At 66.3% G+C, this 57,671-nt stretch carries 49 protein-coding genes (2 of these 49 running past the window's edge); 16 read left to right on the forward strand and 33 right to left on the reverse strand.

Annotation, left to right across the window (positions count from 1 at the left end):
* The 4 genes from QHC78_RS00580 to QHC78_RS00595 all read right to left on the reverse strand — a co-directional run.
* Positions 1-448 carry the start of an RsmB/NOP family class I SAM-dependent RNA methyltransferase gene (locus QHC78_RS00580; RefSeq protein WP_319741925.1) on the reverse strand. 1,058 nt of this gene lie to the left of the window's left edge, so only the first 448 of its 1,506 coding nucleotides appear in the window; the start codon lies at positions 446-448; its stop codon lies off the left edge, out of view.
* The gene (gene purN / locus QHC78_RS00585; protein WP_319741926.1) at positions 445-1,107 is read right to left on the reverse strand and encodes a phosphoribosylglycinamide formyltransferase; all 663 of its coding nucleotides are present in this window, start codon (positions 1,105-1,107) and stop codon (positions 445-447) included. The genes QHC78_RS00580 and purN overlap by 4 nt, the downstream gene beginning before the upstream one ends.
* 154 nt (positions 1,108-1,261) lie before the next feature.
* Complete coding sequence (locus tag QHC78_RS00590) at positions 1,262-3,544, reverse strand: molybdopterin cofactor-binding domain-containing protein (RefSeq protein ID WP_319741927.1); 2,283 nt, start codon at positions 3,542-3,544, stop codon at positions 1,262-1,264.
* Positions 3,541-4,038, reverse strand: coding sequence for a (2Fe-2S)-binding protein (locus tag QHC78_RS00595; protein WP_319741928.1), 498 nt, complete (start codon positions 4,036-4,038; stop codon positions 3,541-3,543). Before QHC78_RS00595 ends, QHC78_RS00590 begins: the two co-directional genes overlap by 4 nt.
* Before the next feature lie 279 nt (positions 4,039-4,317).
* Between QHC78_RS00595 and QHC78_RS00600 the strand changes: the two genes are divergently transcribed.
* The 7 genes from QHC78_RS00600 (at position 4,318) to QHC78_RS00630 (ending at position 12,191) form a co-directional block, all read left to right on the forward strand.
* A complete protein-coding gene (locus tag QHC78_RS00600) occupies positions 4,318-5,304 on the forward strand; it encodes a bifunctional riboflavin kinase/FAD synthetase (RefSeq protein ID WP_319741929.1) in 987 nt (328 codons plus the stop codon).
* Between the two features lie 244 nt (positions 5,305-5,548).
* Positions 5,549-8,365, forward strand: coding sequence for an isoleucine--tRNA ligase (gene ileS, locus QHC78_RS00605; protein WP_319741930.1), 2,817 nt, complete (start codon positions 5,549-5,551; stop codon positions 8,363-8,365).
* Positions 8,365-8,850: a signal peptidase II gene (gene lspA, locus QHC78_RS00610; protein ID WP_319741931.1), complete on the forward strand. Its 486-nt coding sequence runs from the start codon at positions 8,365-8,367 to the stop codon at positions 8,848-8,850. Before ileS ends, lspA begins: the two co-directional genes overlap by 1 nt.
* Before the next feature lie 328 nt (positions 8,851-9,178).
* Positions 9,179-10,426: a bifunctional phosphopantothenoylcysteine decarboxylase/phosphopantothenate--cysteine ligase CoaBC gene (coaBC, locus tag QHC78_RS00615; protein ID WP_319741932.1), complete on the forward strand. Its 1,248-nt coding sequence runs from the start codon at positions 9,179-9,181 to the stop codon at positions 10,424-10,426.
* A 19-nt stretch (positions 10,427-10,445) separates the two neighbouring features.
* Complete coding sequence (locus QHC78_RS00620; RefSeq protein ID WP_319741934.1) at positions 10,446-11,018, forward strand: phage holin family protein; 573 nt, start codon at positions 10,446-10,448, stop codon at positions 11,016-11,018.
* The gene (dut, locus tag QHC78_RS00625; protein ID WP_319741935.1) at positions 11,015-11,464 is read left to right on the forward strand and encodes a dUTP diphosphatase; all 450 of its coding nucleotides are present in this window, start codon (positions 11,015-11,017) and stop codon (positions 11,462-11,464) included. Before QHC78_RS00620 ends, dut begins: the two co-directional genes overlap by 4 nt.
* A gap of 10 nt (positions 11,465-11,474) precedes the next feature.
* Positions 11,475-12,191 (forward strand): GntR family transcriptional regulator, encoded by a 717-nt coding sequence (locus QHC78_RS00630; RefSeq protein ID WP_319741936.1) that lies wholly within the window; start codon positions 11,475-11,477, stop codon positions 12,189-12,191.
* 17 nt (positions 12,192-12,208) lie between these two features.
* On the opposite strand, the gene QHC78_RS00635 is transcribed toward QHC78_RS00630, so the two are convergent.
* The 6 genes from QHC78_RS00635 to QHC78_RS00660 all read right to left on the reverse strand — a co-directional run bounded on the left by QHC78_RS00635 (position 12,209) and on the right by QHC78_RS00660 (position 18,116).
* Positions 12,209-12,952 (reverse strand): SDR family NAD(P)-dependent oxidoreductase, encoded by a 744-nt coding sequence (locus tag QHC78_RS00635; protein WP_319741937.1) that lies wholly within the window; start codon positions 12,950-12,952, stop codon positions 12,209-12,211.
* Between the two features lie 3 nt (positions 12,953-12,955).
* Positions 12,956-13,930 carry a Bug family tripartite tricarboxylate transporter substrate binding protein gene (locus tag QHC78_RS00640; protein ID WP_319741938.1) on the reverse strand — a complete coding sequence of 325 codons (975 nt, stop codon included), beginning with the start codon at positions 13,928-13,930 and terminating at the stop codon, positions 12,956-12,958.
* Positions 13,931-13,993: 63 nt separating this feature from the next.
* Positions 13,994-15,415, reverse strand: a complete 1,422-nt coding sequence (locus tag QHC78_RS00645; RefSeq protein WP_319741939.1) for an MmgE/PrpD family protein — start codon at positions 15,413-15,415, stop codon at positions 13,994-13,996.
* A 25-nt stretch (positions 15,416-15,440) separates the two neighbouring features.
* Positions 15,441-16,280 carry a fumarylacetoacetate hydrolase family protein gene (locus tag QHC78_RS00650; protein WP_319741940.1) on the reverse strand — a complete coding sequence of 280 codons (840 nt, stop codon included), beginning with the start codon at positions 16,278-16,280 and terminating at the stop codon, positions 15,441-15,443.
* Positions 16,281-16,292: 12 nt separating this feature from the next.
* Entirely contained in the window at positions 16,293-16,775 is a 483-nt protein-coding gene (locus QHC78_RS00655; RefSeq protein WP_319741942.1) for an aromatic-ring-hydroxylating dioxygenase subunit beta, read from the reverse strand.
* A gap of 33 nt (positions 16,776-16,808) precedes the next feature.
* On the reverse strand, positions 16,809-18,116 hold the full coding sequence (locus QHC78_RS00660) for an aromatic ring-hydroxylating oxygenase subunit alpha (protein ID WP_319741943.1): 1,308 nt from the start codon (positions 18,114-18,116) through the stop codon (positions 16,809-16,811).
* A 209-nt stretch (positions 18,117-18,325) separates the two neighbouring features.
* On the opposite strand from QHC78_RS00660, the gene QHC78_RS00665 reads away from it, so the two are divergent.
* Entirely contained in the window at positions 18,326-19,114 is a 789-nt protein-coding gene (locus tag QHC78_RS00665; protein WP_319741944.1) for an HpcH/HpaI aldolase family protein, read from the forward strand.
* Positions 19,115-19,147: 33 nt separating this feature from the next.
* On the opposite strand, the gene QHC78_RS00670 is transcribed toward QHC78_RS00665, so the two are convergent.
* From QHC78_RS00670 to clpS, 13 genes are all read right to left on the reverse strand, one after another.
* Positions 19,148-20,422: a PrpF domain-containing protein gene (locus QHC78_RS00670; RefSeq protein ID WP_319741945.1), complete on the reverse strand. Its 1,275-nt coding sequence runs from the start codon at positions 20,420-20,422 to the stop codon at positions 19,148-19,150.
* 66 nt (positions 20,423-20,488) lie between these two features.
* Positions 20,489-21,712, reverse strand: coding sequence for a TolC family protein (locus QHC78_RS00675; protein WP_319741946.1), 1,224 nt, complete (start codon positions 21,710-21,712; stop codon positions 20,489-20,491).
* A complete protein-coding gene (locus QHC78_RS00680; RefSeq protein ID WP_319741947.1) occupies positions 21,705-24,824 on the reverse strand; it encodes an efflux RND transporter permease subunit in 3,120 nt (1,039 codons plus the stop codon). The genes QHC78_RS00675 and QHC78_RS00680 overlap by 8 nt, the downstream gene beginning before the upstream one ends.
* 10 nt (positions 24,825-24,834) lie before the next feature.
* Positions 24,835-25,872 carry an efflux RND transporter periplasmic adaptor subunit gene (locus tag QHC78_RS00685; protein WP_319741948.1) on the reverse strand — a complete coding sequence of 346 codons (1,038 nt, stop codon included), beginning with the start codon at positions 25,870-25,872 and terminating at the stop codon, positions 24,835-24,837.
* A gap of 149 nt (positions 25,873-26,021) precedes the next feature.
* Entirely contained in the window at positions 26,022-27,446 is a 1,425-nt protein-coding gene (locus tag QHC78_RS00690) for a sensor histidine kinase (protein ID WP_319741949.1), read from the reverse strand.
* The gene (locus tag QHC78_RS00695) at positions 27,443-28,126 is read right to left on the reverse strand and encodes a response regulator transcription factor (protein WP_319741950.1); all 684 of its coding nucleotides are present in this window, start codon (positions 28,124-28,126) and stop codon (positions 27,443-27,445) included. Before QHC78_RS00695 ends, QHC78_RS00690 begins: the two co-directional genes overlap by 4 nt.
* Positions 28,127-28,207: 81 nt before the next feature.
* Entirely contained in the window at positions 28,208-28,978 is a 771-nt protein-coding gene (gene ehuA, locus QHC78_RS00700) for an ectoine/hydroxyectoine ABC transporter ATP-binding protein EhuA (RefSeq protein ID WP_319741951.1), read from the reverse strand.
* The gene (ehuD, locus tag QHC78_RS00705) at positions 28,975-29,637 is read right to left on the reverse strand and encodes an ectoine/hydroxyectoine ABC transporter permease subunit EhuD (protein WP_319742716.1); all 663 of its coding nucleotides are present in this window, start codon (positions 29,635-29,637) and stop codon (positions 28,975-28,977) included. The genes ehuA and ehuD overlap by 4 nt, the downstream gene beginning before the upstream one ends.
* On the reverse strand, positions 29,637-30,290 hold the full coding sequence (ehuC, locus tag QHC78_RS00710; RefSeq protein ID WP_319741952.1) for an ectoine/hydroxyectoine ABC transporter permease subunit EhuC: 654 nt from the start codon (positions 30,288-30,290) through the stop codon (positions 29,637-29,639). Before ehuC ends, ehuD begins: the two co-directional genes overlap by 1 nt.
* Complete coding sequence (gene ehuB, locus QHC78_RS00715; protein ID WP_319741953.1) at positions 30,287-31,192, reverse strand: ectoine/hydroxyectoine ABC transporter substrate-binding protein EhuB; 906 nt, start codon at positions 31,190-31,192, stop codon at positions 30,287-30,289. The genes ehuC and ehuB overlap by 4 nt, the downstream gene beginning before the upstream one ends.
* 160 nt (positions 31,193-31,352) lie before the next feature.
* On the reverse strand, positions 31,353-32,930 hold the full coding sequence (locus tag QHC78_RS00720) for a DEAD/DEAH box helicase (protein ID WP_319741954.1): 1,578 nt from the start codon (positions 32,928-32,930) through the stop codon (positions 31,353-31,355).
* A 485-nt stretch (positions 32,931-33,415) separates the two neighbouring features.
* On the reverse strand, positions 33,416-35,707 hold the full coding sequence (clpA, locus tag QHC78_RS00725) for an ATP-dependent Clp protease ATP-binding subunit ClpA (protein ID WP_319741955.1): 2,292 nt from the start codon (positions 35,705-35,707) through the stop codon (positions 33,416-33,418).
* Positions 35,704-36,024, reverse strand: coding sequence for an ATP-dependent Clp protease adapter ClpS (gene clpS, locus QHC78_RS00730; RefSeq protein ID WP_319741956.1), 321 nt, complete (start codon positions 36,022-36,024; stop codon positions 35,704-35,706). Before clpS ends, clpA begins: the two co-directional genes overlap by 4 nt.
* Positions 36,025-36,264: 240 nt before the next feature.
* On the opposite strand from clpS, the gene QHC78_RS00735 reads away from it, so the two are divergent.
* The 4 genes from QHC78_RS00735 (at position 36,265) to QHC78_RS00750 (ending at position 38,725) form a co-directional block, all read left to right on the forward strand.
* A complete protein-coding gene (locus QHC78_RS00735) occupies positions 36,265-36,498 on the forward strand; it encodes a cold-shock protein (protein WP_319741957.1) in 234 nt (77 codons plus the stop codon).
* 143 nt (positions 36,499-36,641) lie between these two features.
* The gene (locus QHC78_RS00740) at positions 36,642-37,103 is read left to right on the forward strand and encodes a DUF192 domain-containing protein (RefSeq protein ID WP_319741958.1); all 462 of its coding nucleotides are present in this window, start codon (positions 36,642-36,644) and stop codon (positions 37,101-37,103) included.
* 118 nt (positions 37,104-37,221) lie between these two features.
* The gene (locus QHC78_RS00745; RefSeq protein ID WP_319742717.1) at positions 37,222-38,085 is read left to right on the forward strand and encodes an intradiol ring-cleavage dioxygenase; all 864 of its coding nucleotides are present in this window, start codon (positions 37,222-37,224) and stop codon (positions 38,083-38,085) included.
* A gap of 43 nt (positions 38,086-38,128) precedes the next feature.
* Positions 38,129-38,725 (forward strand): nuclear transport factor 2 family protein, encoded by a 597-nt coding sequence (locus QHC78_RS00750; protein WP_319741959.1) that lies wholly within the window; start codon positions 38,129-38,131, stop codon positions 38,723-38,725.
* Between the two features lie 33 nt (positions 38,726-38,758).
* Here the strand turns inward: QHC78_RS00750 and QHC78_RS00755 are convergent, their stop codons facing one another.
* Entirely contained in the window at positions 38,759-39,346 is a 588-nt protein-coding gene (locus tag QHC78_RS00755) for a malonic semialdehyde reductase (RefSeq protein WP_319741960.1), read from the reverse strand.
* 199 nt (positions 39,347-39,545) lie between these two features.
* Between QHC78_RS00755 and QHC78_RS00760 the strand changes: the two genes are divergently transcribed.
* Positions 39,546-39,977, forward strand: coding sequence for a CopD family protein (locus QHC78_RS00760; RefSeq protein WP_319741961.1), 432 nt, complete (start codon positions 39,546-39,548; stop codon positions 39,975-39,977).
* 9 nt (positions 39,978-39,986) lie between these two features.
* Here the strand turns inward: QHC78_RS00760 and QHC78_RS00765 are convergent, their stop codons facing one another.
* Positions 39,987-40,472 carry a DUF2231 domain-containing protein gene (locus QHC78_RS00765; RefSeq protein WP_319741962.1) on the reverse strand — a complete coding sequence of 162 codons (486 nt, stop codon included), beginning with the start codon at positions 40,470-40,472 and terminating at the stop codon, positions 39,987-39,989.
* Here QHC78_RS00765 and coxB point away from each other — a divergent pair.
* The 3 genes from coxB to QHC78_RS00780 are packed head-to-tail and all read left to right on the forward strand — an operon-like array spanning position 40,471 to position 44,369.
* The gene (gene coxB / locus QHC78_RS00770; protein ID WP_319741963.1) at positions 40,471-41,211 is read left to right on the forward strand and encodes a cytochrome c oxidase subunit II; all 741 of its coding nucleotides are present in this window, start codon (positions 40,471-40,473) and stop codon (positions 41,209-41,211) included. The two genes, QHC78_RS00765 and coxB, sit on opposite strands and share 2 nt — an antisense overlap.
* The gene (gene ctaD, locus QHC78_RS00775) at positions 41,208-43,748 is read left to right on the forward strand and encodes a cytochrome c oxidase subunit I (protein WP_319741964.1); all 2,541 of its coding nucleotides are present in this window, start codon (positions 41,208-41,210) and stop codon (positions 43,746-43,748) included. Before coxB ends, ctaD begins: the two co-directional genes overlap by 4 nt.
* Positions 43,749-43,766: 18 nt before the next feature.
* Positions 43,767-44,369: a DUF4893 domain-containing protein gene (locus tag QHC78_RS00780; RefSeq protein ID WP_319741965.1), complete on the forward strand. Its 603-nt coding sequence runs from the start codon at positions 43,767-43,769 to the stop codon at positions 44,367-44,369.
* Positions 44,370-44,392: 23 nt separating this feature from the next.
* On the opposite strand, the gene pcaF is transcribed toward QHC78_RS00780, so the two are convergent.
* From pcaF to QHC78_RS00820, 8 genes are all read right to left on the reverse strand, one after another.
* Positions 44,393-45,598, reverse strand: a complete 1,206-nt coding sequence (gene pcaF, locus QHC78_RS00785; RefSeq protein WP_319741966.1) for a 3-oxoadipyl-CoA thiolase — start codon at positions 45,596-45,598, stop codon at positions 44,393-44,395.
* 28 nt (positions 45,599-45,626) lie between these two features.
* Positions 45,627-46,706 (reverse strand): maleylacetate reductase, encoded by a 1,080-nt coding sequence (locus tag QHC78_RS00790; protein ID WP_319741967.1) that lies wholly within the window; start codon positions 46,704-46,706, stop codon positions 45,627-45,629.
* Positions 46,707-46,710: 4 nt separating this feature from the next.
* The gene (locus tag QHC78_RS00795; RefSeq protein ID WP_319741968.1) at positions 46,711-47,349 is read right to left on the reverse strand and encodes a 3-oxoacid CoA-transferase subunit B; all 639 of its coding nucleotides are present in this window, start codon (positions 47,347-47,349) and stop codon (positions 46,711-46,713) included.
* Positions 47,350-47,359: 10 nt separating this feature from the next.
* Positions 47,360-48,061 carry a 3-oxoacid CoA-transferase subunit A gene (locus tag QHC78_RS00800; protein ID WP_319741969.1) on the reverse strand — a complete coding sequence of 234 codons (702 nt, stop codon included), beginning with the start codon at positions 48,059-48,061 and terminating at the stop codon, positions 47,360-47,362.
* 176 nt (positions 48,062-48,237) lie between these two features.
* Positions 48,238-50,589 carry a penicillin-binding protein 1C gene (pbpC, locus tag QHC78_RS00805; protein ID WP_319741970.1) on the reverse strand — a complete coding sequence of 784 codons (2,352 nt, stop codon included), beginning with the start codon at positions 50,587-50,589 and terminating at the stop codon, positions 48,238-48,240.
* Positions 50,590-50,647: 58 nt separating this feature from the next.
* The gene (locus tag QHC78_RS00810) at positions 50,648-55,777 is read right to left on the reverse strand and encodes an alpha-2-macroglobulin family protein (protein WP_319741971.1); all 5,130 of its coding nucleotides are present in this window, start codon (positions 55,775-55,777) and stop codon (positions 50,648-50,650) included.
* Between the two features lie 91 nt (positions 55,778-55,868).
* On the reverse strand, positions 55,869-57,257 hold the full coding sequence (locus QHC78_RS00815) for a chloride channel protein (RefSeq protein WP_319741972.1): 1,389 nt from the start codon (positions 57,255-57,257) through the stop codon (positions 55,869-55,871).
* A 116-nt stretch (positions 57,258-57,373) separates the two neighbouring features.
* A protein-coding gene (locus QHC78_RS00820) for a superoxide dismutase (RefSeq protein WP_319741973.1) crosses the window boundary here: on the reverse strand, positions 57,374-57,671 show its 3' portion. The gene runs 278 nt beyond the window's last position; the window shows 298 of its 576 coding nt (coding positions 279-576); its start codon lies beyond the right edge, outside the window; its stop codon occupies positions 57,374-57,376.

Consider the following 57,671-nt stretch of genomic DNA (forward strand, 5'->3'; position numbering starts at 1 on the left):
GCACGCTGAGACGGATCTCGCGCGGCAGCGAACCGGGAGCGATGGCCGACACCCGCCGGAGCCAATCGGCTTCGTCGGCCTCCAATGCCGGCAACACGGCGGCCTCGCCCTGCGTAGCGGCCAAGCCGAGAATGGCCAGACGGCGGGTAGCGGCGCCCCGCCCGCCCTCGGCGACGTGCCTGTACCGACGCAAATGGCGCAGTACATCGTAGACCGCCTCGGCCACCGCTGCGCGATCGCGCCCGCCGAGTTTGGGATGACTCTTGAACCAGCGCGACAAGACCTGATCGGCCGGCCCTGACCATTGCAGGATATCGCCCAGCGCCGCGCGCACCTGCTCGATGCGTCCGACGGCGGGATGGGCCGGGGGGCGAGCCGGGCCGCCGGGACGACGGCCAGCCGCCTGGCCGGGACGCGATGGCGCGGGACCGGAGCGTCGGAACGTCATGCCTGGACTCCTTGGGGACATGTAACGGGCATCGCCGCTCCAGCCAGCCCGAAGACCCGCTCAGCGACGCCGCTGACCATCACCCGGCCGCGCTCCAGGCTCACCCTGCCCTGGGCCAGCCACGCGGCGACGGCCGGATAGACCACATGTTCGATAGCCAGCACGCGTTCGGCCAGGCTGTCTTCGGTATCGCCGTCCCGCACGGGCACGGCGCCCTGCGCGATGACGGGTCCGTGATCCAGCACCGGCGTGACGAAATGAACGGTGCAGCCATGAACCTGCACGCCGGCGTCGAGCGCCTGCCTATGCGTGCGAAGGCCCGGAAACAGCGGCAGCAGCGACGGATGGATGTTCACCAGCCTTCCCATGTAGCGCCGCACGAAATCGTCGGTAAGAATGCGCATGAAACCCGCCAGCAGCACGTAGTCGGGCGAGAATGCGTCGATCTCGCTCGCCAGCGCGGCATCGAATGCGGTACGGTCGGCGTAGTCCCGATGGGACACCACCCGTGTCGGGATGCCCTGGGCGGCGGCCCATTCCAGCCCGGAAGCCTGTTCGCGATTGGCGATCACTGCCACCACTTCCGCCGGCCAGCCCTGGTCGCGGCATGCCTGCGCAATGGATTGCATGTTGCTGCCGCGGCCGGAAATCAGGATCACGAACCGGCACCGGCGGGCCGAAGAAAAAGGAGATGCTTGCACCGGCGGATTGTATCACCGGGCCGGGCGCAGGCCGCCCAGGCCGTACCGCCGGAGCTTGACGTCCGTACGGCCTGCCGCGTCCCGCGGCAGGCCGCTCTTTCCTGGAGCCGGCTCAGGCCTTCAGGACCTCCTTGACCCGCTCGGCCGTCATGGGATAGCGCCGCAGCCGGCGCCCGGTGGCGTTCGCAAAGGCGTTCGCGACCGCTGCCGGGATGGCCACGTGAGTCGGCTCCCCGGCACCGCCGGCCGGCTTGTCGGGCCGGTTGACGAGCACCACGTCTATCTTCTGCGGCGCATCCTTGATGTCCAGGATCGGGTAGGTCGCCCAATCGACGCTGGTCACGCCGTTCTTGTCGAACTGGACTTCTTCGAACAGGACCCGGCTGATACCCATCACCACGCTGCCCTCGATCACGTTGTGCAGCGTCTTCGGATTGATGACGAGGCCGCAGTCGTGGGCGACGGTGACGTGCTTGACCCAGATGCGCCCGGACTGCGGATCGACCTCGACGTCGGCGATGACCGCGACGTGGCTGTCATAGCCGGAATAGAGGCTGATCCCCCGCCCTGCCAGCTTGCCGTCCTGGCGCGAGGGCTGGGGCGCCTGCCCCGGCGTCCAGCCCGCCTGCTTGGCGGCCGCCTTCAGCACATCGATTTCGCGCGGGTCCTCGAGATGGGCCAGGCGGAATTGCAGCGGGTCCTGGCCGGCCGCGAGCGCCAGCTCGTCGATGAAGGACTCGTTGGCGAAGCGCGTCTGCAGTTCCTGCGGCGCACGCATATGCGCGCTGCGCAGCGGCGATGCCTTTTCGATGAAGGGGGCGATCGTTTCCCAATAGGCGACGGTATTGGGGAACCGATAGGACTCGTCGGGCGTGTCGAAATTATGGGCGTCCCACTTCTTGTGCCCCAGCTGCATGCCTACCAGCGTCTGCTCGGGCGTATCGGGCAGGAACTTGACGTCCCACCCCGAGAATCCCTTGGCGCGGAAGAAGTACGCCGACACTTTGTTGTCCGCATCGAGCCCTGCCTTGAGCGTGAGCACCGAGGCAGGAGCCTTGGGATCCCAGGCGATGCCTTCGTCGCGCATCCATTGCACTCGCACCGGCTTGCCTATCTCTTTCGAGATCACCGCGGCTTCGAAGGCCGCTTCGTCGGCGTCGCTGCGTCCGTAGGAACCGGCACCGTGGCGCCAGATGACCCGTACCTTGTCGGCGGGGTAACCGAGCAACAGCGCGATACCGTCGCGCACGAAGTGCGGCTTCTGGCTGTCGACATAGATGACCGCCGAGTCCTCGCGCACGTCGGCCACGCCTATCGACGGCGCCATCCGTGCGTGCGACTGGAAGGGCGTCTCGTATTCGGCCTCGACCACGCGTGCCGAGGCGGCCAGCGCGGCCAGCGTGGGTTTCGGGTCGTAGGCCTTCTTGCCGCGGGTGGCGTTGCCGCCGTTGGACGCGACGGCGGGCGCCTGCCGGATATGGGCGTGGAGCCCATCGTTGCCGGTGAGGGCCTGGGGCGGGGTCGACCATTCGACCTTGAGCGCCTGCGCGGCCTTGATCGCGTGCCATTCCTGCGGAGCCACGACGGCAAGGAAGTCCTTCTTCCATACGACGCGGGCACCGGGGATGGACTTGATGGAGCTTTCGTCGACGCGGACCGGTACCGCACCCGCCACGGCGGGCCGCACCGTGCGTGCATGCACCATGCCGGGCAGCCTGACGTTGGTCAGGTAGCCCGAGGTATCGACGATCTTCCCGTGCATGTCCTTGCGGGCGACGGGCTGGCCGACCACGCGATAGCCGGCGACCGGTTTAGGCGCCTCGCTGCCCTTGACCCGCATGCCGTTGCCCTGCTGCTTGTTCCACTCGAGCTTGCCGGGCACGTTCTTGTCGAAGATGTGCTCGATGCGGATGCCTTGCGACGGGTTGTTCGCGACCATCACGATCCCGTCGTGGAACAGCACGTCGGCAGGGGCAACGCCCAGGCGTCGGGCGCCTTCGGCGATCAGCGCGCCGCGGGCCTCGGCGGCGGCGTTGCGCAGCGCCTGCGCGCCCCAGCGAATACTGGACGACGCGCTGGCGCCGCCCTGGTTGGGCGTGAGCAGCGTGTCGCCCATCACGACCTGGACGCGCTCGGCCGGCAGGTTGAGTTCTTCGGCGACGATCTGGGCGATGGCGGTGTCGAGCCCCAGCCCGACGTCCATCTTGCCGAAGAAGGCCAGCACCTGGCCGTCGGGTTGGATCTGGAGCCAGGTCGAAAGCGCCTCGGGCGGGGGGCTGGCATATGCGGCGGAGCTGTCGGCGGCCTGTGCAAGACCGGCGATGCCGCCCGTGCCGGTCGCCGCCGCGACCGAGCCCGAGACCTTGAGGAATTCGCGGCGTGTGAGGGCGGTCATGCTGCGTCTCCCGTCCCGGCCGCAGCAGCGGCGGCCATGGCTTCGGCGGCCCGGCGGCCGGCACGCAGGAAAGCCATGTGCGTGCCGCAGCGGCACTTCAGGCCCGACAAGGCTTCGCGCAGTTCTTCCTCGCTCATCTTCGGATTCTTCTCGAGCGCGGCCGCCATGGTCATGATCCACGCATTGGCGCAGTAGCCGCACTGTGCTGCCTCCTCATCGATGAAGGCCTGCTGGACGGGATGAAGCCTGCCCTCGGCACCGAGACCGTCGAGCGTGATGGTCTTGCCGCCTTGCAGCGCCGAGGCAGGATACACACAGGAGCGGATCGCTTCGCCGTTGTGGATCACCGTACAGCTGCCGCACTGGGCCAGGCCGCAACCGAACTTGGGTCCGTTCAGCCCCAGATCGTTGCGCAGCACATAAAGCGCCGGCGTATCGGGATCGGCCTGCACCGTTCGCGGCTTGCCGTTGACGTTGAGTCGGTACGTGGACAATGTTGTCTCCTCAGATGAGAAATTCGCGAAGCAGGTCGATGCCGGTCTGGCCGAGGCGGGAGAGCCCGTCGAGGTGCGCCTCGACGAGCTACGGGTCCAGCCGCAACCATAGACGTCGGGCCTGGCGAAAGTCAATTGCTGCAAGCCGCGCGGCCTGGGCGTTTCCGACACAAGCATAGCCAGGCGTGAACGCCTTCGGGTCCCGTAGGCCTATAATCTGGACTGGCACGCGCCCCTGGCGACGCGTGCCGTTCTTCGTTGCATCAGGTTTACCCCGGCTTGAATACGTCCCCCTCCTCCGCTTCGCCGTCCGCCCCGCGCATCTTCCGCGGCCTGCCGCCGCCCGAGCTGCGCCGCCCGTGCGCCCTGGCGATCGGCAACTTCGACGGCGTCCACCGGGGCCACCAGGCCATCCTCGCCCGGGTACGGCAAGTGGCCGAGGAACGCGGCCTGGTGCCGACGGTCATGACCTTCGAACCCCATCCGCGCGAATTCTTCGCCGAACTGCACAAGCGCCCCGAGCTGGCACCCACCCGCATCGCCGGGCTGCGCGACCAGCTCTGCGCCCTCGCCCGCTGCGGAATGCAGCACGTGGTAGTGGAACGTTTCAACGAGCGCATGGCGGCGATGCCGGCCCAGGAGTTCATCGACCGCCTGCTGCTGGAAGGCCTGCAGGTACGCTGGCTGCTGGTCGGCGACGACTTCCGCTTCGGCGCCCACCGCACCGGCGACATCGCCCTGTTGCGCGTCAACGCCGCGCGCCACGGCTTCGACGTCGAATCCATGGGATCGGTCACCCACCAGGGCCAGCGCATTTCGAGTTCTGCCATCCGCACCGCCCTCGCGGTCGGCGACCTGGACCGCGCCGCCGAACTCCTGGGCCATCCCTATAGCGTCAGCGGGCATGTCATCCATGGCCAGAAACTGGGCCGCACCCTGGGATTCCCCACGCTGAACCTGCGCGTGTCGCGCCGCTGCCCAGCCCTGTCGGGCATCTTCGTCGTGCAGGTGCACGGCCTGGCGGCAAGACCGCTGCCCGCGGTCGCCAGCTTGGGCGTGCGCCCCACCGTGGACGACAGCGGCCGCGTGCTGCTGGAAGTCCACGTCTTCGATTTCAGCGGCGAGGCTTACGGTAAACTGGTACAGGTGGAGTTCCTGAAAAAACTGCGCGACGAAGAAAAATTCGTCGATCTGCCGACCCTAAAGGCGGCGATCGAGGACGACGCGCGCCAGGCACGCAATTATTTTTGCCCCCCTACGCGCTGACGCGCGCCCCCCCCAGGGGGCGGCGCTGGCGGGCCGGCAAAGCCGGATCCGCGGCGCCCCGGGTCTAGTACCTTTGCCTTGGATGGATGCGCCGGTGCTACCGCTGGCAGGCAGCGACAGCATGGGCGCATCCATCCAAGAAAACGGCACGGGATTCGGGATGCGGCGGATCCGGCTTTGCCGGCCCGCCCGCATCGCCCCCTGGGGCGCGCGCGTCAGCGCGTAGGAGGGGCTCTGATCAAACATGGACTACAAGAAAACTCTGAATCTTCCCGATACCGCGTTCCCCATGCGCGGCGATCTCGCCAAACGCGAGCCCGGCTGGGTGGCGGCCTGGGAAGAGAAACGCGTCTACCAGGCCATACGCGCGGCCAGCGCCGGCCGCCCGCGCTTCGTACTGCATGACGGCCCCCCCTACGCCAACGGCGACATCCACCTGGGACACGCCGTCAACAAGATCCTCAAGGACATCATCGTCAAAAGCCGCACCCTGGCGGGCTTCGACGCGCCCTACGTACCGGGCTGGGACTGCCACGGCATGCCCATCGAGATCCAGATCGAAAAGAAGTACGGCAAAGGGCTGCCGGTGGGCGAGGTGCAGGCCAAGGCGCGTGCCTACGCTACCGAGCAGATTGCCCGGCAGAAGAAGGACTTCAAGCGGCTGGGCGTGCTGGGCGATTGGGACAACCCGTACCTGACCATGAATCCGCGCAACGAGGCCGACGAGCTGCGTGCGCTGGGCACCATACTCGAGAAAGGCTTCGTCTTTCGCGGTCTGAAGCCGGTCAACTGGTGTTTCGATTGCGGCTCGGCGCTGGCCGAGGCCGAGGTCGAATACGCCGATCGGACCGATCCTGCCATCGACGTGGCGTTTCCCTTTGCCGACCGTGCCGCGCTGGCCAAGGCCTTTGGCCTGCCCTCGATCGACGAGGAAGGCGCCATCGTGATCTGGACCACCACGCCATGGACCATTCCGTCCAACCAGGCGTTGAACGTCCATCCCGAGATCGACTATGCCTTGGTGCGCGTGAATACCCCGCAAACCTGGGGCACGCTGCTGATCGTCGCGCGCGAGCGGGTCGAAACCTGCCTGCAGAACTGGGACCTCGAAGGCGAGATCGTCGCGACCTGCAAGGGGCAGGCGCTGGACCACGTCAGCTTCCGCCACCCGCTGGCCCGCAAGGATGCCGGCTACGACCGGCTCTCCCCGGTCTACCTGGGCGACTATGTGACGCTGGACACCGGCACCGGCATCGTGCACTCGGCACCGGCCTACGGCGTGGAAGACTTCATCTCCTGCAAGAGCAACGGCATGCCGGACGGCGACATCATCAGCCCGGTCATGGGCGATGGCCGCTATGCCTCCACACTGCCACTGTTCGGCGGACTCTCGATCTGGGATGCCAACCCCAAGATCGTCGCCGCGCTGGAAGAGGCCGGCACGCTGCTCAAGGTCGAAAAGCTCCGCCACAGCTACATGCATTGCTGGCGCCACAAGACACCGATCATCTACCGCGCCACCAGCCAATGGTTCGCGGGCATGGACGTCCCGCCCACCGAAGGCAACGGCACGCTGCGCGAACGCGCGCTGGCCGGGATCGAGGCGACCCGCTTCTATCCGTCATGGGGCAAGGCGCGGCTGCAGGCCATGATCGCCAACCGGCCGGACTGGACGCTGTCGCGCCAGCGGCAATGGGGCGTCCCGATGGCCTTCTTCGTGCACAAGGAAACCGGCGAGCTGCATCCCCGCACGCCCGAGCTCATCGAACAGGTGGCGCAGCGCATCGAACGGGACGGCATCGAGGCCTGGCAGTCCCTCGACCCGCGCGAGCTGCTCGGCGACGAGGCCGATCTGTACGAGAAAAACCGCGACACGCTCGACGTCTGGTTCGATTCCGGCACCACGCACCAGACCGTCTTGCGCGGTTCGCATGCCGCCGAGGCAGCATGGCCTGCCGATCTTTACCTGGAAGGCTCAGACCAGCACCGCGGCTGGTTCCATTCCTCGCTGCTGACCAGCTGCATGCTCAACGGCACGCCGCCGTACAAGGCCCTGCTCACGCACGGTTTCACGGTCGATGGCGAAGGCCGCAAGATGAGCAAGTCGCTGGGCAACACGCTGGCCCCGCAGAAAATTTCCGACACGCTGGGCGCCGAGATCCTGCGCCTGTGGATCGCCAGTACCGACTACTCCGGCGAACTGTCCATCTCGGACGAGATCCTCAAGCGCGTCGTGGAATCGTACCGGCGCATCCGCAACACCCTGCGCTTCCTGCTCGCCAACCTGAGCGACTTCGACTTCGCCAAGCAGGCGGTGGATCCGGCAGACATGTTCGAGATCGACCGCTACGCGCTGGTCATGGCCCAACGCCTGCAGGACGAGATCACGGCGCTCTACGACCGCTATGAATTCCATCCCGCCACGGCGCGGCTGCAGACGTTCTGCTCCGAGGACCTGGGCGCCTTCTACCTCGACATCCTGAAGGACCGCCTCTACACCACGGCGCCGCAGAGCGTGGCTCGCCGATCGGCGCAGACCGCACTCTGGCACGTTACCCAGGCGCTGCTCAAGCTGATGGCGCCCATCTTGTCATTCACCGCGGAAGAGGCATGGGCGCTGGTCAACAAGGATGCGCTGACCATCTTCACCGAAACCTTCCACGCGCTGCCGGCGCAAGCCGGCGCCGAGGCCCTGCACGCCAAGTGGAACCGTATCCGTGAACTCCGCGGCGAAGTCACCAAGAAACTGGAAGAAGTCCGTGCAGCCGGGGGCATCGGCTCGTCGCTGCAGGCCGAAGTGGACATCCATGCACCGTCCGCCGACTATGAAGTCCTCGCCAGCCTGGGCGAGGACCTGCGCTTCGTGCTGATCGTCTCGCGGGCCGGCGTGCTCCGGACCGATGGCGAACTGCGTATCGAGGTCGCGCCTTCCGGCCATCGCAAATGCGAGCGCTGCTGGCACTGGCGCGAGGACGTCGGCACCGATCCCGAGCAGCCCGAGATCTGCGGCCGCTGCGTCGCCAATCTCGAGGGCGCGGGCGAACCACGCGAGTTCGCCTAATGGGCGCGTCCGCCGTGCGCCCCCGGCTTGCCGGGTGGCTGGTGATTGCCGGATTGATCATCGTCGCCGACCAGATCACCAAGATCATGGTCGACCGGTTGTTCGCCTATGGCGAACGGCTGCCGCTCCTTCCGGTGCTCGACCTCACGCTGCTGTATAACCGCGGCGCGGCCTTCAGCTTCCTGGCCGGCGCCGCCGGCTGGCAGCGCTGGTTCTTCACCGTACTGGCGCTTGCCGTCTCGGGCTTTATCGTCTGGATGCTGGCGCGCCACGGAGACCGGCGGCTGTTCTCGTGGTCCCTGACGCTTATCCTGGGCGGCGCGCTGGGCAACGTCATCGACCGATTCCTCCACGGCCACGTCATCGACTTCGTGCTCCTGCACTACGGCGGCTGGTTCTTCCCCGCCTTCAACCTGGCCGACTCCGCGATCACGATCGGCGCCGTCCTTCTGATCCTCGACGAGATCAAAAGGAAGGGGAATTAACCCCCTACGCGCTTACGCGCGTAGGCATGGCCCACCCCCCGGCGGCCTTCGGCCGCTCCCCCCAAAGGGGGCGGCACTGGCGGACCGGCAAAGCCGGACCCGCTGTGCCCTGGATCTAGTGACATTTTCTTGGATTGCCACACCCGAGCTGCCGGTGGCAGCCAGCGACAGCAACGGCGCTCCAACCCGAGAAACCCTCACTCGACCCAGGATGCGGGTGGATCCGGCTCCGCCGGTCCACCCGCATCGTCCCCTGAGGGGCACCCGTCAGCGCGTAGGGGGGGGCCTATATATAATTGTGGAATCCCAACCCGCCTCCCCTGCCCCCATGTCCGAACTCGCCAACAAGCGCCTCGTCGTCGGTATGACGGGCGGCATTGCGTGCTACAAGATCGGCGAACTGGTGCGGCGCCTCATCGAACAGGGCACGACGGTGGATGTCGTCATGACCGAGGCGGCGACGCGTTTCATTACGCCGGTCACGATGCAGGCGCTGTCGGGCCGCCCTGTCTACGTGGACCAGTGGGATGCGCGCATGCCCAACAACATGGCGCACATCAATCTGACGCGCGGGGCGGACGCCGTACTGGTTGCCCCGGCCAGCACCGACTTCCTGGCCAAGCTGGCGCACGGCATGGCGGACGATCTGCTCACGACCTTGTGCGTGGCCCGTGCCTGCCCCTTGCTGGTGGTCCCTGCGATGAACCGCGAAATGTGGGCCAACCCGGCCACCCAGCGCAATGCCGCGCAGTTGCGGGCCGATGGCATCACGCTGCTCGGTCCTGCCGAGGGCGACCAGGCTTGCGGCGAAGTCGGATCGGGCCGCATGCTCGAACCGCACGAGATCCTCGAAGAACTGGTCGCCCACTTCCAGCCCAAGCTGCTGGCCGGCAAGCGGGTGCTCGTCACGGCGGGCCCCACTTCCGAACCCATCGACCCCGTTCGCGTGCTGACCAATGTGTCCTCGGGCAAGATGGGCTATGCCATCGCACGGGCCGCACGCGAAGCCGGGGCGGATGTCACGCTGGTTTCCGGGCCGACCGCGCTGGCCACGCCGCGGGGGGTACGGCGCATAGATGTCACGACCGCGCGCGACATGCTCGAAGCGGTGACGTCCAACGTATCGGCTGCCGAGGTCTTCATCGCCGTCGCCGCGGTGGCCGACTGGCGCGTCAAGGAGGCCAGCGCCCGCAAGCTCAAGAAAACCGAAGACGGACCTCCGCAGCTGGAATTCGTGCAGAATCCCGACATCCTGGCCACCGTGGCCGGCTTGCCGCAGCCGCCGTACTGCGTGGGCTTTGCTGCTGAAACGGAGGACCTGGGCCGCCATGCTGCCGAGAAGCGCGCACGCAAGCGCATTCCGCTGTTGGTAGGCAATCTGGCGCAAGAGGCGCTTGGCCACGACGATACGACGCTGGTGCTGTACGACGATGCCGGCGAACATCCACTTGCACGGCAGCCCAAGCTCGCCGCCGCGCGCCAATTGATAGCCGAGATCAGCCGTCGGGTCCTGGGCAGCGGCCCGGCCGGCGCTCAAGGAACATCGGCGCCGGCCGGCAGCCATGCCGGATCGTAGTATCTATCGGGAGAACCTGATGCCTTTCGATGCGGAACCGCCCGGGGGCGACTACGCCGCCTACATCGACAGACTAGTCAATCGCGGCACCGGCACGCCGGGGGCGCAGGGACTGCTCAAGACGGGCACCGGCGGATTCCGGCCGGCGCTCAGGCTCCCGGGCCGCCAGAACGACACCCGCAGTCCCGGCCAGCAATATACGGCCGGCACCGGCATCCCGTCGGCTCCGCAGGCACCGCCTGCGCCGTCGGCCAACATGCCGGCCGGGATCAGCGAACCGGCCTCGCAAGCCACGCTGGCGGCCCAAGGCAGCCGGGCCGTAGGCGGCACCGTCCAGATTCTGCTGGGCGTACTGTTCGGCGTATTGACCGTCGGCAGCATCGTCGCCGCCTTCCTCGACGAGGACCCGCTCGAGCCGTTCAACATATTCCGCACCGTCGCCTTGTTCATCCTCGCACGCGTCCTGATCCTGCGTGGCCGCCGTGCGCTGCAAGGCGCCCAAGCCATGCCCGGCGTATCATTGCCGCCCTTCGTTCCCCCGTCGCGCCCATCCGGGCGCGACAGCCGCCCATCCTCCCATCGCAGCCCATGAAATCCGTAGATCTGAAAATCCTCGATGCGCGCATGCGCGACTACCTGCCCGCCTATGCCACGCCGGGATCGGCTGGATTGGACCTGCGCGCCTGCCTGGACGAGCCGCTCACGCTGGCCCCGGGCCAGACTGCGCTGGTGCCCACCGGCCTGGCCGTTCACATCGGCGACCCAGGTTATGCCGCGATGATCCTCCCGCGTTCGGGCCTGGGCCATAAGCATGGCGTCGTGCTCGGCAACCTGGTGGGCCTGATCGACTCCGATTACCAAGGTCAATTGATGGTGTCGACGTGGAACCGCGGCCAAGCTCCCTTCGTGCTGCAGCCCATGGATCGCCTCGCGCAGATGGTGATCGTGCCTGTGGCGCAGGTAAGCTTCAACCTGGTCGAGGAATTCGAAGAATCCAATCGTGGCGCGGGTGGGTTCGGCAGTACCGGCAAGCACTAGGGTCGCGCCCATGACGAAGATCGGCCGCGCAAGGCCCGAGGCGGATCTGGAAGCCGTCCGTATCTACGACGCGCTGCGCCGGCGTATTTTCCAGGGCCATATCCGGCCCGGCGACGAACTGAACCAGGTCCATATTTCGCAAGAATACGGAGTCAGCCGGACCCCGGTGCGCGAAGCGCTACGCATGCTGCAGGCCGATGGCCTGGCAGAAGCCCGCTTCAAGTACCGGATGACGGTCACCCAGGTCACGGCTGCCGAAGTCGACCAGATCTACGGACTGTGGATTGCCAGCCAGGCCGTCGCGACACAGATCGCGCTGAGCAGGATCACGCCGGCCGATCTGGCGGCGTGCCGCAAGGTCCTGGAGAAAATGTCGCGGCTCAACGGCGAGCTCTCTACCCAGTGGCGGTCGCTGCACCTGGAATTCCACTACATTCTCAATCGTCCCGCCGGCGAGGTCTTCTGCGAGAAAATGGAGGAGTATTGGCACCGCACCGAACGGGCACGCTTTTCCCTCGAGCAGACATCGCCGTCCCTGTTCGGCGATGACCGCGGCGACCACAGCGGCCTGCTCCACGCCTACGAAACACAGAACATGAAAGAGGCGCAGCGCATCAATACGCTCCAATTGGTGCGATCGGCCACCGCGTCCATCAGCATCATCGATCCCGGCTACACGCCGGTATGCATCCAGAACGCGCTGGAGGCGCTGCGCATACGCCTGTGAGCGGCGCGCGCAGCGCATCAGTCCATGAAGCGCCCGCCCGACATGTTCAGCGTCTCGCCGGTGATATAGCCGGACTGGCGCGATGCGAGAAACAGGGCGGCAGCGGCTGCCTCCTGCGATCGCCCCACCCGGCCGACCGGAATGCCCTTGACGACCTGGGCCAGCTCTTCGCCGGTCTTGTGGACCTGCACGTCGAACAACGCGGTGGCAATGACGTTGACGGTCACGCCCGAGGGCGCCAGTTCGGCAGCCAGCGACCGGGAGAACGCGATGAGCCCGCCCTTGGCCGCGGCATAGGGGCTCACTCCGGGATGCGCCCCGGTCTTTCCCGACATCGAGCAAAAGGACAGGAGCCTGCCGAACTTGCGTGCCGCCATGCGGCTGGCCGCCTCGCGCAGCACGAGGACGGGCAATAGGAGTTCATCGCGGATGACCCGGCCATAGGTGGTCGGATCCAGATCCAGCGCCTTGCCGACGGACACCGGCGGAGAAACGTAGACCGCGACGTCCAGCGGGCCGCCCGCCGCCTCGCAGCGGTCCAGGAAGGCTGCTATCGCGGCGGGGTCGTCCGCTGCATGCGCGGGGAGCTGCGCGCCCGCGGTGCCGGCACCGCCGCCGTCCGACAAGGAGGCGACATGGACGCGGGCACCGTTCGCCTCGAAGCCTTCGACGACGGCAGGGCCGACGCCCCCCTCGGCGCCGAGGACGAGTACCGACAACCCGGCCACGTCGGCCACCGCGGGAAACTGCTGCATCTGCATGGCTTACTCCTGCATCTTGATGTTGTACTTGGCGATCACGTCGCCGTAGCTGCGGAACTCGCGATCGACCACTGCCCGCATCTCCGCCGGCGTAGAGGGACGCACCGTCAGTCCGAACTTGTCGAGCTGCGTGCGCACATACTCCTGCTCCACGCTCGCGCGAATGTCGCGGTAGAGCTTCTCGGCGATAGGAGCCGGCACGCCCGCCGGCAACATGAAGCCGTACCATGCCTCGGTCGAAAAACCGGGCACACCCTGCTCCGCAAAGGACGGAATGTCCGGTGCATGGGAGTTGCGCTGCGGCGCCGCTACGCCCAGCGCCTTCAACTGCCCCGAAGCAAGATAAGGCTGGACCGTATGGGTCGCCACGAAAAACGCATCGACCTGTCCGCCGATCAAATCCGTGACGGCCGGCGCGGTGCCTTTATAGGGAACGTGCAAAAACTCGGTTCCCGTCATCTGCTGCATCTGCGCCAGGAAGATATGCGAGGGCGAACCCATGCCGGCGCTGGCGAATGCCAGTTGCCCGCGATGGCTGCGGGCGTAGTCGAGAAACTCCGTCAGGGTATTGAAGCGCGACTTGGCCGACACGACCAGCGTCATGTCGCCATAGCCTGCGATCATTAGCGGCTGCAGGTCGCGCATCGGGACGAAGGCGTCCGACTTCATCAAATGGGCCGTCACAGAAATATTGGTCGCCATGACGCCGACGGTATAGCCGTCGGCTGGAGACTGCGCGACCGCCTGCGCACCGACGTGCCCGGAAGCCCCCAGCCGGTTTTCCACTACGACCGGCACTTTCCAGTTCTTGGACAATTCCTCGGCCACGAGGCGGGCCAGCCTGTCCGGCCCCGTTCCCTGCGTGAACGGAACAACGAATCTCACCGCCTTGGTGGGATACTCCATCGCCGCGCTGGTCCCGACCGCAGCCAGGCAGGACAGCAGGACGACGAACTTCAAGAAGCTACGGACTAACATGGAACGGCCCTCCGAAGAGACAAGTTGCACGGCGCAAGACACAGCCGATAGGGATGAAAGACTTCAGCGCGGCATCGCGGCGTCCACTACCTCGCGCATATCGGCACACGCATCGAGCTGCGTGATCGCCGCGATCAGGGAGCCCGCATCGACGGCGGGGCAAGCGGCGAGGTTCTCCCGGAACTTCTCCACCAGCGTGTCGAACGGCATGTCGGCGCCGGCAGAGCCCGGCGCCGCCGACCGGCCGCCGCCGTGCTGCCGTCCGTCGTCGTCCTCCACCATGACCTCCGCAAGCAGGTTCGAGGGCGAGGATTGCCCCGCCGCGACGATCTCTATCCTGCCTTGCAGCAGTCGGCGTACGTCCGGATGTTCCCGCATAGGCGCCTCGAAACTGCGAGGGTCGATCACGCCGCCCGCCAGCGCGGCCGCAACGATATAGGCAAGCGAATGGTCGGCGGCCTCGCGCGTCCGGGGTTCGAACGGATCGCTGCGAATGGCGTGCAGGTGCTGATAGACGCCGGGGTCGGCGTGCACGACGACCTTGGCCACGGATACCAGCTGCTTGCCGGCCGCAAGCAGCGCTTCCCGGGCCCGCAACGCCGACAGGATCGCGCTCTGTCCGCGCGAGCCGACCGGCCAGCGCTTGAAACTCCCGCGCGCGATGCCGGAGAACCGGGAAATCCCGGCCAGGCATTGCAGCGCGCCCTCGGCTTCCTCGCCGGTCACCCCCAACTTGCCGAGGAATCCATCCTTGCCTTCGAACGGACGGACGACGCCTTCGACACCGCAGCTCGCCAGATAGCAGGCGTAGACCGATTGGCGGACACCATCCCCGCCGTTGAATCGCTTCCACATGGTCAACTCGCCATGCGCATCCGGTTCCGAGGACTCGACCTCGTTCGACGGATAGTGCGAGTTCACGGTGATCGAAAAGGCGTGCCGGAACTCCGTATGGCCGAGACCTAGCAAGGTCCCCACGGCCGCCGTCGCCCCGAGCGAGGTAATGACCGGATAATCCCACCCCGCCCGCTCCGGATCGAGGAACTCGCTCAACGCCACGATCAACTCATAACCTATGCATAAGGCCCGGACTACGTCGCGGCCCGGGGCGCCCACGGATTCCGCCACGGCCACCACGCCGGTCAGGATGTCGCTCGGGTGCGCCCCGCCCTTGCTGCCGAAGTAGAAATCGTTGAAGTCGTAGGCTCGCAGCGGAACGCCATTGAGCAGCGCCGCATGCTCCGCGCTGACCCGCTCTCCGGTGCCCCATAGCCGCGCGCCGTGCTCAACGGGGAAGCGGGCGGCGAACGCCCTCGCGCGCAAGCAGGCGCGATGATCCAATGCGCCCAACACGACGCCGAACGAATCGAGGACGATTTTCCTGGCGGCATCCCGGCACGGGGCGTCGATCTCGAACGATGCGGCGCCCACACTGAACGTGGCCAGGCGATCGAGAAAGACGTCATTAGGCAAGGCGGCGTTCATGCGGTCTCCTTTAGGCCAAGCGCGCTCACGCAGTGATGGTGTATTTCTGGGAACCCAGACCGGTAATACCCAGCTCCAGCACTTCGCCTCCCTCCAGATAACGCGGCGGCCGCATACCCAGACCTACGCCGGCCGGCGTACCGGTGGTGATCAGGTCGCCGGGCAACAGCGTCATGAACTGGCTGACGTAGCTGACGATGTGCCGGCAGTCGAAGATCATCCTGCCGGTATTGCTGTCCTGCACGCGCTGCCCATCCACGGCCAGCCAGATGTCGAGCGCCTGGACGTTTTCGACTTCATCGGCAGTGACCAGATAAGGCCCCACGGGGCAGAAGCGATCGAAGTTCTTGCCCTTGTCCCATTGGCCGCCGCGTTCCAGCTGGAACGCCCGGTCGGACAAGTCGTTGACGACCACGTAGCCGAATACATGGTCCAGCGCCCGTTCCTGCGGGACGCTCCGGCACTCGGCGCCGATCACGATGCCCAGCTCCACTTCCCAATCCATCTTCTCGGCATTGCGCGGCTTGGGCACGTCGTCATAGGGGCCGGAAAGGGTAGAAGGCGCCTTCATGAAAATGACCGGTTCCTGCGGTACCGGCTGCCCGGCCTCGACGGCATGATCGGTGTAGTTCAGCCCGATGGCGACGATCTTGCCTGGCCTGGCCAACGGCGCACCCAGTCTATGCATGCCCTCGACTCGAGGCAGTAGTTCCACGTCGATGGCGGCAAGACTGGATCCCAGTCCACGCCCCAGGGCCTGAGGGTCGATGTCGATCAGCAGGCCGGACAGATCCCGTATCCGCTCTTGCGCATCCAGGACGCCCGGCCGTTCGTGGCCTTCGGGGCCATATCGCACTATTTTCATTCCTGCCCCTCGTCAATAAATGAATGCCAGATTGCGTTGCCACCCTGCCCTGTCCAGCATCAGGATGCGCTTCTCCCTTATCCTGAAACCTTGGCTGGACATGGGAAGGATGTACTCGACCCGGGCCACGATAGGACGCACCTCGCCCAACCCCACCTGGAACCAGTCGCCCGCGCGCATCTCGTAGATCATCTGGCTGGTCGACACATGCCAGGCACCTTCGCGCTCTTCGCCCACCACATTCGAGATGAAGTGCAGCGTCCGCGAAGGCGGCTGCTGCGCGGGAAACCAGTGGTGCACGAGATGATGGACACGCTCTTCCCGCGCCATCTTGTTGTCGCAAACGATCGCGGCCTGCCGTCCAGGACGGTCTTCCTCGGTCAGCGGGACGACATACATGCCGTCGTCTTCGAACAGGTCCAGCCAGGCTTCGTACTGCCGGTCATCGAGCAGCTTGGCCTCCCGGAAAATGAATTGGGAAATGTCTTGCAGCATTGGGCTTTCCATTCTCGGTTCGTCCATGGCAAATCAGGCGCCGTGCGCGGCCGGCTTCATCAGGCGCCGCCACTCGCGCCACAAGGCCCGCTGCGGCGCTTCGCTGGAAGGCAGGCCGCGATAGTCTCCGTCTTCGGTTATCTCGTCGGTGTCCATGCCGCGGTCGAACACCAGCCACTGGACGCGATCGGCACGCAGTCCCTGGGTGACGCGGGCAAAAATCTCCACGTCGTCGGTCATGCCGAATCCCGAGGGACCGTAGAAGCGCTCCTGGCTGCGCAGCATGCCGGCGTTGAAGACATCGGGCGCACCTTCGAGCTCGTACGGATAGATGAGGACTTCGGTTTCGTGCGCCGAGATGGGCCGCCACACCCGTATCTGCTGGTGGATCATTCCCATGCTGGGGAATACCGTGGAGGTCGCCTTCGAGGTGATGCGCTCGAAACCTTCTTCGCCGTGCTTGTCGAGCAGGCCTCGATAGAACCCTCCGAACTCGCCCTCGAGAAAATAGGATGGGTCCGCGGGGGGAACCTGAGCGAAGCCGTGGCCGTACCGGCACGACCAGGTCGATCCCCGGAAGCGCTGTTCGCGCATCTCGCGCGTGCTGCGTCCCTTGTGAACGCCGAAGTCTCCGGTGCTGTCCCCGTACTTGGCCTGCAGTTTCACGAATCCGCCATGCGTATGCATGAAGTGATACGCATCGACGATGTTTTCGGTTTGCAGCTTCCAGTTTCCCGGATAGCGGCACACATAAGGCTTGGAAGCGATGACGATACGTCCATGCGGCGAGAGGTCGAGCTTTGCGTCGATGATCGCCTTCATCGCCCCCAGGTAGGTTTCCAACGGCACGATATCGGGATCCATGGAGACGAAGACGAGGCCGCGATAGGACGCCAGGCGAGGCACTGGCACCAGGCCCTCCGGTTCCTCGAAATTCGGCCCATAGCCCCCGGGGTCGTTGCGCTCGGAAACCAGTCGGGTTTTCCCGGACAGATCGAAGATCCAGCCATGATAGGGACAGCGCAGCTCTTGCACGCTGCCCTCGGCCTCGCGCAGCAGCGCCGCGCCGCGATGCACGCAACGATTGAAAAAGGCCTGCAACTGCCCTTGCTTGTCACGGATGAGGATGACGGGCTGCCGGCCGACTTGCGCGGTCTTGAAACTTCCGGCCGACGGCAACTCCGTCTCGTGCCCGACGTAGATCCAGGTGCGCTCGAAGATGCGGCGCATTTCCAGGTCGAAGACCTCCTCATCGGTATACGCCTCCGTCCTGACCAAGAATTGATGTCCCGGTTTCTCGCGGACGTAGTCATCAGGATCGATATCGAATGCTCTTCCCATGCCTGCCTCAGTAGACGCCGCTTGCGCGCTGTTCAAAGTACGCGGGCAAACCCTCCCCCTGCCAGGCCGCCAGGCCAGCACATGCAAAAAGGCCGAGGAGATTCTGTCGCTCGCCCGAAAAAGTGGATACACTTTTAGTCTGTTGTTAGCAGAATCATTTGTCAACCACTTTTGTCATCGCGACGCGATGGCCTTGTACGGAGGCGAGCATGTCCCGAGTCTTGCGCGAAGCCCTGGCGGCAAAGAAGACGGTCTTCGGAGGATGGTGCGCGCTGCCCTGCGCATTCGGCGCCGAGCTGATGGCCGATGCCGGCCTGGACTATGTCTGCGTGGATCAGCAGCATGGGCTGATCGACTACGCTCACGCAGTGCCGATGTTCACGGCAATCGAGCGTGCGGGCGCGATACCGGTGACGCGCGTGCCGGCCGCCGCGGACTGGATGATCGCCAAGGCGCTGGATGCGGGTGCCCAGGCCGTCATCGTGCCGATGTGTGAAACGGCCGAGCAGGCTGCCGCGGTGGTGTCGGCGTGCCGCTACCCGCCCGAGGGCACCCGGTCCTACGGCCCCATCCGTGCCGCGCTGGTAAGAAAGGCGCGCGACACCGCCGTGCTCGGCGGCGAGCCCATGTGCTTGGTCATGATCGAAAGCCGCAAGGGCTTGGAGAATCTCGATGCCATCGTTGCCACACCCGGCCTCGACGGTATTTACATCGGGCCGGCCGATCTGGCGCTGGGGCTGGGACTGGAGCCCGACCTGGACAAACCCGAAAAGGAACACGCGGATGCCATCGTGGCTATCCTCCGGGCCTGCCAGCGCCAGGGGCTGGTGGCCGGCATCCAATGCTCGGGCGGGGCATCGGGCCGCAAATACGCGGGAATGGGGTTCGGGTTCATCACTATCGCGAAGGACAGCGCCCTGCTGCAGGCCGGCACCAAGCAGGAACTCGCCCGCGCCGTCGGCGAGACCGCCAACCCGGCCGCTGCCGGGTACACCTGAAACGGTAGAACCGGCGGTACCGGGCTCCGGCCGCTAGGCGGGCGCGATGGGCGACGCTTCGGCTGCCCGGATCAGCCACGCCCGCAAATCGCCGGAGGCGCGGTACAAAGGTACGTGTCCGCGCAGCAATACCTGCGCGCTGCGCCGATAGGCAGCGCTGGCGATCTGGATTCCCTCCGGCGCGCGCCTGGCCACGATCGTGGTGTCCAGCACCCCGGCAGGGTTTTCTATGGCTACCCGGCAATCGCCAAGATCGCCGCCTACGGCCGGCAAGCCGCGGGCGATGGCATGGGCGACGGTGCCGGGAATCAGCGCGGCCGACGCGATACAGCAGCCGCCCGACACCGCCAGGGACGCATGGGCAGTCTGTGGCGTGAAATAGCGGGCGCTCAAGTGCCCGCCGTGCCGGGGCTCGCCCACGATGCAAACCTTGGGCAAAGTTTCGCTGCGCGCCAGCGCCGCCTCGGTCAAAGGGATGCCGTCGCTTCCCTTCAGGCCCATGCGCAGGCCGGCAGCAATCCATACCTTGCGCAACGCCGCGATGAAATCACGGTCGGCCTCGAGTTCCGCCACCGGTTCGTGCGCGGTCTTGCCGAACTGCGCGGCATCGGCGATCACCATCGGAACAGCCACGTCGACGCAGGAAACACGATATCCGTCGATATCGTCAACCGGCCTGCCGGTCGGCAATAGCGTGCCCGTCTTGGCCCCCACGGGTGCGTGCAGAAACAGATCCACGGCGGGAAACGCTCCGTCCACGCCGGGAATGGCGGACACCTCCAGGCCGCCGCCGGCTTGCCTTTGCAGCCTGCCGAGGGTGATCACGCCGGTATTCGTATTGCGTATGGCGATCGAGCACGGACCGCCCGCAGACGGCGTCGCCCATCCCATCTCGAGCGCCCACAGCGGCAATGCCGCCGACATATTGCCGCAGTTGACGTTCCAGTCGATGGCCGCCGTGTGCGCGGCCAACTGCGCCAGGGTGCTGACCAACCGTGGCCCCGCCGGCCCGGCTTCCACATCGACGAAAAATACCTTGTTGCTGGTGGCAGGGCCCCGCCCCAGGCCCGTGATCTGGCGATTCCCCGGAGACTCCCCCGTCAGCGGTACGCCCATCAAGTGCCGCAGCAGCTCTTCACGCAGAGCGAGCTCCCGCGGTGCCAGCGCATCCCAGATCACCAGGCCGGTCGACGTACCGCCCCTCATGTGATGGACAGGAAACTCCGGCACGCCATGGCGCAACCGGATGGCGAAGTCCTCGGGCGGACGGACGGCCCACGGCCTGTCCTGGTCGGCGCTTGCGTACATGTATCTTTCCCCTGGGCCTGGGGCACGCCGGCCCCGGCGATAGTGTACGCCGCGCTTCCGCTCGCATTAATCGGACAGGTCTCCCCCCAGCTCGCCGGAGGCCACCCGCACGTCTACCTCGGCCTGGAGTACGCCTTCGAGCAGGTCCAGGTAGCTGTTCCTTTTCTCCGCCACCGCCTGGATGGCATCGACCAGGTCGAGGATCGTCCCACGGCCCAAGGTGTAGGAATCCTGGGCCATTTGGCGCAAACGGGGCACCATGGACAAGCCCTCTTTCTGGAACCGCTCGGCAAGCTGCCGCCGCCGCTCGAGCTGCTCCGTCGTTCGGCGCAACTCCCCTTCGGCTGCCAAGACAATGGCCCGGCTGCGCAGGCGCATGCCGTCGGCCTCGGCGGCCGCCCGCGCGATGGGCCCTTGGTTGCGATCGAATAGCGGAATGGACACGGCAACGCCGTACTGGGCGCTGCGGCCCTCGCCGTTGTTCAACTGGCCCACCGTGAAGGTCGGCGTCGGATAGGCCTGGCGCCGCTCGGCCTCCAGTTGCTTCTCGGCGAACGTCTGCTGCGCCAGCGCGGCCCGTACGGCCGGCAGGCGCTCGCGGGCCTGCGGCCAGAGAGTCTCGAAGCTGGGCGCGCTCCAGTCGGTGACGATGGCGCCTGCCGCGCGCGGCCGCCATGCCGGCGCACCCACGCTGGCCGCGAGCCGCGCCGACACCTGCAGCGTTTCGGCCTGAGCCTGGGCCAGTTGAGCGTCCAAAGAGGCCCGCTCGACTTCCAGGCGGGCCAGGTCGTAGCGGCTGCGCGCGCCTGCCTGCACCTGTCCCTCGACGATCCGGAAAGCGCTTTCCAGGTCACCCTGGGCGTCCCGCCAGCGCTGCTCACGCTCCTGCGCGACGAGCAGCGACATGAAGTCGCGCGCCGCCTCTTGCAAAGCCTGCGCATAGACGAGCCTCAGCTGAGCGCGCGCCGCTTCCACACCGCTACGAGCGCTCGCTATCCGGGAACCGCGCTGGCCGAACAGGGGGATTTCCTGCGAGAGAGTCGTCTCTTGCTCTCCTCGCTTGTGCGTATAGGCCACGCTCGGGTTGGAAAAAGTCTGCGCCGTCATCAGGTCGGCCTCGGCCATCGCGACCTGCGAACGCTCAGCCTGCAAAGCGGGGCTGTAGTTCTTGACCAGCTCGAGCAACTGGGGCAGTGTCACATCGCTGGCCAGCGCCGCCGGCGCCGGTTCGGCGGCCTGGACCGCGGGCAACCATAGCGCGATCAGCACCAGGCACAGATACTTACGCATGCCCCACCTCCGCTGTTGCCGCGTCCAGCTCTTCCGCAGTCAGCACCTGCCCGGGGCCCAACCAGGCATAGAGCACGGGCAGCACGAACAGCGCTACCAGCGGCAGGACGGCCATCCCGCCCACCACGACCGAAGCGAAAGGGCGCTGCGTTTCACTGCCGACGCCGGTCGACAAGGCCATGGGCAGCAAGCCGATCAAGCCCAGCAACGCCACCATCAGGACAGAGCGCATGCGCTCGGCCGCACCTTCCACTAGCGCCGGCAGCAGCGCCACGCCGTCGCGGCGCAGATTCTCCACCGCGCTCAATACCAGCAGTCCAGCCAAGGCCACCTGCCCGAGCAGGGCGATAAAGCCGATGGCCGCGCTGATCGACAGATCGATGCCCGTCAGGTGCAAGGCCGCAATGCCCCCTATCATCGCGAACGGCGCGGTAAGGAGAATGATGGAAGCGCTGCGCGCGCTCCCCAGCGCGCTGAAGAGCAGTACGAACACGACCAGCAGCGATAGCGGCACGACGATCTTGAGGCGGGCGGCCGCGCGCTGCTGGTTCTCCCACTGCCCGCCCCACTGCGCGATGTAGCCCTCCGGCAAGTGCACATCGCGCGCGAAAGTGGCCATCGCTTCCCGGACTACCGACCCCATGTCGCGGCCCTCGACGTTGAACTTGAGCGCCATGTAGCGTGCGTTGCCCTCGCGGAAAATGGAAGCGTTGCCCACCTTGAAGCCGATGTGGGCGATTGCGTGCAGCGGCACATACGTACCGCCCTGCGCTGCTACCGGTATGTCGCGGATGCGCGCTTCGTCCATGCGGTCGGCGTAGGGCAGGCGGACGCGGACAGGCACGCTGCGCTCGCCCTCCCATGCGGTGGTCACCACCTTGCCTGCCAAGGCGGTTTCCACTGCCGTATCGGCCACTTCCATGGAAATGCCATAGCGGGACAAGGCCTCGCGGTCGAACTCGATATGCAGCTGCGGGGCCGGCGCGTCGCGGTACAGGTCGAGATCGACCACGCCGTCGATGGGGGCCAGCGCCGGCTTGGCCGCTTGCAAGATCGATCGCATGGTTTCGATCTCGGTGCCGAACACCTTGAGCACCACATGGCCCCGCGCGCCGGAGGTGGATTCCTCTACGCTGTCGCGTATGGGCTGGGCGAAGTTGAACTGCACGCCGGGAATGTCGGCGAGCGTCTCGCGCATCTGCGCCACGAGGTCATCCTTGGTCACACCCTTGCGCCATTGGCTGCGCTCCTTCAACCGCACCAATACCTTGGCGACGTTGATCGTTTCGTTGTCCGTACCATCTTCCGGCCGCCCCTGCTCGCTGGTGGCCGAAATGGCTTCCGGCACTTGCTTCAAGCGCATGCGTATGGTCCGCAGCAGCTCCTGGCCTTTCTCCAGCGAGATGGACGGCGGCATCTGCACCAGCACGTAGGCATCACCCTCGTCCAGCTCGGGCAGAAACTCGGTTCCCAAATGCGCAGCGGCATACAGTGCCAGCACCAGCGCCCCCATTGCCACGGCAAACAATTTGCGCTGGTTACGGCCCGTCTCGAGCACCCGGGCGATGCACCGGGAATAGGCGTGATGCATCCGCAGGAAGACGGCCGGTTCCGGCGCAACCACGTCCTTGGGCCGCAGCATCAGCGCGCAAAGGGCGGGCACGAGCGTCAGTGCGAACACCAGAGCGCCGACCAGGGCGAAGGTGTAGGTCATGGCCAGCGGCCGGAAAATGCGCCCTTCGATGCTTTCTAAAGAAAAGACCGGAATCAGCGCCGCGATCACGATCGCCATCGCAAACAGCGTGGGCCTGGCGACCGACATGGCCGCCTCGATGATCAGCGCATACATGTCCTGTCGCGAGGCCGGCTTGCGCAACCGCGCCTTGTGAATGATGGCTTCGGTCAGCACTACCGCGCCGTCGACGATGATGCCGAAATCGATCGCTCCCATCGAGATCAGGTTGGCAGGCATGTCCAGGAAATGCAGTCCGATGAAGGCCACCAGCAGCGAGAGCGGGATGACCACGGCCACGATCAGGGAACCGCGCAGGCTGCGCAGAAACAGCCATAGCACGCCGATAATGAGCGCCGCGCCGAACAGGAGATTGTGATAGACCGTCTGCAGCGTGTGGTCGACCAGGTGCGAGCGGTCATAGCTGGGCTCGATGCGCATGCCGGCGGGCAGGATATGCGCATTGAGCTCGTCGACCTTCCGGTGCACCTGTTCCAGCACCTTGCTGGGATTCTCGTCGCGCTTGAGCAGCACGATGCCTTCGACGATATCGTCTTCATCGTCCATGCCGACCGAACCCTGGCGTGGCGTATAGGACTGCACCACCCGGGCAACGTCCTTGACGCGTACGGGAGTGTTGTCGTGCACATCCAGCACGATGGTCTCGATATCGCGCGGCGTGCGCAACAGACCGATGCCGCGGATGATCAGCGACTGCTCGCCGCGCCGCATCAATCCCCCGCCCACGTTCTGATTGGACTTGGATACCGCGTCCACCACTTGATCCAGGGATAGTCCGTGCGCCATCAGCTTGGCCGGATCCACTTCGATGTGGAACTCCTTGACGAACCCACCCATGCTGACCACGTCGGCAACGCCCTGGATCTGCTTGAGCACCCTGGCGACGGTCCACTCCTGCTCCGAGCGCAGCTGGGCCAACGTGTGGCGATCGCTATTGAGCCGGTAGTAGTAGATCTTGCCGAGCGGCGTATTGTCCGGCGCCATCTCGGGCGTCACGCCGTCGGGCAGTTCCGCCGATGGCAAACGCTGGGTCACCTGGACCCGCGCATCGAAGCTCTTGGTGCCGTCGTCGAACACCAGCGTGATCATCGATAGGCCGAAATAGCTCTCGGATCGCAGCGACACGAGCCCCGGCGTACCGTTCAAGGCCCGCTCGAGCGGAAACGTCACCTGGCGCTCGACCTCTTCCGGCGCCAGACCGGGGGCCAGGGAAATCACGCCGACCTGGACGTTGGTGACGTCGGGGTAGGCCTCGATGGCCGTGTTCAGGAAAGCGTAGACGCCGTAGGCGGCAACGATGAAAGTAGCGGCCAGGGCCACCAGGCGGCGGTGCACCACCAGCGCGATGAGGGAACGCATGGCAGGGTCCTCAAAGCATCTGGTTGGCCGCGCCGTCCAGCAGCAGCCCACCCTTGACCACGACTCTGTCGCCCGGTCCTATGCCGGACAGTACAGGTATATAGCCGTTGGACGGCTGCCCCAGCACGACAGGCCTGGCCTCGAACACAGTCTCCGAGATCTGCACGAAAACGATCGAATGCTGGCCGTCCTTGATCAGCACGGCACTCACCGGTACCGATACCCCTTCCGCCCCACGGGCATGAATGCCGGCCCGCGCTAGCATGCCGGCACGCAGACTGGGGCTGGCCTGATCGAGGGCGATGAACACTTGTCCGCGCCGGGTCTGGGCGTTGAGCGCCGACCCTACCCGCAACACCTTGCCCGACAGCGGGCGATCGAGCGATGCCACCTCTATCTGTACCGGCGCGCCTTGGACGATGGTGGCGAGGTCGCTTTCGAAGACGTCCGCGGTGATCCACAATGCCGCCGGATCGCCGACGGTGAAAAGCGAACCGGCGTCGGGACCGACCGTGGCCCCCGGCGTCGCGTTCCGGCCGAGGACTACGCCGGCGCGCGGCGACTTCAGCACCAGGCCGTCGTTGCCGCCGCCGCCCAGGAAACGCGCGGCACGGGCCGCCACCTCGGCGTTGTGACGGGCTTCCTTGAGCCTGGCCTCGGCCACCAATTGCTCGGCTTCCACTCCTATGCCTTTTTCCATCATCAACCGCTGCCGCCTGGCCTCGGCCTGCGCGACCTCGAGTTCGACCTGGGCATTGGCGTACTCGGCGCGAATACGGGAAGCATCGGGACTGGACAGGGTCGCCAGCGGCGCGCCAGCTTGGACCTCGTCACCCACCTGCGCCCGGATCTGGACGATCCGCCCCGACACGGGCGCCACCACATCGGCTACCTGCTCTTCCCGCAGCGCTACCCGCGCAGGCGCCCAGACCACATGGGCTTCGCCCTGCGCACCGACTTCCTGCATCTCCATGTAGTGGAGCGAGGCAGGCTGGACGCGTACCTGTCCCGGCGCGAGAGGCGCGGCGGCAGGATCAGCGGCAGGCACGGGATCCTGCTGGCTCGAACATGCGGTCAAGACAAGCAGGCAAACGGCTAGGACACGGAAAAAACGCGACGGCATGGACACCCTTTTGAACCGCACTCCGAAGGGCGTGATGTTAGAAGCAGCCGTCCTGGCCGTTCATGTCGATCACATTACCGTTTGGTCATGTTCCGGTCTCGTGGCAAGGCTATGCGCGCCACGAGCCCCGGCGCGGCGTCGTCCAGATGGAGGGTGGCATGGTGCAGGCTGGCAATGGCCGTCACGCTCGCCAGCCCCAGTCCGTAGCCCGGTACGCGGCGATTGAGCCGGAAGAAGCGTGTACCGACCTTGGAACGCTCGATCGCCTGGATTCCCGGCCCGTTGTCCTGCACCACGATGGATACCGTATCGGCATCGTGACGGGTGCTGACCGTCACGCGGGCCGGACTGCCCGCGTACTTGATGGCGTTGTCCACCAGGTTGGCCACCGCACTGGCAAGCAGGTCCCGGTCTCCCGCCGCCACGACGTCTTCGTCTTTGTGCACCCGCAGCTCCACCCCTTTTTCCTCGGCAACGGGTTCGTAGAGCTCGACGACGTCGGTCACGATATCGTTCAGGGACACAGGCTGGAAAGCCTGCCTGCGCGCCCCCGACTCGGCCTCGGCTATCTGCAGCAACTTGTCGAAGACAACGGTGAGCTCTTCGATTTCCCGGATCGCGAAGGTATTTGCCTGGGCCAGCTGCGCGGCATCCGCTCCAGGGCGGTTGGCCACTTCCAGCTTGGCGCGTATGCGGGAGAGCGGCGTGCGCAAATTGTGCGCGATCGTGTTCGAGACGTGGCGTACGCCGTCCATCAGGATCTCGATGCGATCCAGCATGAGGTTGATATCGTGGCTGAGGCGGGCGAATTCGTCATCCTTGCCCGAGACCGGAATTCGCTGAGTGAGGTCTCCGGCTTCGATCTGCGCCGCTGTACGGCGGATGGCCCCCACCCGCCGCTCGAGCTGGTCCCGGAACACCACCGCGCCGACGAGGGCCAGCAGCAGCGCCACCAGCGCCGCCGCCATCAGCGCGTTGCCCACCAGCTGCTCGAGGTCCTTCTGGTCCCGCATGTCCCGGCCGACGACCAGGATGGAGCCGTCAGCCAGCAACTCTGTCCGGAACCGGCTGTACGATGTCCGGCCGTCGCGGATGACGGCCTTCTCGACGATGCCGAAAGTGGGCTTGAGCAGCTCAGGCGATGCGTCGATGTTCCCGGCAATCTTCTCGCCCGAAGGTGTCGCCAGCAGATAGGCCTCGGTATCGGAATTGACGCCGTCCGCCAGCGTCTCGGTGATATCGGCAGCTACGCGCTGCCAGCCATAGGTTTCGAAATGGCTGGTCATGCGATGGATGGCCGACATCAGCTGGCGGTCGATGCGGTTCTGCAATACGCCGATGGTCTGTACGTACAGCACCGACAGCAGCACCATCATGAACAGCATCACCGAGGCGCCATAGCCGAGCGCCAGCCGGAAAGCGACCGACTGCCACAGGCGCCGCACGAAAGCCAGGGGCCCTGTCTGGCGGCCGGGGTAATCGTCGTCGAGCGCGCTCAACGCGGCGCCGCCGAGATCATGTAGCCCACGCCGCGCACGGTGTGGATCAGGGGCGGGGAAAACCCGTTGTCGATCTTGTTCCGCAGACGGCTGATCTGGACGTCGATCACATTGGTCTGCGGATCGAACCGGTAATCCCAGACCGCTTCGAGCAGCATGGTGCGCGTCACGACCTGCTCCTGGTTCAACAGCAGATAGACCAGCAGCCGGAACTCCCTGGGCTGCAGCGTTATGGCCTTGCCGTCACGCTCGACGGTACGCTTGGCCAGGTCGGCCCTGAGGTTGGCGATACGAAGCTCGCGCACGTCGTCGCGCGCCCGTGCGCGGCGGTAGAGCGCCTCCAGGCGCGCGGCCAGTTCGGAGAACGCAAACGGCTTAGTGAGATAGTCATCGCAGCCCCCTCGCAACCCGCGCACACGCTCGTCGAGGCCTGCCAGCGCGCTCAGGATCAGGACCGGCGTGGTCTTGCCTATGCCGCGCAGCGTGGACAGGATGGACAGGCCATCGACGTCGTTGGGCAGCATGCGATCCAGGACGATGACATCCCACGACTCGGTGATGGCGCGATTGAGGCCTTCCGCACTCTCCCGGCATGCCACGACTTCATGGCCGGCTTCCCTGAGCCCATTGCAGATATAACGCGAAGTATCGATTTCGTCTTCTATGACCAGACAGCGCATGGCGACAACGATTCCTGAGGATAGACAGGCGGCGCGCGCTGCACCGCCGATATAGTCTACCCCTGTCGCGAAGAAGCGGGCTCAGGCTTCGATGACGGCATCCAGAAATTCGCGCGTACGGGCTTCCGACGGATTCGAGAACAACGTGGCCGAAGGGCCGTCCTCCACGATGCGGCCCGCTTCGAAAAACAGGGTCCGGTCCGAACTGCGCTCGGCAAACCGCATCTGGTGCGTGACGATGATCATCGTCATGGTGCGGCGTGCCGACAACTCCCGCATGATCTCCAGCACGCCGCCGACGAGTTCGGGATCCAGTGCCGAGGTTACCTCGTCGAACAGCATCACCTCGGGCCACATCGCCAGCGCACGGGCGATCCCGACACGCTGCTTCTGCCCGCCCGACAGATTGCCCGGATACTGGTCCAGCTTGTCGCCCAGTCCGACCATGTCCAGATACTCGCGTGCCCGCTGCTCGGCTTCCTCCTTGCCCAGGCCCAGCACGTGCCGGGGCGCTTCGGCCACATTTCGCAGCGCGGTCATGTGAGGGAACAGGTTGAAGTGCTGGAACACCATGCCGATCTTGCCGCGCACCCGGCGCAGGTGGGCCGCGCTCGCCGGGACTTCGCTCCCGTTGCGGTCTTCGGTCCACATCGATTCGCCATCGATCAGGATGCGGCCGGCATTGGGCCGCTCCAGCGTCATCAGCAGCCGCAACAGGGTCGATTTGCCGGACCCCGAGGGGCCGATCAAGGCCACGGTCTGCCCCGCGGGAATGTGCAGGTCGATGCCGCGGAGCACCTCGACCTCGCCATAACGCTTGTGAATATTCTCCAACGTAACACTGGCGCTCATCGTTTTCCCTCCAGGCGTCGCACCACCGCGGCCGCCGCCAGGCTCAGGACCAGGAAGATCACACCGACCAAGGTCAACGGCTCCGTATAGCGGAACGTGGCGGATCCGGCAATCTTGCTGGCCTGCAGCAGTTCGACCACGGTAATGGCCGACAGTAGCGGCGTATCCTTGAACATCGCGACAAAGTAGTTGCCCAGTGCGGGGATCACGGGCGGAATCGCCTGCGGCAGGATGATGCCGCGCAAGGTCCGCCAGCGCCCCAGGTTCAGCGCCAGCGCCGCCTCCCATTGACCCCGCGGTACCGCATCCAGTCCCGCCCTGTACACCTCCGCGCAGTACGCGGCGTAGTGCACGCCCAGGCCCAGCACGCCGGTCGTGAGCGGCGAGAACTGCACGCCCGTCACCGGCAGTACATAGAACAGGAAGAACAGCTGCACCAGCAGCGGAGTGCTGCGTACGAACTCGATGGCCAGTGCCGCGGTCCAGGCCAACGGCTTGACCGGCGCGCGCCGCGCCAACGCGAGGGCCAGGCCCAGCGTCACGGCCAGCGCCATCCCCATCACCGTGGCCTGCACGGTAATGACCAGGCCGTCCATGAGAGTGGGCAGGACGTCCCAAGCGAAAGCCCAGTCGAATATGGGGCGCTCGGCAGGCGTCATCATGTGCGCACCCTGTAGCGGGCGGTTCGCCGTTCCAGCCACCGCATACCGGCGTTGAGCGTCTGCGCCACCGCGAAATACATCAACAGGACCAGGGTGAAGATCTCGACGGTCCGGAAGGTCTCGCTGCGCAGCAACTGGGCGCTGAAGGTCAGGTCCGTAATGGTGATGAGCGAGACCAGCGCCGTGTTCTTCAGCAATTCGATCAACAGGTTGCCGGCAGGTGGCAACATGGCGGCGAGCGCTTGCGGCAATATGATGCGCCAGAGCGTGGCGCGCGGCGTCATGTTGAGCGCTAGCGCGGCTTCCGCCTGGCCGCGCGGAACTGCCGCCACGGCGCCGCGGACCACCTCAGCCCCATATGCGCCCGCGTTCAGGCCCAGCACCAGGATGCCGGCCACGAGGGCGGACACCCGGACGCCGAACAGCGGCAGCACGTAATAGACCCAGAACAGCTGCACCAGGGCGGAGGTGCCGCGGAAGATCTCCACATAGCAGGCCGCCGGCCAGCTCAAGTAGGCGCGCCGCGACAGGCGCCCCAATCCCATCAAGACCGCCACGGGAACGGCCACCGCCGTGGCCCCCGCCATGATCTCCAGGGTCGTGGCCAGCCCGCGCAGCAGTGAGGGCAACAGCTCAGGCAAGTCGGTCATGGAATGTCGGAGGCGGCGGGTTCGCTGCCGCACAGCTGCACCGAGGTCACGTCACCCGGCAATTCGTTCTCGGTAAAACCGAACGGCTCGACCAGCCGTAGGTGCTCAGGGCTGCCGATGAATCCGGCCAGCTCGCGGTCGAACGCCTCGCGCAGGGCTACGTCTTCCTTCCTGAAGGCAAAGGCCCCGTAGCCCCTGACGGGGGCGCCGTCCGCGGTGGGCTGGACGAACTTCGCGACTTTGTCGATCTGCCAATCCGGCACCTTCGTCAGCACGTAGTTGATGGTGAGCGCCGTCGCGGCGTACACGTCCGCCCGGCCCGCCACCACTCCTTCCACCGCGCTCACGACATCCGGGAAGACCACCAGCCGCGAGGCCGGCACCCCTGCCCCCGCGGCATAGTCGTTCTGGACGGCGCCCACGACCACACCGACCCGTGCCTCCGGATCGGCGGCGACGTCGGCATAGCTGCGCAGTTCGCGCGGGTTGTCGGTGCGCTGCAGGAACGCGTCGCCGACGCCATAGGTGGGGTTGGAAAACGCTACCTGCCGGCACCTGTCCGGCAGCACGTACATACCGGCGGCGATCATGTCGAAGCGCCCCGCCAGCAGGCCCGGTATCAGCGCGCCGAACTCGGTCAGTACTCCCTCCACCTCGTTGATGCCGAGATGCCCCAGCACGATGCGCGCGATTTCCGGCGCTTCTCCGGTCAACTTGCCGGCCCGGCTGTCCATATAGGCGAACGGCGCTTCGTTGGCATAGCCGATGCGCAGCTTGCCGGCCTGCGTGGCGCGTTCAAGGCTGTCGGGCGCGGCCTCCGGCGTATCGGCAGCAGCCGCTGGGCCGGCCGCCGCCCCCGCGGACAGCGCCAACACCCAGGCCGCGAGGAGGGTTCGATTCATAGCATGCCCAGAAAATATCTAGGCAAATGATATCTCTTAATAATATTTCAGTTCAAATCAATTGGCCGGATTGGTTCCTGCGGCCGCCGTCGCGTACCGCCAAAGAAAAAGCCCCGGGCGTCTGCACGCCCGGGGCCTGGCTGGTCAGCGCAGGGACCGCTTAAGCTGCGCGGCGCCGCGAATCGAAACGACGGGCCGGCGCATCGCCGTCACGGCGCTCGCCCTCGGGGCGGCCGAAGCGCGGGCGATCATTCCAGCCGGCCGCGGGTTGCCGCGGACCATCGCCGAACGTGCGCGGCTGCGACCGCGGCGCCTTGTCGGTGTAAGCACGGTCGCCAAAGGAACGGCCGGCACGCGCCGGCGCGGCTGCGTCCCGTTCGCGCGGGGCGCCGTTCTGGAAACGATCCGACTGAGAACGTTCGCCATTGGGCCGGCCGCTATAAGCGCGCTCGCCATAGCCGCGCTCGCCCGACGGACGATCGCGCCCTTGCGAACGGCTGTCCTCGCGATGCGAGTAGCCACCCCGTCCTCCCGACTTCCACCCCGGCTTGCCGCCAGGACCACCGCGGCGAGGCCGGTCGGAACCGGGTCGCGGCGTGCGCTGCGGCTCCAGTCCGGGGATGACCTGGACCGCGATGCTCTGGTCCGTATAACGCTCGATCGTACGGACCTTGTGGCGTTCGCCATGCGCAGCCAGCGTGAAAGCCAGGCCGTCCCGGCCCGCGCGGCCGGTGCGGCCGATGCGGTGGACATAGTCTTCGGCCTGCATGGGCAGGTCGAAATTGACCACGTGACTGATGCCTTGCACGTCGATGCCGCGCGCGGCGACATCGGTCGCCACCAGGATCTGGACCTGGCCGCGCTGCATTTGCCCCAGCGTGCGCGTGCGCTGGCGCTGGTTCATATCGCCGTGCAGGGCCGCCGCGGCGAAACCTTGCTCGGCCAGCGTGTCGGCCAGCTCGTCGGCCGCGCGCTTGGTCGAGGTGAAGACGATGGCCTGCTGGACGCTCACATCGCGCAGCAAATGATCCAGCAACCGCATCTTGTGGGACATGTCGTCCGCATACAGCAGCGACTGGGTGATGTTGACGTGCTTTTCTTTCTGCGAGGCGATTTCGATCCGCTGCGGATCCCGCATCATCTTGGCCGCCATCCGGGCCACCGAACCATCCAGCGTGGCAGAGAACAACAGCGTCTGCCGCGTGGCCGGCGTGCGCGCCACGATGGCCTCGATATCGTCGATGAAGCCCATGTCGAGCATGCGGTCCGCTTCGTCCAGCACCAGGACCTCGACGCCGGACAGGTCGACCTTGCCGGACTGGACGTGGTCCAGCAACCGGCCCGGCGTAGCGACGAGCACATCGACCCGGCGCGACAGCGCCTTGAGCTGGGCGCCGTAGGGCATGCCGCCCACCACGGTCGCGGTGCGCAGCCAGTTCAGCGCCTTGCCGTAGGTACGGGTCGCATCGCTAACCTGCTGGGCAAGTTCTCGCGTCGGGGTCAGCACCAGCACGCGCACCCCGGGCTTGCGCAAGGGCGAGGCACTTACCTGCTTGTTCAGGGCCGGCAGCATGAACGCGGCCGTCTTGCCGCTACCCGTCTGCGACGAGACCATCAAATCGTGGCCTTCCAGGGCCAGGGGAATGGCGCGAGCCTGCACCGGGGTGGGCTCGGCAAAACCGGCGTCGGTAAGCGCACCCACCAGGGCGGGAGCCAAGCCGAGTTCAGAAAAAGACATGTGTATTCCTTACGTTGCGTAATGCGCAACGCGAGCGATCCAACCGCCCATGTAGGGACATGGGCGGACGCGGCCCTTGGGGGCCAGTGGTCATGCAAGCCTGGAAAGCTGGCGCTGCGCGGCGGAGACGGACACACCGCTCCGGACGGATCATCGGCGCCGACCGATATCACCGTGCGCGCAAAGCGAAGGGAAAAACGAGGTCAGAGACGATGCAGTTTCGGTCAACCCATGGTTACCGATCGTCTGCATGGAGGCCCCATACGTGCATCATCGATACAGACGCAATGGGATTTGTGCAGTACAGCAATGATAACCCAGAAAGCTGGAAAAGGATATAGCGTTGCGAATATCCCCTCGATTCCGGCGCCGGGGGCGGCCCAGCCTCTGCCTTGCGGCCAGCCGCCAACAAAAAGGCCGCCGGAAACACTCCGGCGGCCCACTTCCCTGCTTGGCACCCTGGGTCAGGACAACCGGGCGCAAGCTCAGTCGGCCAGCTCGACCTCGGGCTGAGCCGCGGCCTTCGGCGGCGTGTCGTCGAAGCTGAGCTTGACTTCGTCGGCCACCACGTCGACCGTGACCCGGCCTCCATTGACGAGCTTGCCGAACAGCAGTTCGTCGGCCAGCGCCCGGCGGATGGTGTCCTGGATCAGACGCTGCATCGGACGCGCGCCCATCAACGGATCGAATCCCTTCTTGCCGAGGTAAGCACGCAGGGCATCGGTAAAGACGACCTCGACCCGCTTCTCGTGCAATTGCTCTTCGAGCTGCATCAGGAACTTGTCGACCACGCGCAGGATGATGTCCTCGTTCAGCGACTTGAACGAAATGATGGAATCCAGGCGATTGCGGAACTCGGGCGTGAACATGCGCTTGATTTCCGCCATCTCGTCGCCTGCCTCGCGCGCGCCGGCAAAGCCGATCACGTTCTTCTGCAGGGTTTCGGCGCCCGCGTTGGTCGTCATGATGATAATGACGTTGCGGAAATCCGCCTTGCGGCCGTTGTTGTCGGTCAGCGTGCCGTGGTCCATGACCTGCAGGAGGATGTTGAACACCTCCGGATGGGCCTTCTCGATCTCGTCCAGCAGCAGCACGCAATGCGGCTTCTTGGTAATGGCCTCGGTCAGCAGGCCGCCCTGGTCGAAGCCGACGTATCCCGGCGGCGCGCCGATGAGGCGCGATACCGCATGCCGCTCCATGTACTCGGACATGTCGAAGCGCAGCAGCTCGATGCCCAGGATGAAGGCCAGCTGCTTGGCCACTTCGGTCTTGCCAACGCCGGTCGGCCCGGAAAACAGGAACGCGCCGATGGGCTTGTCGGGCTTGCCCAGGCCGGAACGGGCCATCTTGATGGACGCAGACAGCGCATCGATGGCGGCATCCTGGCCGAACACCACGGCCTTGAGGTCGCGCTCGAGCGTGGCCAGCTTGCTGCGGTCGTCGCTGGAGACGGCCTGCGGCGGGATCCGGGCGATCTTGGAGACGATGTCCTCGATCTCGGCCTTGCCGATGATCTTCTTCTGTCGCGACTTGGGCAGTATGCGCTGGGCTGCGCCCGCCTCGTCGATCACGTCGATGGCCTTGTCGGGCAGGTGCCGGTCGTTGATGAACTTGGCCGCCAGCTCTGCCGCCGCCGCCAGTGCGGCCGACGAATACTTGACGCTGTGGTGGTCCTCGAAGCGCTGCTTGAGTCCGCGCAGGATCTGCACGGTCTGCTCGACGCTGGGCTCGTTGACATCGATCTTCTGGAAGCGACGCGACAAAGCGTGGTCTTTCTCGAAGATGCCGCGGTACTCGGTGTACGTGGTGGCGCCGATGCACTTGAGCTGGCCCGAAGACAAGGCCGGCTTGAGCAGGTTGGACGCGTCCAGCGTACCGCCCGACGCCGCGCCGGCGCCGATGAGCGTATGGATTTCGTCGATGAACAGCACCGCCTTGGGGCTTTCCTTCAACTGCTTGAGGACGGCCTTGAGACGTTGCTCGAAGTCGCCGCGGTACTTGGTACCCGCCAGCAGGGCGCCCATGTCCAGCGAATAGACGCAGGCATCCGCCAGCACGTCAGGCACCGCCCCTTCCGTGATGCGCCAAGCGAGGCCCTCGGCGATGGCGGTCTTGCCCACCCCGGCCTCGCCGACCAGCAGCGGGTTGTTCTTGCGCCGGCGGCACAGCACCTGGATGACCCGCTCGACCTCGTTGTCGCGGCCGATGAGCGGATCGATCTTGCCGGCCTTGGCGGCCACGTTCAGGTTCTGGGTGTACTGGTCCAGCGGCGACTGCTTGGCCTCGCCTTCGGCGTCGGCCTCCGGCTCCTTGGGCGTGCTGGACGATTCCAACTGGGGCTGCTTGGTAATGCCGTGGGACATGAAGTTGACGACGTCCAGGCGCGTGATGCCCTGCTGGTGCAGGTAATACACGGCATGGGAGTCCTTCTCGCCGAAGATCGCGACCAGCACGTTGGAGCCGGCCACTTCCTTCTTGCCATTGCCCGTGGACTGCACGTGCATGATCGCGCGCTGTATCACGCGCTGGAAGCCCAGCGTCGGCTGGGTGTCCGCTTCTTCCGTGCCGGGGATGACGGGCGTATTGTCATTGACGAAATTGCGCAGGTTGCGGCGCAGGTCGTCCAGGTTGGCAGCGCACGCCCGCAGCACCTCGGCCGCCGACGGATTGTCAAGCAGCGAGAGCAGCAGGTGCTCTACCGTGATAAATTCGTGCCGGGCCTGGCGGGCCTCGACGAAAGCCATGTGTAGGCTTACTTCCAATTCTTGAGAAATCACGCTTCCTCCATGATGCACTGAAGCGGATGCTGGTTTTGCCGAGCAAAACGGCAGACCTGGTCGATTTTGGTCCGGGCAATGTCCCGGGGATAGACCCCGCACACGCCTCGGCCCTCGTGATGCACCTTGAGCATGATCTGAGTGGCCTGCTCTCGCCCCTTGCTGAAAAACTTTTCCAATACCAGCACAACGAACTCCATCGGCGTGTAATCGTCGTTCAACAACACCACCTCGTACATTGGAGGTGGTTTGGTCTTGGACGGTTCCCGCTCAAGCAGCGTTGTCTGATCCGGTTGAGAATCGAACCCGGTGCCCATGCGCCTATTCTATCCACTTGAAAGTACCCCGCAAGCCGTCAGCATACTCCTATATGCCCGGGCGATCCCGAGCTTGACGCAGCGGTGCATCTTTTCCATTATTTGCGGCCTGGGGCTTGGGTTTTCAAGCCCCGGAACATAGTAATACCAGCGCCCGCGAAGCGCGCAATCGTCTGCCTGCGGCACCCGGGGGAGCGCGCCTCGCATATGTTGTAACCGACTACAAGAAGGCATAGCGTCATGTCCAGCGAAACCAGCCAAGCCAAGAGGGGTACCGGCACCGTAAAGTGGTTCAACGATGCCAAGGGCTTCGGGTTCATCACACCCGACGACGGAGGCGACGACCTCTTCGCCCATTTCTCCTCCATTCAGATGACCGGATTCAAGACCCTCAAGGAAGGCCAGAAAGTGACCTTCGAGGCTGCCCAGGGCCCCAAGGGCAAACAGGCGCTCAACATCAGCGAAGCCGTCTGACGGAACACCGGCCGCCACCGGCGCCAAGCCGCGGGCTTGCGCCTACTGACGGCCGGGTCGTGCTACGCTCGGCGGGTGACGCGCCGCGGTGCGCAGGCTCCGCGGCTGTCCGGTTATTGCCTCTTTCGTCCCTGTCCCTAGCCATGATTCGTTTCACTTCCCGGTTTCCGCGCCTTGCCGCCCGGGCCAGCGCGGGTATTGCCGCTCTTTGCCTGGCCGGCGTCGCCGCCGCCCAGGCCCTGCCGGTCCAGACGCTCCGCGCCGGCATGCACCTCATCCACGCAGAAGTCGCCAGCACGCCTGAGACCCGTGCGAAGGGCCTGATGTTCCGCGAACAGCTGGGCCCCAACCAAGGCATGCTCTTCATTTTCGACGGGGCCGGCACCCAGTGCATGTGGATGCGCAACACCTTGGTGCCCTTGTCCGTTGCCTTCATTGCCGATGACGGCACGATCGCCAATATCGAGGATATGGCGCCCAGGACGGAGGACAGCCACTGCGCGGCCCGCCCTGTCCGCTACGCGCTGGAAATGGAACGCGGATGGTTCGCCAAGCGCGGGCTGAAGGCCGGATCCCGTATCGACGGCATCCCCGGCTCCCGCTGAGGCCCCGCTCGACCGCCGGCCGCGGACCGGCCATATTGAAGAACTTGCGTCACCCGACATTGGCCGCGCTTGCGGCACCCGCGACGGCGGGATGGAAAGCCGTTCCCAGGAGATCGCCTTGCGCAACCTCAACGAAGACACCATTACCCAGGCCGTACTTGCCCGGCACGCCGAAGCGCCGAATCCCCGACTCAGGGAGATCATGACCAGCCTCGTGCGGCACCTGCACGATTTCGCCCGCGAAGTGAAGCTGACCGAAGCGGAGTGGGCAGCCGGCATCGAGTTCCTGACGGCTACCGGCCACATCACCGATGACAAGCGCCAGGAGTTCATCCTGCTCTCCGATACCCTGGGATTGTCCACCCTAGTTACGGCGATGAACCATCGCAAGCCGCCCTCTTGCACCGAAGCCACCGTATTCGGCCCCTTTTTCGTCGAGGGCGCTCCGGATTACGAGCTCGGCGCCGATCTCGCCAATGGCGCCAAGGGCGACCCCTGTTTCGTGCGCGGCACGGTCAAAAGCACGGACGGCACGCCGATAGCCGGCGCCGTCATGGAGGTCTGGCAGGCCGACGCCGACGGGTTCTACGATGTGCAGTACCCCGGCCAGCCGGAACACCGGGGGCGGGGACGTATCCGGTCCGCCCGGGATGGCAGCTTTCACTTCCGCTCCATCCTGGCCGAAGCCTACCCCATCCCCCACGACGGTCCGGTCGGGCGCATGTTGGCCGCGCTGGGCCGCCACCCCTGGCGGCCGGCCCACCTCCATTTCATGATCCAGGCCGAGGGCTACGAGACGCTGGTCACGCATGTGTTCCGCGACGGAGACCAATACCTCGACTCCGATGCGGTGTTCGGCGTGCGCTCGTCTCTGGTGGCCCAGTGGGTCCGCCACGAGCCCGGCGCCACGCCGGACGGCGGCACGAGCGAACGGCCGTTCTACACACTGGATTTCGATTTCGTGCTGAACCCGGCAGCCTAGGCGCGGCCGGCCGCACCCGGTCCATCTATATGGAGAAGACGAGATGTATGACCAAGAAAAGCTGGCCATCCGCGAGTTGGTGGAAAACTGGGCCCTGTGGCGCGACGCGGGCGACTGGGAACGCTTCGCCACGGTCTGGCACGAAGATGGCCGCATGAACGCGACCTGGTGCCAGGCACCCGCCGCCGAATTCATCCGGCAGAGCCGGGAAGGCATGGAACGGGGCGTCAATATCCTGCACTTCCTCGGCGGCATGACCATCGATCGCGAGGGAGACCGGGCCATTGCGCAGACCAAGATGACCATTTCCCAGCGCGCGGTCGTGGACGGCGTGCTTTGCGACGTCGTCTGCACCGGCCGCTTCTACGACTTCCTGGAAAAACGCGGCGGCCGCTGGGGCATGGTGGAACGCCAGCCCATCTACGAGAAGGACCGGCTCGACCCCGTCGATCCGGCCGCGCGGCTGGAGCTGGATGCCGACCTGCTGTCCCGCTTTCCGGAAGGCTATCGGCACCTCGCCTATCTGCAGGTCAAGATAGGCATGGACGTGAAGACCACCATGCCTGGCCTGCGCGGCAGCGAAGTCCAGGCCTTGTACGACCGCGGCAAGGCTTGGCTCGCCGGCTCGGCGCGCCCCTAGGCGTGCTGCTGCCCGCGCGCCGGTCGCGCGGGTCTAGAGCAGCGTGGCGACCTGCTCGAACGGCAGGCGCGGCTGGCGATCGAACAATTTGGACGAATCGCCATATCCCAGCGAGCACAGGAAGTTCGCCGTCAGGCGGCCGTCGGGGAAGAACTCGGCATTGACCTTGGCAACGTCGAATCCGCTCATCGGACCGCAGTCCAAGCCCACGGCACGCGCCGCCATGATGAAGTAGGCGCCCTGCAGCGTACCGTTCCTGGTTGCGGTGGAAGCGGCCAGCGCCGCGTTGCCTTCGAACATCTCCTTGGCCCCTTCGCGGAACCAGACCTGCGGCATGTACTCGTAGAAGCGCGTGTCGGTCGCGATGATGGCCGTCACCGGCGCCGCCTTCACCTTGTCGACGTTACCCGCGCTCAGCGCGGGAATGAGGCGCGCCTTCGCTTCGGCCGTACGCAGGAACACCACCCGCATCGGCTGGCAGTTCATCGAAGTCGGTCCCATTTTCGCGATGTCGTAGACCTGCCGGAGCTGTTGGTCGGAGACGGGCTTGTCGAGCCAGCCATTCTGGGTACGGGCGGAAAAAAACAGTTGTTCTAGGGCTTCTTGCGAAATGGGGGCCATCAGACGCTCCGGCACAGGCGGCATAGTTGCGAAGCGGAAATTATAAGACCGGCCTCTGAACGGGGCCGGGCGTGCAGCCGGCTTTGGCGCCGAGCCGGGCCCGGCCCGGTCCGCCTTGCTCGCCGGGCACACTCCTTGCTGGACCGTGGGCAACGACGCCCCGCGCGATGACCGGCGGGCACGCCCTGGGGGATTCCCGATGCTATGGCTCAAGGCGCTGCACTTCATTTCCTTGCTGGTCTGGTGCGCCACGCTACTTTATCTGCCCGGTTTATTCCTCTTGCACCGTCATGCACAGACGCGCAGCCAGTACCACCGCGCGCGGGTCATGACGCGTTTTACATTCGCCATGCTGGCCTCGCCAGCGGCGGTGATAGCGATCATATCGGGGACAGGTCTGGTCTTCGCCCGGATGGTGCAGGGCGAATGGCTGATATGGAAATTGTTGCTTGTAGCGCTGATGGTTTGCTTCCATCTGTATTGCGGCAGCCAGGTTGTCCGTCTCGGCCATCGCATCGGCCTGGTGTCGCCCGCGCGGCTCACGGCGCAGATCGCCGTACCGGTCATGCTGATGTCGGCGGTGTTTTGGTTGGCCCTGGCCAAACCAGCTGGAATCTTCTCACCGGCATGAGCGGCGGCCTCAATCCTCCGTGTCGTCGCCGCCGACCCCGACCTGGTGCTCGAACACGAGCTTGCCGCCCAGCCACCCGGCCACCGCTACCCACCCTGCCCCGAGCAAGGACAGCATGATGCCGAACGGAACCACTGCCTCGTCTACCCCTACCGCCATTCTTTCCCGCCAATTGACCGCCTGGACGGCCAGCAATAGCACGGCTGCGACGAAATGGCTCCAGCTGGCCGCACGCCGGCGGATGCCTTCCACCGCCAGCAGCTCTATGGTGCCGGCGAGGCCTGCCAGCGCCCCCATGACGAGCCCGGCGCCGAGCAGCCACAATGCCGCGCGCGCCCAGAAGGTATCGCCGCTCCACAGAAATGCCCCATCGCAGGCCAGCGCCCCCAGGAAAAAGGCGATCGGAAAGGTCACCAGCATCGGGTGGACCGGGTGCCGCGCGACGGCCACACGGGTCGGGGTATCGAGAGGCAGGGGCAAGCCGAACTTTTCCATGGTTGTCCTGACGCAAGTTTCGTACCGCGTGGCGGCCTTGGCGCTGGGGCCGTCCCTGTCGGCCTCTGCCGCCGCGCCCTTCTCCACCTTCGATACGGCGGGCCCGGGGGCGCGCCCTATCGCGCTGCTGTGGTGGATCATGGCTGGCGGCACGCTGCTGATCACTGCGGCCATGATTGCATTGGCCCTCTATTGCGCGTATCGACCGGCGCGCACGGAGGCCATCGGCGAGCGCAACTGGCTGCTGGGAGGCGGCGTCGTCTTCCCATCGCTGGTCCTGCTCGCGCTGGTGGCGGGCGGGACGTATGCGACACACCTCATGGCGCAACGTATGGCAGGCACGCCCTTTCCGGTAGAGGTCCACGCGCGGCAATGGTACTGGGAGGTTCGCTATCCCGAGAATGGGGCGCCTTCCGCGCGGTCGATAAATGTGATCCACATTCCCGCCTCCGTCCCGGTAGAGATCCGGCTGTCGACCGAAGATGTCATCCATAGCTTCTGGATACCCCGGCTGGGCGGCAAGGTCGATGCCATCCCGGGACGCACCCATCTGGTCCGGCTGCAGGCCGACCGGCCCGGAGTCTATCGGGGGCTGTGCGCGGAATTCTGCGGCGCCGGGCACGCCCAGATGATGCTGGAAGTCCATGCCCATGATCCCGACCAGCTTCCCGCCGTCCTGGCGGCGCTGGACCGATACGGCCCCAGCCGGCCGGCTGCCGACAGGAGCGCCCGCCCATGACCGACGCGCCGTCCGCCGTAGCCCGCCACCGGGCTTTCGAGCAGATATGGGGCAACCCGCCTGGCTGGGGAAGGCTCGCCGCCGTCAACCATACGACGGTCGGCCTGCGCTTCATTCTCACTGCGCTCGCCTTCTTCCTGGTCGGTGGCGTGCTGGCAATGATGATGCGGGCGCAGTTGGCCGCTGCCGGAAACGGTTTTCTCGACAGCGAGACCTACAACCAGATCTTCACCATGCACGGCACGGTGATGATGTTCCTGTTCGCCATCCCCATGCTCGAGGGCTTTGCCATCTACCTGCTGCCCAAAATGCTGGGCGCCCGCGACCTGGCCTACCCTAGGCTCGGCGCCTTTGCCTATTGGTGCTACCTGTTCGGTGGCCTGATCCTGTTGGGGGGACTGGCGGCGGGCGTGGCGCCGCGTAGCGGATGGTTCATGTATACGCCCCTGTCCGGGAGCACGTACAGCCCCGGCGTCAACGCCGACGTCTGGCTCATAGGCGTCACCTTCTCGGAGATCTCGGCGCTGTGCGGCGGCGTGGAACTGGCCGCCTCGATACTGAGGGTGCGGGCGGCGGGAATGCGTTTGTCCCGCATGCCGCTGTTCGCCTGGTACATGCTCGTGACCGCGCTCATGATCCTGGTAGGCTTTCCGCCGTTGATCCTGGGCAGCATCCTGCTGGAAGTGGAGCGCGCGTTCGGCTGGCCCTTCTTCGACGTCGCGCGCGGCGGCGATCCCCTGCTGTGGCAACACTTGTTCTGGATGTTCGGCCACCCCGAGGTCTACATCATTTTCCTCCCGGCGGCCGGCCTGGTTTCCACCATGATCCCCACCTTCGCGCAACGGCCGATCGTCGGCCGCGTCTGGATCCTGGCAAGCGTGCTGGCCGTGGGCGTGCTCAGCTTCGCGCTCTGGGGCCACCACATGTCCACGGCGGGCATCGCGGGACATGCCGCCGCCTTCTTCTCCATCGCCAGCATGCTGATTGCAGTGCCCACGGCGGTGCAGTTCTTCGCCTGGCTCGCCACCCTTTATGCGGGCACGCCGGCATTGCGCCTGCCCATGCTCTATCTGGCGGGATTCCTGGCTATCTTCGTGCTCGGCGGACTGACGGGCGTGATGCTGGCACTGTTGCCTTTCAACTGGCAGGCGCACGACACCCATTTCGTCGTCGCACACCTGCACTATGTGCTCATAGGCGGCATGGTCTTTCCGCTGCTGGCCGCTGCCTATTACTGGATGCCGCACGTCACCGGCCGCATGCCGTCGCCGGTGCTGGGGCGATGGGCATTCTGGCTGATTTTTGCCGGCTTCAACCTGACCTTCCTGCCCATGCACCTCACCGGCATGCTGGGCATGCCGCGGCGCGTCCACGCGTATGCGGCAGATAGCGGATGGGAAGGACTCAACCTGGTTTCGTCGCTCGGCGGCTTTCTCCAGGCTGCGGGCGTCGGCTTATTCATACTGGACATCTTCCTGCATGCGCGGGTTGGCCGGCGCGCGCCTCCCAATCCGTGGCGGGCATCGGGAATAGAATGGGCCATGGCAACGCCCTCGCCCAGCTATAACTTTGCGGCGATCCCGAACCTTGCGGCCATGCCGGAACCCGGCATCGAGGACCCGCTCTGGTCCCGGCCGGACCTGGGTGCCGAGCTGGCGGGCGGCCAAGGCTATCTCGCCGACCCGGGGCGAGGCCACCGCGAAACGCTCTCCGTCGAGCTGCTGAGCGGGCAACCCCGTCACATCATCATCCTGCCCGGCTCGACCTGGCTGCCGCTATGGTCGGCCCTGGCCTTGCTGCTGTGCTGCCTTTGCCTGCTATTCAAGGTGTACGCGGCACTACCTGCGCCAGCGGTGCTGGCTGCCGTCCTGCTGGCCTGCTGGGCATGGCGCAGCGGCCTGCGCGCCGATCCGCGTCCGCTCGACGCGGGCAACGGACTGTGGCTGCTGCCTCATGCCGTCGCCCGCCATCCGCCGGGATGGAGCGGAACCAAGCTGACGCTCGTCGCCGATGCGGCATTGTTCGGGTCGCTGCTTTTCGGCTATGCGTATCTATGGACCGTTGCGCCGCAGTGGCCGCCGCCCGTCTATATTTCGCGGACGGTTCCCGCTCCGCTGGCCTGCGGAGCGGCCCTGACGGTGGCTCTGGCCGCGGTGATGGTCGCCCGCCGGCCGCGCATGCTGGCCCGCCCGCGGCTCTGTGCCGGATGGCTCGCCGTCGCCGCGCTGGCCGGTCTGGCCGCGCTCTGGTCATGGGCGCACATCGGCATGGACGCCGTTCCGCCGCCCACCAGCCACGCTTATGCCGCGGTCTCGCTTGCCCTGGTCTGCTATGCTGCCTTCCATGTGGCGATAGGCGTCATCCTCGCGGGCCTGGGCGCGCTGCGCTGCCTGGCGGGCTATGTTTCCCCGCTGCGCAGCCTGGACGTCCGCATTTCTGGTCTGTGGTGGATTTATACGTGGGTGACGGGGCTGATCGCCCTGGCCGTGCTGTATGGGCCGCCGCAGCCTATCTGGGCCGGGGCGGCAATCTGTTGAGGAATAACGGAAAAGCCGATGACGCCCTCCTTCCGCTTCCGCCTCCGCCTGGCTGCCATACGCGTGGCGATAGGTACGGCCGCGTTCTGCGTGGCCATCGGCGCCGACGCCACGGGTACCTTCCCCACTGGCCTCGAGCCGGCCGACCAGCGCCGATTGGAACGATACGAGTCCGCGCGTGAAGCGGCCATCGCCGAAGCGCGGCGCGGCGGCACGCGCGCCGATGTGGCGCAGCTCGAACAGGCATTGAGCGGCACTCCGGTACGCCCCCAGGGCATCGCGGGAGGCTGGAGATGCCGCACGCTCAAGCTGGGCGGCATCCGCCCCCTGACGGTATACGGGTGGTTCCGCTGCCGCATCTCGGAAGACAGCGGCGGACTGTATTTGCGCAAGCTGTCCGGCTCACAGCGCACCGCGGGAACTTTCTACGATGTGCCCGGGATGCGCCTGGGCTACGCCGGTGCCACGGCCTGGGGCGGGGAAACGCGCCGCCGGTATGGCGACGACCCCGCTCGCAACGATGTGGGCTATCTCTATCAGCTGGGGCCGGACCGGCTGAGGCTGGAGCTGCCCCTGCCAGCCCATGAGTCACGCTTCGATATCCTCGAGCTGGTTCGATAAGCGTGGCACCGGTCCGGTGCTGATCAGACGCGTTCGAGAATGACCGCGATACCCTGGCCCACGCCGATGCACATGGTGCACAGCGCATAGCGGCCGCCGATGCGATGCAGCTGGTTGATCGCCGTGGTGGCCAGGCGCGCGCCGCTGGCGCCGAGCGGATGACCCAGGGCGATGGCACCGCCGTTGGGGTTCACGCGGGCATCGTCGTCGGGCAGCCCGAGGTCGCGCAGCACCGCCAGGCCTTGCGCCGCAAACGCTTCGTTCAACTCGATGACATCCATCTGGTCCAGGGTCAGGCCGGTCAGGGCCAGCACCTTGCGGGTGGCCGGAGCGGGCCCCATGCCCATGATACGCGGCGGGACCCCCGCGGTCGCCATGCCGACCACGCGCGCACGCGGCGTCAAGCCATGGCGTGCCGCCTCGGCCTCGCTGGCGAGCAGCAGCGCGCAAGCGCCGTCGTTCACGCCCGAGGCATTGCCGGCCGTCACGGTGCCGTCCGGACGCACGACGCCTTTCAGGCGGGCCAGCGCTTCCATGCTGGTCTCGCGCGGATGCTCGTCCTTCGATACGACAATGGGATCGCCCTTCTTCTGCGGGATCGTCACCGGCGTGATCTCGGCGTCGAAGAAGCCCGACTTCTGCGCTGCGGCGGCCTTGGTCTGGCTGGCCAGCGCCATGCGGTCCTGGGCTTCACGCTCGATATTGAAATCGGTAGCGACGTTCTCGGCAGTCTCGGGCATCGAGTCGACGCCGTACTGCTGCTTCATCAGCTTGTTGACGAAACGCCAGCCGATAGTGGTGTCATAGATCTGCGCATTGCGCGAAAAGGCGGTTTCGGCCTTGCCCATGACGAAGGGGGCACGGCTCATGCTCTCGACGCCGCCGGCCAGCATCAGTCCGGCCTCGCCCGACTTGATCGCGCGGGCGGCCGTGCCGACTGCGTCCAGGCCGGAGCCGCACAGGCGGTTGATGGTCGAACCCGGCAGCTCCAACGGCAGCCCGGCCAGCAGCGAGGCCATGCGGGCAACGTTGCGGTTGTCCTCGCCGGCCTGGTTGGCGCAGCCGAAGATGATGTCGGTCACCGCGCCCCAATCCAGGCGAGGATTGCGTTCCATCAGGGCCTTGAGCGGAATCGCGGCGAGGTCGTCGGTACGCACCGATGCCAGTGAGCCGCCGTAGCGGCCGATGGGGGTGCGGATCGCGTCGCAGATGAAGGCGTGTGTAGTCATGGTCTGTCTCGGAATGGGTAGAACTGTTCTAGGGGTTGCGACTGACGTTGGTGACCGGGCGTACGCCGGCCCAGGCGTTCTGCAGCAAGGCACGGATCGCCGTGCGCTCGATGGGACGCGGGTTCCAATAGGGATTGGAGACCGCGATGTCGGCGGCCCGATCGAGATCGGCCTCCGGCATGCCGAGATCCCGCAAGGCAACGGGCGCGCCATTGTTGCGGGCAAGATCGTAGAGCCCCGCTGCCGCGTCGTCCGTACCGATGGCATGCGCGATGCGCGCCATGGCGTGGGGCACGGCCGGGGCGTTGTAGGCCATGGCATGCGGCAGCACGATGGTGTGGCATTCCGCATGAGGCAGGTTGAAGCTTCCGCCCAGGGTATGGCAGAGCTTGTGGTGCAGCGCCATTCCGACGTTGCCCAGCACGGTGCCGCACAGCCAGGCGCCATAGAGTGCTTGCGAGCGGGCTTCGATGTCGCCGGGATCGCGGACGATGCCCGGCAGGGCTCGCGCCATGGCGGCGAGCCCTTCTTCGGCCAGCAGCGACATGATGGGATTGCTGTCCTGGGCGTACAGGCCTTCGGCGGCATGCGCCATGGCGTTCATGCCGCTGGTTACCGACAGCTCCACCGGCAAGCCTGACGACAATTCCGGATCGTAGATGACGGTGCGCGGCAGCACCTTGGCATCCTTCCCGGTTTTCTTCAGGCCGCCCTCGGTGATGCCGTAGATAGGCGTCATTTCGGAACCGGCATAGGTCGTGGGAATGGCAAGAATGGAAAGGCCCGACTCCAACGCGATGGCCTTGCCCAGGCCGACGGTGGAGCCGCCCCCGATCGCCACGGCGCAGTCGGCACCGAGCCGGCGCGCTTCATCGCGCGCGGTGCGCGCCGCCTCGATCGGTACGTGCATCGCCGCGCCCGCAAAGATGCCTGCCGCCCTCGCCCCCAGGCGCTCGGCAACGCGCTCGGCCTGCCCGCGCTGCCCTGGCGTGGACAGTACCAGCGCACGGCGCGCGCCCAGCAGTTCGATTTCGCGCTCCAGGTGCTGCAAGGCACCGGCGCCGAACACCACGCGCGCCGCGTTGGCGCTGTAGACGAAGGCGTCCACGAGGCTAGCTCCGGCGCAACGCTACGCCGCAGAGACGTTGCAGCTCGTCGAACGACAAGCCGTCCACCAGGTCGGTCACGTACACGCCGTCCTTCTTGATGTCGAACACTGCCATGTCGGTATAGACCCGGCTGACGCAGCCTACGCCGGTGAGCGGATACGAGCAGGTCTCGACCAGCTTGCTCGACCCGGTCTTGGTGAGCAGGTCCATCATGACGAAGACCTGCTTGGCGCCGATCGCGAGGTCCATGGCGCCGCCAACGGCCGGAATGGCGTCAGGCGCACCGGTATGCCAGTTGGCCAGATCGCCCTTGACCGACACCTGGAAAGCGCCCAGCACGCAGATGTCGAGATGCCCCCCGCGCATCATGGCGAATGAATCGGCATGGTGGAAATAGGCCGCACCGGGCAAGGCGGTGACCGGCTGCTTGCCGGCATTGATGAGGTCCCAGTCTTCCTGGCCCTTCTCCGGCGCAGGGCCCATGCCGAGCAGGCCATTCTCGGTATGCAGCAGCACCTCGCGGTCCGCGGGAAGGTGGTTGGCCACCAGCGTGGGCAGGCCGATGCCCAGGTTCACATAGGCGCCCTCGGGGATGTCGCGCGCCACGCGCTGGGCGATTTGGTCTCGGTTCAGTTTGTTCATTGCGTCTTCCTCAGGCTGCGTGTTGGGCGTTGGAGTGGGCGCTGCCCTCAGGCCCGACGGCCACCACGCGCTTGACGAAAATACCGGGCGTCACGACCGCTTCGGGATCGAGCTCGCCCAGCTCCACGGTCTCGTGCACCTGGGCGACGGTCATCCTGGCAGCCGTCGCCATGATGGGCCCGAAGTTGCGTGCCGTCTTGCGATACACCAGGTTGCCCCAGCGGTCGCCCTTGTAGGCGGATATCAGCGCCACGTCGCCATGGATGGGATATTCCAGCACATAGTCACGGCCGTTGATATTGCGTGTTTCCTTGCCTTCCGCCAGCAGGGTGCCAAAGCCGGTTGGCGTATAGAAGGCGCCCACACCGGCTCCCGCCGCGCGGATGCGCTCGGCCAGGTTGCCCTGCGGCACCAGTTCCAGCTCGATCTTCTTGGCGCGGTACAGCTCGTCGAACACATAAGAGTCCGTCTGGCGGGGGAACGAGCAGATGACCTTGCGCACCCGGCCGGTCTGCAGCAGCGCGGCAAGCCCCGTATAGCCATTCCCGGCGTTGTTGTTCACCACGACGAGATCCTTGGCGCCCTGCTCGATGAGTCCGTCTATCAGTGCATTGGGCAGGCCGGCCGTACCGAAACCGCCTATGAGAATAGTCGAGCCGTCCTTGACGTCGGCCAGTGCCTCGGCAACCGAAGCCACGATTTTGTTGATCATGTATGTCTCCGCACGATGCCTGCGCGCCGTAGGCGCAAGCGCGTACCTAGTTGCGAAACCGAAAAATGTTCTATACGCGAACTATTGTTCGAATATTAAACATTAAACCTCCATTCGTGCCCTGGGGCAAGTCCAAGTCCATGATAAGAGTAAAACTGACAGTGGACGGGCAGGCACTAAGGAGATAAGCGCTCCGGAAGGCCGCGGACGGTAAAGCGCACGCTGTCATAGCTGCCCGCCTCGTCCATCACGGTAAGGGTATGCGGGCCGTTGTCCACCAGCGTCAACACAAGCGGCCCGGTCCCTTCGGTCTTGTGAAGCGGCCGGCCATCCAGCATCCACCACCGCCCCCCTTCGGCGCCCGGGGCGCGGACCTCGACCCCGACCCGGTCCGCGCCGGGAACCGGCCGCAGCAGGGCGCCGGTTTCCAATCCCTCCAGCCGCACGCCCGCACGATCGCGCCCGGGCTGCCGGCACGCCGGATGCCATGGCGGCCGCAGGCCTGCGGCCAAAACGCCGCTCTCGAGCCATGGCTGCAAGGCGGCCGGCCAACGTGCCGCTGGCACGGGCCGGCCGGGTATGCGGCACCCTGGTGCAGTTCGCAGGCCGGACCGCGGATCGATCCAGATCGTCTCTGCCTGCCCGCCCAGCGTCCCGCGATCGGGCAATGTGGGAGGCGCGGCGTCATCCAGCACCCACGCCCGTCGCCGCTGGAGGCACGCATCCTCCGGCGTGCTGTCTGCCCGCAATCCCAGCGGCCAGCATATCGCGAGCGGCCGCACCGATCCAGGCGGCACCCGCGGCGATGGCGCGGCGGCCGGCAGCGCGGCGACCAGATCGTGCAGCAGCGGCGCAGCCACGTTGGCACCGAAGTAGCCGGGGTTCGGCGTACCATCGGGCCGCCCTACCCATACGCCCAGCGTCCAGTCATCGGTCACGCCCACCGCCCATGCATCGCGAAAGCCGAAACTGGTGCCGGTCTTCCAGGCCAGGCCCGTGCCGCCAGCATGGAAAGGCCGGCCCGGCCGGCCCCCGCTCTCGAGGATATCGCGCACGATGAATGCCGCCCCCGCACTCATGATGCGAGATTCGATGCGGGGTTCGGCCGGGCTCAGGCGTACCCTGCCTGCCATGCCGCCACGCGCCAAGGCACGATAGGCTCCGACGAGTTCCTCGAGCGTGGTGCCGGCACCGCCAAGTATCAGGCTCAGATTGGGCGGTGCGCCTGCCGGGATGCGCAGCCGCATGCCGCCGGCGCGCAAGGCCGACGCAAAGCGCGCCGGGCCCAGGCGATCCAGCAGGTCGACGGCGGGTACATTGAGCGACCGCTGCAAGGCCTCGGACACGCTGACGGCGCCGGAGAAGGCCGCCTGGAAATTGCCGGGCCGGTAGCCGCCGAAAGTCTGTGGCGCATCGACCAGCAGGCTTTCCGAATGGATCATGCCGTCGTCCAGCGCCATCGCATACAGGAAAGGCTTGAGGGTGGAACCGGGCGACCGCACGCCTTTGACCATATCGACGTGGGCGGCGCGACGAGGATCGGAAAAGTCGGCCGAACCGGCATAGACCCGGGCCTCCAGGCTATCGTTGTCCATTACCAGGACCGCCATGGAAACACGGGGAGGGAGCGTATCGACCCGATCCAACAGCATGTTCTCGACGATGGACTGCCATTCCGCATCGATGGTCGAACGCACCAGCCGCCGGCCGGTCCCGTCGGCGGACGGCGGGCGTTGGCGCAATCGCTCGGCAGCGAGCGGGGCCAGCCACCGGCCCCGCAGCGATTGCGCCACGACCGGCTCGATGCGGGCGTCGGCAGCGGTCGCCACGCGCCATTTACCGAGTGCGACCATGCGATCCAGTACCTTGTCGCGCGCAGCCCGCGCCGCCTCGGGTGCGCGATCCGGGCGCAACCGCGAAGGGGCTTGCGGCAACGCCGTCAACAACGCGGCCTCGGCATGACTGAGCTCCCGGGCCGGCTTGCCGAGATAGGCGCGGCTCGCCATCTCGACACCTTCCACGATGCCCCCCATGGGCGCGTGGTTCAGGTACAGCGTAAGAATGTCGCGCTTGGAAAGATGCCACTCCAGTTGCAGCGCGCGCGCCATCTGGCGCAACTTGGCGGCGACCGAGCGCGGAGCCTGGCGCAAGGCCGGGTCCACCATGCGGGCGACTTGCATCGTCAGGGTCGATCCGCCGGAGACGATGCGGCCCGACACTGCCCATTGCCAGGCAGCACGCGCCAGGGCCGCCGGATTGATCCCCGGATGCCAGTAGAACCAGCGGTCCTCGTAGGTCAGCAGCGTCTCGACATAGCGCGGCGAGACCTGCTCCGGAGTGGCCGGATAGCGCCAGACGCCATCCTCGCTGGGATAGGCACGCAGCGGGCTGCCGTCGGCAGCGACCACGACCAGTCCGCCGTCGGCCTGGCCATATGCGAGCGGCGGCAACGGCCATAGGCGATCCGCCAGCCAACCAGCGGCCACGGCGCCGGCCAGCGTCGCGGCGATGAGCCAGCGCCGCCTCACGGGACGTCCCCACAGCGATCAGCCGCGCCGTGCATACGCGTCCCCTTCCCGCCTGCGCCTACTGCCCAGCGGGCCGCGGGTCAGCGATGACCAGCGTGCCGCCCGGCGCGCCGACGGCCCGGATCTCGGGCCGGTACATGTCCTCAGCCATGGGCGCAGGCACCACGAAGCGCCCTGGCGTCACGACGCGGGCACGATAGAAAATGGTCACCGGCCCTTGTAGGCCCACCGCCGCGACATAGCGATCGTCCCGATATTCCCGGTGCTTGATGCGCGGGTCGTCCAAGGCATCGGACACACGCACGTCGCCGATCCTCCAGTCCGCCATGTCGGGACCCTGGCTCAGGTTCATGTTCTCGACCTCGAGTCCGGCGGGGACCCGATCGACGACCAGCGCGTCCTCGATGCGGCGGTCGGACGCCACATCCAGCCTCACGATCAGGATTTCGCCCGTACGCAGCGGACGGCCGCTCCAGGGGCGGCCATCGGCCTCGTACCAACTGCGGGCGATGGTGATGCCGGAGGCGCGCGGCGGTTCCGGCTGGCGCGGGTAGCCTTGCACGTCCACCTCGACGAACAGGGGATCCGCCTGGGTATTGAGGATGTCGATCCCCCCAGCCAATTGGGCGGCGGTGAAGCTGCGCGACTCGGTATCGCGCGAACCGAGTGGCTGTTCCCCTTCCCCGGTACGCAGCGTCGCCGACCAGGAAGCACCCGCCACGCCGCCCGCAGCCCGTGCCGCCAGGAAAAGCGCCAGTTGCTCCTGCGTGGAAAGATAGGCGCGATTGCCCAGGCGCCCCGCCACGTCGTTGAGCAAGGCCTCGCGCCGCGGATGGTCGATCCGGTGCTGCATCATCAACGCATACGACATCGCGTAGTCGCGCAATGCCGAGCCGTAGTCGCCCAGCCATTCGCCGTAGCTGCCGTAGCGATTGGCATCGATGCCGTAGCCTCGCGTCATGGCCAGGTCGAAGGCCGCCCGGGCGCGGGTCTCGTCACCCATGAGCTTGAGGGCCGCGCCCAAATGCACCAGCGGCAGTGGCGAACGCGCGCGGTCGCTGTATTGGTCGTACAGCACGCGCAGCGTAGAGAGCGGAGCCTTCTGCTCGCGTGCCAGCACGTAGCCCGCATGGGCAAGCTCGGCAAACCGGCGATGGCTGTCCCGCAGCAGGTTGTAGTCAGCCTCGCGCAAGCGCTGCCCCGGCCCGGCCGCAAGCTGTGCCAGCAGATTCTGCGGCAGGCTGGGGAAATTGGCCGAAGACTGCTGCAACTGCGCAAGCAGCCAATCCATCGCGCGACGGGCCATCAGGTCCGGCACATCGAATCCTGCCGCCCGGGCGTCCTGAAGAAAACCCGCGACATACGCCGACAGCCAGATTTCCTGCGCGCCATCGCCCCACAGCGCAAAGCCGCCGCCGGCCTTCTGCATGCCTGCGATACGGCTTACGGCGCCTTCTACCAGGCGCTCGCGCTCGGCCCGCGGACGCGGCTCGAGGCCCCATGCCCGGGCCTCCTCTTCGCCGACGAATAGATGGGGATAGGCGGCGCTTGCCGTCTGCTCCAGGCAGCCGTAGGGATAATCGAACAGCCCCTGGACCAGCCGTTTCACGTTCAACGGGGGACGATTGGAAATTGCCACGCCTACGCTGGCCGATTCCGGGTACAGGCCGGAAAGCCAGGCGGGATCGAGCCTCAGGCTCTCACCTTGCGCCAGCCTGACTCGGCGCATCTCGCGCGCCGCGGCGACCGGAGGCTGCACTTGCAGCAGCGACTCGCGCACGATCCTGATCGGGTTTGGGCCGTCTTCGCCATGGACCATGAGGCGAAGCCGCCCCAGCCCGTAGGCGCCTGTGGCTTGCGCCGTAAAACGCAGCGTCGTGCGTTGCCGGTTCGCCAGCGTGACACGCTGCGAGCCGCCCAGTATCCGCACCGGATCCAGGCCCTCGAGAGTCACGGCCAACGTCTGCGGCGCCCCGCTCAGGTTCGTCACGTCCAGCGCGACGGCCGCATCATCGCCGGGACTGATGAAACGCGGCGTGGATAGTTCGGCTACGACCGGCGCCGCCACCACCATCTCGCCCTGCGCGCTGCCGAAGCGCTCGCCGGCAAAGGCAGTGGCCATCAGCCGCAAGGTTCCATTGAAATCGGGCAGGTCGAGCGGAATCCGCGCTTCGCCCTGGGCATCCAATCGAACCGGTCCGCTGAACAAATCGACCAGCCGCACTTTTACGGGCATGCTGCGGGTGTCGCGCATGGCAGCATCCCCGCCCCACTTCAACCGGCCGGGCGTGCCATCCATTTTCTCGATCAGCCTGCCATACAGGTCCAGCAGCTCGGGCGCGTAGCGGTGCTTGCCGAAGAAAAAATCGAAAGGATCGGGGGCAGCGTACTGGGTAATGTTCAGGATTCCGGCATCGACCGCCGACAAGGTCACGTAGGCCTGCTGCCCGGCATCGGCAGGACCGACCTTGACCGTGACCGTACTTTGTTTCTCCGGCAGCACCTTGGCGGGCGCAGAAATGGCCACATCGAGCTTGCGCTCCTCGCGCGCCAAGGGCAGGTACACCAGCCCGAGCGCGCGCGCAGGGGTCACGCGGTCGCCCTCGCTACCCGGCCGGAACACGGCCACCGACACGTACAGGTCATGCCGGCCCCAATCCTTGCCTATCGGGATCTCCACCGTCGATCCGGACGCCTTGACACTGGTGCGGTGGCTCCACAACAGCTTGCCAGCCTCTACGGCAACCAGCGCTTGGCCGTCGTGCGGAGGCGTGATGACGAGCTTGACCGTATCACCCTCGCGTACCGGCGCATGATCGAGCTTGAGCTGCACGCGGTCGGGCCGGTTGCCCATTTCCTCGGCATCCTGCGCGCCCCACCCGGCGTAGAAGCGATAGCGCAAGGTCGCGCCATGCTCGGGATCGGTCAACTCCAGCCGATAGCGCCCCCATTTGACCGGAACACCCAGCTTGACGCGCCCCGGCAGCGCCACTGTGCGCGACTCCACCAGCTCCTCGGTCTCGGTAAAGCCGTTGTTCCAGCCGCGCTGGTCGTCGAAGCGCCAGTAGTAGACGCGGTCTTCACGATAGAGCCGCAGCTGCGCGCCCTCGAGCGGCACGGTGCGGCCCTGGGCATCGACCCTGACCGCCTCGAACTCCGCCACCGCCCCCTCGCGCGCTACATCGCGGTCGAACAAGGGCCGTATGGCGATCAGCGACGGCGCAGGCCAGACGCTGCGCTCGACCGACCTCACCACCGGGCGCCCGCCCGATTCCAGCAAGCTGAAACTGGCCTGGACCGCCATGGGCGAAGCGACCCCCGTGACGTCGACAGGCACGGCAACCGCCGCCGCGCCCTGGGCATCGAGCGTCGTTTCTTCCAGGTCACGGCGCTGCGTCCGGTCGTCGTCGGCAAAGTCGCCGAACAGGAAGCCCGGCCACTGCACCGGCAAGGCATAGCGGTCGCGCTCGATGGACACCATGCCGAGCAGCCGGTTGCCGGCTGCCGGCGCCCCGTACAGATAGTCGCCCTGGACCTGGACCTTCAGCGGCCGGCCAGGTTGCAGCACGCCCTCGCTCGCGCTGAGCGCCAGCTTCACGCGCTCGGGCAGGAATTCCTCGACCTGGAATTTCCAGCTGGCATCCGCGGCCCGGGCCGCCGGATCCAGCCGCGCCTCCAGCATCCACGTCCCGGACTGTGCATCGTTCGGCAATTCGATACGCTGCCGGATATAGCCGGGGATTTGCACGTCGGGACGCCACAGCACCGTCCGCACCGCACGACCGTCGGGACGCTTCAGCGTCGCAGTGATCGGGACAGGCGCCATGGCCCGGCCATCGGCATCGCGGACCAGCACCGACACGTCGAACTGCTCGCCGGGCCGGTAGAGATCGCGGCCGGCATAGACGAACACCTTGTTGTCGCGCGAAGCGTGTCCGCCCACGTCGAACTCGGACAGGTCCAAGGCGGGCTGGGCCAGCGGCACCACGGAAAGTTCGTCCCCGCGCCGCGCCAGCAGGATCCGGGCGGCATCCAGGCTGCCCGCGAACGTGGCATGGCCTTGGCTGTCTGCCTTGGCCCGTCCCAGCGACTTTGCATTGCCATCCAGCAGCTCGAACTCGACGTCGTCGATGGCCGTGCCGTTCTTGAGCGAAGTGGCGAAGGCATCGAGCTGGCCGGCATAGCGCCGCGCGTGCAGGCCAATGTCGCTGACGTAGAAGTACGTGACCTGGTATTCGTCCCGGAAGCGGCCGGGCTGGCTCATGACCGCCACGTAGATACCGGGCTCGGCCAGTTCTTCGATGTCTTCGACCGGCAGGAAAGTGACATGCCGGCGATTCGGCTTGTCGTCAGTGACAAAACGGCCGGCGTAGACGCTCTTGGCCAGGTCCTTGAGCCGGTCCAGGTCCCAGCTGCCGACGGAGCCCTGCAGGCTGCGGTTGCTGCTGTAGCGCCAGGTATCGTCGTCGTTGTCCTGGCCGGCGCCCGCGTCCTCCTGGTCGGGACTCGACCGGCGCACGCCCAGGACCTGCTCGAAAAAACGCGGGAACTGCGCCGGGGCCAGACGCAGGAATTGCACGTCGACCTCGGGCGTATTGACCGTGACGACGGGCAGTCCCCCATTCTGCCGAGCAGGCAGCACCACGCCGCGGCTGGCGAAGTAGAACGACGGCGGCATGGCCTCGCTCGAGACCTCGCAGCGGTACCCGCTGCCAGACGCCTGCCCCGCTGGCCCTTTGATCTCCCCCTGCGCGGCAATGGCATAGCGGCGCTTGGGTTCGATGAAAGGAAAGTAGGCCACGCGCGGGTTGTCGCCTATGGTCCAGTCGCCTCGCACCACGGCGCCTTCGACCGCCCCGGCGGCCGGCCGGGGCTGCCTCGTGGCGTGGTCCTCCCCTGCCTCGCCGGGCGCAACGCCCAGGTCGACGACCCGTAGCAGCGCGCCGAGATCCTGGCGCCGATCCAGCGGCTGCGAGAACGTGATGGCGAGCGCCAGCGACTCGTCGAACACGCGTGTCTTGCAATCGATCCATGCGAAAGGATCGGCCGTGCCGACCAGCTCGGGCGCCTGGGGCGCCTCGACCCGGCCTCCGGCATGCCTGCCTGCCCACCATGCGCTGCCCGCGACTGCGGCCAGCAACACGGCCCCCGCGACCGCCCAGGCGGCCGCCCTCTTCTTGTCAGCCATGACTCCCCCCACGACACGGGCGCGTGCGCGCGTCCGCAGGCGTTATTAAAGGGGCAGAGCCGGAGCTTTGTGAAGCCTGAACTTCACAAAATTACATCTGCTCCTGCGGCCGGGATGGCGGCCGGGGCATCGCTTCCTTGTGGAAACGCAGCGCCGTAGCATGGTAGAAGGGCCGCGGGCAGAACTGCCGCGACACGAGCGAGGCGACCAGCGTTGCGATCAGCAAATGGAACATGAGGTCCTGGCTGCGCGTCATTTCCATGACGATGACGCTGGCGGTGATCGGCGCCTGGGTCGCGGCGGCAAGGAAAGCGGCCATCGACACCAGCGCAAGCGTACGCGGGTCTGCGGCGGGACCCGCCAGTTGAACGATGTGCTGGCCCATGCCGGCGCCGATGGCCAACGATGGCGTAAAGATGCCGCCGGGTATGCCGCACACGTACGAGGCCACTGTCGCCGCCCATTTGGCAATGCCGAACCATGCGCTGTCCACAGGCTGGCCGTTGAGCAACGCGGCGGTCTGCTCATAGCCGGTTCCATAGGTTGCGCCGCCGGTCAGGCAGCCCAGCGCAGCGACCACCAGGCCGCACAAGAAAGCCACTTTTACCGGGTGCGCACGCAGCCACGGGCGCCATCGCGCAGGCGCAAGGCCGTCGACGCCGCGCAGCAAGGTCGTGGCGAACACGCCGCCCAACGCGCCGTTCAGCACGGCGCTGGCCAGCGTCCAGCCCCAGGTTCCCTGGGTAAAGCCTGCCGCGGCGGCGGCATGGAAATAAGGATTGTTCCCGGCGATGGCCAGAGCGATGAAGCCTGAGGCCAGCACGCCCGACAAGGCCAGGCGATTCCAGCGCACCCCTGCGCCCCGCCCGAGCTCCTCGATCGCGAACACCACGCCCGCCAGCGGCGTATTGAACGCCGCCGCGAGCCCTCCGGCGGCCCCTGCGGCGATGAGCTCGTTGGCACGGAAGCGCAGCGCGATCCCCACCCGGTCTTGCCAAAAGCGTCCCCAGGCCAGCATGGCGGCCGCACCGACCTGCACCGACGGCCCCTCGCGTCCCACCGAGGCGCCCGCCAGCAAGGCTGCCGCCGTCAGCGGGATCTTCCATAGCGCCTGGCGCAGCGATACCAGCCCCCTCGCGGCCACCGGCACGGGTACGGAGGTCGTGGCGATCACCTGCGGAATGCCACTGCCCCGCGCCATGGGCGCCCACCGCAGCGTGAGCCAGCGCAGGGCCGCCATGGCGCAAGGAATGACGACCAGTGCCGCCCAGGGCACGGCGCCAGTCCAGTGCTTGTTCCACTCGAGCGCCCGTTCCGCCACCCACGCAAATGCAAGGGACAACAACGCCACGACCGCCGCCCCGCACAGGACGAGGGCATAGCGGAAGGTCTTGCGCGAAATGCGCGCGACTTGCCTTCCCTTGCGACGGATGGTGAAGGACGCCTGGTCGCGCCAAGGTACGGATCGTCGAGGTGTCAAAACGTGGAGCAATGAAAACGCGCGCTGTTCGCGGGAAGCCGGATCCGCGAAAGCGCGCGATGGACAGGCGGCCACGACGGGCCGCCAGAATATGCCGCCAGGCGGCGCGCCGGGAATCAGCCGAAGTTCTTGGCCACGAAATCCCAGTTGACGATGGCCCAGAAGTTCTCGAGGTACTTCACGCGGGCGTTGCGATAGTCGATGTAGTAGGCATGCTCCCACACGTCACAGGTCAGAAGCGGCGTGTCGCCGGTGGTCAGCGGGTTGCCGGCCGCGCCGGTGTTGACGATGTCGACGGAACCGTCGGCTTTCTTGACCAGCCAGGTCCAGCCCGAACCGAAGTTGGCCGCTGCCTGCTTGTTGAAGGCGTCCTTGAACGCGTCGAAGCTGCCCCACTTGGCGTTGATGGCATCG

Source organism: Pigmentiphaga sp. (assembly GCF_033795525.1).
GTDB lineage: Bacteria > Pseudomonadota > Gammaproteobacteria > Burkholderiales > Burkholderiaceae_B > Pigmentiphaga.

Bases quoted from the DNA above. Each gene is read 5' to 3' on its own strand.
- coaBC (WP_319741932.1), top strand. From the start codon at position 9,179: ATGTCCGAACTCGCCAACAAGCGCCTCGTCGTCGGTATGACGGGCGGC.
- QHC78_RS00695 (WP_319741950.1), bottom strand. From the start codon at position 28,126: ATGCGCTGTCTGGTCATAGAAGACGAAATCGATACTTCGCGTTATATC.
- QHC78_RS00795 (WP_319741968.1), bottom strand. From the start codon at position 47,349: ATGAACAAACTGAACCGAGACCAAATCGCCCAGCGCGTGGCGCGCGAC.
- QHC78_RS00765 (WP_319741962.1), bottom strand. From the start codon at position 40,472: ATGGAAAAGTTCGGCTTGCCCCTGCCTCTCGATACCCCGACCCGTGTG.
- QHC78_RS00590 (WP_319741927.1), bottom strand. From the start codon at position 3,544: ATGACCGCCCTCACACGCCGCGAATTCCTCAAGGTCTCGGGCTCGGTC.
- lspA (WP_319741931.1), top strand. From the start codon at position 8,365: ATGGGCGCGTCCGCCGTGCGCCCCCGGCTTGCCGGGTGGCTGGTGATT.
- QHC78_RS00650 (WP_319741940.1), bottom strand. From the start codon at position 16,280: ATGAAAATAGTGCGATATGGCCCCGAAGGCCACGAACGGCCGGGCGTC.
- QHC78_RS00720 (WP_319741954.1), bottom strand. From the start codon at position 32,930: ATGTCTTTTTCTGAACTCGGCTTGGCTCCCGCCCTGGTGGGTGCGCTT.
- QHC78_RS00620 (WP_319741934.1), top strand. From the start codon at position 10,446: ATGCCTTTCGATGCGGAACCGCCCGGGGGCGACTACGCCGCCTACATC.
- dut (WP_319741935.1), top strand. From the start codon at position 11,015: ATGAAATCCGTAGATCTGAAAATCCTCGATGCGCGCATGCGCGACTAC.
- QHC78_RS00740 (WP_319741958.1), top strand. From the start codon at position 36,642: ATGATTCGTTTCACTTCCCGGTTTCCGCGCCTTGCCGCCCGGGCCAGC.
- QHC78_RS00750 (WP_319741959.1), top strand. From the start codon at position 38,129: ATGTATGACCAAGAAAAGCTGGCCATCCGCGAGTTGGTGGAAAACTGG.
- pcaF (WP_319741966.1), bottom strand. From the start codon at position 45,598: ATGACTACACACGCCTTCATCTGCGACGCGATCCGCACCCCCATCGGC.
- QHC78_RS00630 (WP_319741936.1), top strand. From the start codon at position 11,475: ATGACGAAGATCGGCCGCGCAAGGCCCGAGGCGGATCTGGAAGCCGTC.
- QHC78_RS00735 (WP_319741957.1), top strand. From the start codon at position 36,265: ATGTCCAGCGAAACCAGCCAAGCCAAGAGGGGTACCGGCACCGTAAAG.
- clpS (WP_319741956.1), bottom strand. From the start codon at position 36,024: ATGGGCACCGGGTTCGATTCTCAACCGGATCAGACAACGCTGCTTGAG.
- QHC78_RS00800 (WP_319741969.1), bottom strand. From the start codon at position 48,061: ATGATCAACAAAATCGTGGCTTCGGTTGCCGAGGCACTGGCCGACGTC.
- QHC78_RS00660 (WP_319741943.1), bottom strand. From the start codon at position 18,116: ATGGGAAGAGCATTCGATATCGATCCTGATGACTACGTCCGCGAGAAA.
- QHC78_RS00755 (WP_319741960.1), bottom strand. From the start codon at position 39,346: ATGGCCCCCATTTCGCAAGAAGCCCTAGAACAACTGTTTTTTTCCGCC.
- QHC78_RS00665 (WP_319741944.1), top strand. From the start codon at position 18,326: ATGTCCCGAGTCTTGCGCGAAGCCCTGGCGGCAAAGAAGACGGTCTTC.
- QHC78_RS00655 (WP_319741942.1), bottom strand. From the start codon at position 16,775: ATGCTGCAAGACATTTCCCAATTCATTTTCCGGGAGGCCAAGCTGCTC.
- QHC78_RS00675 (WP_319741946.1), bottom strand. From the start codon at position 21,712: ATGCGTAAGTATCTGTGCCTGGTGCTGATCGCGCTATGGTTGCCCGCG.
- ileS (WP_319741930.1), top strand. From the start codon at position 5,549: ATGGACTACAAGAAAACTCTGAATCTTCCCGATACCGCGTTCCCCATG.
- QHC78_RS00810 (WP_319741971.1), bottom strand. From the start codon at position 55,777: ATGGCTGACAAGAAGAGGGCGGCCGCCTGGGCGGTCGCGGGGGCCGTG.
- QHC78_RS00640 (WP_319741938.1), bottom strand. From the start codon at position 13,930: ATGTTAGTCCGTAGCTTCTTGAAGTTCGTCGTCCTGCTGTCCTGCCTG.
- ehuD (WP_319742716.1), bottom strand. From the start codon at position 29,637: ATGACGCCTGCCGAGCGCCCCATATTCGACTGGGCTTTCGCTTGGGAC.
- ctaD (WP_319741964.1), top strand. From the start codon at position 41,208: ATGACCGACGCGCCGTCCGCCGTAGCCCGCCACCGGGCTTTCGAGCAG.
- coxB (WP_319741963.1), top strand. From the start codon at position 40,471: ATGGTTGTCCTGACGCAAGTTTCGTACCGCGTGGCGGCCTTGGCGCTG.
- QHC78_RS00760 (WP_319741961.1), top strand. From the start codon at position 39,546: ATGCTATGGCTCAAGGCGCTGCACTTCATTTCCTTGCTGGTCTGGTGC.
- ehuB (WP_319741953.1), bottom strand. From the start codon at position 31,192: ATGAATCGAACCCTCCTCGCGGCCTGGGTGTTGGCGCTGTCCGCGGGG.
- QHC78_RS00670 (WP_319741945.1), bottom strand. From the start codon at position 20,422: ATGTACGCAAGCGCCGACCAGGACAGGCCGTGGGCCGTCCGTCCGCCC.
- QHC78_RS00680 (WP_319741947.1), bottom strand. From the start codon at position 24,824: ATGCGTTCCCTCATCGCGCTGGTGGTGCACCGCCGCCTGGTGGCCCTG.
- QHC78_RS00645 (WP_319741939.1), bottom strand. From the start codon at position 15,415: ATGAACGCCGCCTTGCCTAATGACGTCTTTCTCGATCGCCTGGCCACG.
- ehuA (WP_319741951.1), bottom strand. From the start codon at position 28,978: ATGAGCGCCAGTGTTACGTTGGAGAATATTCACAAGCGTTATGGCGAG.
- QHC78_RS00635 (WP_319741937.1), bottom strand. From the start codon at position 12,952: ATGCAGATGCAGCAGTTTCCCGCGGTGGCCGACGTGGCCGGGTTGTCG.
- QHC78_RS00780 (WP_319741965.1), top strand. From the start codon at position 43,767: ATGACGCCCTCCTTCCGCTTCCGCCTCCGCCTGGCTGCCATACGCGTG.
- ehuC (WP_319741952.1), bottom strand. From the start codon at position 30,290: ATGACCGACTTGCCTGAGCTGTTGCCCTCACTGCTGCGCGGGCTGGCC.